This is a genomic window from Fervidobacterium sp. (assembly GCA_026419195.1).
Lineage (GTDB): Bacteria > Thermotogota > Thermotogae > Thermotogales > Fervidobacteriaceae > Fervidobacterium.
This window is the reverse complement of the sequence record JANZZV010000004.1, coordinates 115,344-173,014: the sequence shown is the minus strand read 5'-3', so window position 1 is coordinate 173,014 and position 57,671 is coordinate 115,344. Positions and strand designations below refer to the sequence as shown.

Sequence of the window (57,671 nt, the reverse complement as noted above, 5' to 3'; positions counted from 1 at the left end):
TGATGAAAGATAAAAAGGATAGAATCTTTCGTGTTGTGTTCATTCCTATGTTTACTGCATTAACAGCGATAGGAGCACAAATTTCTATACCTATAGGAAATGTACCTATAACTTTGCAGATGTTGTTTATTTTCTTAGCAGGGTTTATGCTCAAACCTTATGATGCCCTTATTTCGATGTTACTTTATTTAACTCTTGGTGGTGCAGGTCTGCCTGTCTTTGCAAATTTTTCAGGTGGTGCACAACATCTCGTAGGACCTACTGCAGGATATCTTTGGGCGTTTCCAATATCTGCTTTCGCTATCAGTTTTTTGAAAAAAAGTAATCAATTTTTGGCAGGTATGGTTGGTTTATTGATTGTTTACCTATTAGGTTGGATATGGCTTGGTGTGTCTATAAATAGTTTTATAAAAGCTTTTATGCTTGGAGTTTTACCATTTGTTCCAATTGATCTTGTTAAAATGTTCATTGCACTGTATGTATGGAAAAAGAGCGAGAAAATAATAGGAGGAATTGTAAATGAAGAAACTTGAGGGTAAAGTAGCTATAGTTACAGGTGCGTCTGGAGGAATTGGGAGAGCTATAGTTAAGGAATTGTCAGAAGAAGGCTGCATGGTAGTTGGTTTCAACTACTCACCTTCTGGCGAAGGAAATGAGTATATTGTTGATATAACAAACAGAGAAGCTGTTGAGAATGCTATTGAAAACGTCATCGCAAAATATGGGCGGATTGACATACTCATTAACAACGCAGGTATTACAAAGGACAACATTTTGTACAGGATGAGTTATAAGGATTGGGACGAAGTCTTGAATACAAATCTTACTGGTGCATTTAATATGATAAAAAGTTGCATTCGAGAAATTGTTAAGAATGAAGGAAATATCATCAACGTATCTTCTGTTGTAGGTATTGAAGGAAACGTAGGTCAGGCAAATTACGCAGCTTCGAAAGCGGGATTAATAGGTCTTACCAAATCTTTGGCAAAGGAATTTGGTCGGAAAAATGTACGTGTGAATGCTGTTGCACCAGGTTTTATAGAGACTCCTATGACTGAAAAATTACCGGATGAAGTAAAAAAAGTGGCTTTAGAAAAGATATCGATGCGCAGATTTGGTAAACCAGAAGAAGTTGCAAAACTTGTAAGGTTTCTTGTAACAGACGGTACTTATATTAATGGTCAAGTGATTGTAATTGATGGTGGCATGGAATTGTAAGCTCCTCTCTGAAATCTGATTTAAAACATTGGTTTTATATGGTTGTCGGGGAACTCCCGACAATTTTTATTTTTTTCCAAAAATTGCATTATTTTCTCCACAATAGTTTCGTTGAATAACGGCATATGTCCTTCGTTAGGTAACAAAACGAACTGCGAGTTTGGTAATACACTGTGGAAGAATTCACCTATTTTAGGGGGAGTAACGTTATCGTTTTCACCGTAAATGATTAACGTAGGAAATAAGAATTTAGAGAAGTCAACTGTTTCAATTTTTTGATTCAACTTATCGATAGAGAATTTAACAAGGATTTCACCGGGTAAGAAGAAATTTTGTGAAAATAGAAGGTCAAAATGTTTAGTTTGTAGGACGTTTGCTTCACCAACTACCGAAGTGTATACATACTTCAAGAGTGGGTATATTTTCAGTCCAATATCAAGTAAAATTGAAAACTCAATAGGAGAATCTAAGAAAATTGTACGATTAGTTGGCTGTGATATTTGCAAGTTAATTGCATCAGTCTGACTTTCTATGGGATAGTTAAATGCACTGTCTACTAGGATAAGACTATTTATTTTTTCCGGGATCCTATTTGAGATAAGGATAGATAGATATCCTCCCATCGAATGTCCAACGAGTGTGAATTTTTCTATTTTTAGCTTATTTAAGGTCTCAATTAGCGCATCTACAATATTTCTATCTGAGTAGTCGAACTCTTTTGACTTTCCTGAGAGTCCGAACGGAGGAATATCTATAGCTATACAATGGTAATTTTTAGAAACGCTACCTATTATGTAGCCCCAATCAGCAGAGGAGCCAGTAAAGCCATGGAGAAAAACAACTGTACCAGAATGTGTATTTTCCTTCCCAAATTCTCTGTAAGCTATGTCTATACCACTTACTTTAACAAATTTCGCATCTTTTCTGAGTTTGTCTACAATTTTGAAAGAGTTATAGTAACTCAGCAAGAAGAATGATATAATACTAAACAGAATAGTTTTAAATACAGTGTTATTTAGTATCAACATCACACACCTCACTTTTTTCAGATTAGTTAAAACACGTTTCATTTTAAATTATACAATTATAATACAATTATAAGCGCGCTTCAGGCGAGTTTTTTCTGGAATTAACAAAAAAGAAAAAAACAATTTATCACATAGTGTATACGAGAGCAATAAGAAGTATGATAAAATTAAACAGGACCTTTTTCAGAATTTTTTATGTGGAGGTGTGAAAATGAGTAAAAAGTGGGTTTATTTCTTTGCTAATGGAAAGGCAGAAGGTACCGCCCAGATGAAGGATATTCTTGGTGGTAAAGGTGCAAATCTTGCAGAAATGACAAATGCAGGTGTACCGGTGCCTCCCGGCTTTACTATATCAGCAGAAGTTTGTAAGTATTATTATGACAACAACAGAACTTATCCAACTGAGTTGAAAGAACAAGTTGATAAGGCAATGAAAGAACTTGAGGCAGTAACAGGAAAAGGCTTTGGAGATCCAAAGAAACCGCTACTTGTTTCCGTTAGATCTGGTGCAGCTATCTCTATGCCTGGTATGATGGATACGATTCTTAACCTTGGACTTAACGATGAAACTGTTAAGGGTCTTGTTGAAATGACAAACAACGAAAGATTTGCTTACGACTCTTACAGAAGGTTCCTTCAAATGTTCGGTGACACAGCCCTTGGAATCCCCCATGCGGATTTTGAAAATGCGCTTTCTGAAATGAAAGCCAAAAAAGGTGTGAAACTTGATACCGAACTTGATGCTGATGATCTCAAAAAACTTGTTGAAATTTACAAAGAAATTTACAAAAAATACGACAAGGAATTTCCACAAGATGTGTACAAGCAACTTTGGGCTGCTATAGAGGCAGTCATTTGGTCGTGGATGAGTGATAGGGCAATCAAGTACAGGGAAATCCATGGCATAAAGGAAGGACAATTGCTCGGTACTGCAGTAAACATTGTAGCTATGGTTTTTGGTAACATGGGCGATGACAGTGGTACAGGTGTCTGTTTCACAAGAGATCCAAACACAGGAGAAAAAGTTCACTATGGAGAATTTTTACCAAATGCGCAAGGTGAGGATGTTGTTGCTGGTATACGAACCCCTTATCCACTTGAAAAGATGAAGGAAATGATGCCACAAGCTTACGAAGAACTAATCAGCATAATGGATAGATTAGAAGCTTACTTCAAAGATATGCAGGATATCGAATTCACGGTGGAAAAGAACAAGCTTTACATTTTACAAACAAGGAACGCAAAAAGAACAAGCCAAGCAGCAATTAGAATTGCTGTTGATATGGTTCACGAAGGACTTATCGATAAGAAAACAGCAGTGCTTAGGGTGCAACCAAGCGATATTGAAAGGGTTTTACATCCAAAATTCGATGAAAATGAAAGGAAGAATGCGAAGATTATCGCTAGAGGATTACCTGCTTCACCAGGTGCAGCAACTGGTAAAGTATATTTTGATGCTCACAAGGCAGAAAAAGCAGCGGAAGCTGGTGAAAAAGTCTTGCTTGCCAGACCTGAAACAAGTCCGGAAGATGTTGGCGGTATGAATGCTGCAGAAGGTATACTTACAGCACGTGGTGGGATGACATCGCACGCAGCAGTTGTTGCAAGAGGACTTGGTAAACCAGCAGTAGTCGGTGCAGAAAGCATATTTGTGAATGAAGAAGAAGGATATCTCAAAGTTGGAGATATTATTGTAAAAGAAGGCGAATGGCTGTCTATAGACGGTACAACTGGTGAGGTTTTCCTTGGTAAAATAACTACAGTTAAACCAAGAGGACTTGAAGGACCAGTTGCCGAACTTTTAGCTTGGGCTGACGAGTTTAGAAAACTTGGTGTCAGAGCAAACGCTGATGTTCCAAGAGATGCAAAAGTGGCAAGAGAGTTTGGAGCAGAAGGTATAGGACTCTGCAGAACAGAGCACATGTTCTTTGAAAAAGATAGAATTCCAAAAGTCAGAAGAATGATTGTTGCCAGGACAGTTGAAGAAAGAGAAGCAGCTCTTGCGGAATTGTTGCCACTCCAAAAAGAAGATTTCAAAGGATTGTTCAGGGAAATGAAAGGTTATCCAGTTACAATAAGACTTATAGATCCACCACTTCATGAATTCTTACCTCAAGAGGAAGATCAGATGTTAGAAGTTGCTCAACAGATAGGGACAACTGTTGATGAACTTAAAAAAGTCGTCGAACAACTCCATGAACTTAATCCAATGCTTGGGCACAGAGGCGTGAGACTTGTTATTACATATCCAGAAATTGCTGTGATGCAAACAAAAGCTATAATACTTGCAGCTATAGAACTTAAGAAAGAAGAAGGAATAGAAGTTGTACCAGAAATAATGATTCCACTCGTAGGACATGTTAACGAATTGAATTATATAAAGAAAGTGGTAATTGAGACAGCAGATGCACTCCTTAAAGAACACGGTGTGGACCTTAAATACCTTGTTGGTACAATGATTGAGGTACCAAGGGCTGCTGTTACAGCTGATCAAATTGCGCAAGAGGCAGATTTCTTCAGCTTTGGTACTAACGATCTTACACAAATGACGTTTGGATTTAGCCGTGACGATGTTGGTAAATTCCTGCCGGAGTACCTTGAGAAAGGTATACTTGAAGACGATCCGTTCAAACACATAGATACAGAAGGTGTTGGACAACTTGTTAAGTTGGCAACAGAAAAGGGTAAATCTGTCAAACCAAATCTTAAATGTGGAGTTTGTGGAGAACATGGTGGAGATCCAAAATCAATAATGTTCTTTGCCCAGACAAAGCTCGATTATGTGAGTGCTTCACCATACAGAATTCCAGTTGCAAGACTTGCTGCTGCACAAGCAAGTATTAAATACAGAAGCTAATTTTTCATCTCTACACAGGGGCGCTTTTGCGCCCCTTATATTATAGTAAGTTGAGATTTTAAATCTCAAAAGTCAAAGGTGATAAGGAGCTAAAATTGCTGATACTTCTCGATTTCTAATAGTATTGTCTATGTTTAAGTATTTGGTAATCTACGTGCAATCAGTTTTCATGTGTGAGGTGATTTGTATGTTCACATTTGTACTTAGCGTTGTAGCAGCAATCCTTGCTTTTTTTCTAACTGATAATTATATGTATTTTTTTATAATCACCATAGGACTGTATTACCTTTTTAGAAAAGAAAGCAAAGCAGAAACTTTTACCGCACTTAACTTAATATTGATCAGTGCGATAGCTCTCTTCGGAAAGTTCAGATCTTACAGTCAAGACGGACTAAATTTTGTTATTTACGGTGCGTTTTTATCTGTAGTTTATGATATTTTTAAAAAGTGGTACTACGTTATTCCCATGTTTTTCTTAACTGGAATAGGAATAAGTTTGATAAGCTCAATTAAATTCGGAAAAGTGGGATATTTCTTCGGACTTATTCTTATTCCAGTTGTTTTAAGGGAATACAGCTTACAAAAAAAGTTATCGAGTGAAAATAAAACCTTCAGCGGGGGCGAAGAGAAATGAAAGTGTTAATTTTGGCAGCCGGCCTTGGGAAAAGAATGAAGTCAAAATATCCAAAGGTAATCCACAAAATTCTTGGGAAACCAATGATAAACTGGGTTATAGACCTTGCCAAAAATTTCGGAGAAGTAGGTGTCGTAATTGGTCACAAAGCAGAAATTGTTAAGAATTTTCTGCCTCATGATGTTAAAATTTATCTTCAAGAACCTCAACTTGGCACTGGACATGCGGTTATGTGTGCAAGAGAGTTCATCAGTATTGATGATGAGTTACTGGTGCTTTATGGTGATGTACCACTTTTAAGAAAAGAGACCGTTGAGAAGCTCAGAAAAGAACATAGCGAAAAAGGTAATCAGGTGACTGTATTAACATTTGTTACAGAAAATCCAACGGGGTATGGTAGAATCGTGAGGAATGATGGAAAAATAAGAATTGTAGAAGACAAAGATGCATCGCATGAAGAAAAACAAATAAAGGAAGTTAACAGCGGTATATATATTTTCTCTGGAAAATTTTTGCATGAAAATATTGATAGTTTAAAAAACAACAATGCACAAGGTGAATATTATCTAACAGACCTTGTTGGAATAGCTGATAAAGTTTCTACGGTACTTTTAGAAGATGTTCTTGAGGTAAGCGGTGTAAATGATCGTGTTCAGCTTGCCGAACTTGAATCTATAGCCCGTCAAAGAATCTTGAGAGCACTTATGCTCTCCGGGGTAACTATAGTTGATCCATCTTCCACATTCATCGGTCCAGATGTTGAAATTGAGATGGATACAGTCGTTCATCCATTTACCATAATAGAAGGAAAAACAAAGATCGGACAAGATTGTGAAATCGGTCCTTATACTCACGTTGTGGATTCAGTAATAGGTAACAATGTGAAGATCATAAGATCTGAAATTGAAAAAAGTATAATTGAAAGTGAGGTTTCTATCGGTCCATTTGCAAGGTTAAGGGAGGGAACCTGGTTAAAGGAAAAAGTTAAGATAGGGAACTTTGTCGAGACAAAAAAGGCAACTATCGGCAAGAATTCGAAAGCGCAACATCTTACATACCTTGGGGACGCAACAGTTGGTGAGAATGTAAATGTTGGTGCGGGTACAATTACATGTAACTACGATGGTTACAGAAAACATAAAACATATATAGGTGATGGAGCATTTATTGGAAGTAACTCTTCTCTTGTAGCACCTGTAAAAATTGGCAAAGGTGCAATTACAGGTGCTGGTTCTGTAATCACCGAAGACGTGCCTGACGATGCACTTGCGCTTGGTAGGGCAAGGCAGGTAATTAAAGAAGGGTGGGCAAAGAAAAAAAGGGAGGAAATGGAGAATGCAGATAACAAGGAATGAGATGAAGATTTTCACAGGAAATGCTAATAGAGTTTTAGCGGAAAAGGTTGCAAGTTATATAGGAATGCGACTTGGAGACATAACTGTTGGAAGATTCGCAGATGGTGAGATTAACGTCCGCATTGAAGAAACAGTTAGAGGACATGATGTATTTGTTATACAACCAACATGTCCTCCTGTAAATGAGAATTTAATGGAACTTCTTATAATGATAGATGCATTTAAAAGAGCTTCTGCAAATAGTGTTGCTGTCGTTATTCCATATTATGGATACGCAAGGCAAGATAGGAAAGCAAAAGGTAGAGATCCTATTACAGCAAAATTGATCGCGAACTTGCTCACAGTGGCTGGTGCAACAAGGGTAATGACTGTGGATTTGCATGCTGAACAGGTGCAAGGATTTTTCGATATACCAGTTGATAACCTGTGGAGTTTTCCTGTCTTCCTTGAAGAGCTGAAGAAAGATGGACTAATCCAAGATGATACTGTGATAGTTTCACCGGATGTAGGTGGGGTGAAGCGCGCAAGACAGATTGCGGAAAAGGTGGGTCTACCACTTGCTATACTTGATAAACGAAGACCAAAAGATAATGTTGCTGAAATACTGAATATAATTGGTGATGTGAAAGATAAAACTGCTATAATAGTTGATGATATAGTTGATACTGCTCGATCCTTAGTTGAGGGTGCAAATGCTATTAAAAGCGCCGGAGCCAAGAAAGTAGTTGCATGTATAACACATCCTGTGCTCTCATCAGGTGCACCTGAAAGAATAGAGAATTCGAGTATTGAAAAGATTTATATTAGTGATACAATATATCATCAGAGTCTACCACAAAAATTTAAGGTGGTGTCTGTTGCTCCGTTACTAGGAGAAGCGATAATTAGAGTAAGAAAAAATCTTTCTGTGAGTATACTATTTAAGTAATATACGCTCAGAATATATTCTTTAGATTTCAAAAACCGGGTTCCGTGATTTTGAGTCTGGAATCTCATTTTTGTATTTTGAAGTGATAATAATAATAAACCTTTAAAATAAAAAGAGAAGGAGGAAGAAGTATGGAACATGTTGTCAGTGCGCAGATAAGGTCCATTGTAGGAAACAAGCGCGCCGTTCGAAGGCTGAGGACGCAAGGCGCTATTCCTGCGGTTGCTTATGGGCCCGGTATTGAAAAGCCACTCAGTTTGGTACTAAGCAAGGCGGATTTTTTAAAGATATTCAAACACATAACAGAATCCACACCACTCACACTCGTTGTGGTAGATGAAAATGGTAAGAAAGCCTTCGAACATTTAGCATTCATAAAGATGGTACAGTACGATAAGATTACAGACGAACTTAAACACGTTGATTTCTACATACCAGAAGCACACCATAAGATGAAGATAAATGTTCCAGTTGAAGTTGTTGGTAAAGCAATCGGTGTTGAAAAAGGTGGTATATTGGAAGTTATTCACCACGAAGTACCTGTTAAAGCTTTGCCGGATAAGGTACCTGAAGTGATCAAAATAGATGTAACAAGCCTTGATTTGGGAAGTACGCTGAGAGTTAAGGATGTTGTGTTGCCAGAAGGTGTCGAGATTGATATGGATGACGAAGATGTTTTAATAACTATAGTTGTTCCAAGAGGACTTGAAGTGGAGACAACAACTGCTACGACGACAACTACTGAGCCAGAAGTTGTGAAGAAAGGTAAGAAAGAAGAAGAGGAAGAAAAATAATTGTAAAAACGTAAAGTCTATAAGATCCCCCGAAAGGGGGATTTTTTTGAGAGGTGTAAAAGCATGATTGTAATTGGATTAGGTAATCCTGGAGAAAAATATGAGAATACAAGACATAATGTTGGATTTATGGTACTTGATAAAATAAGTAAGAATTGGAAAAAAGGACCAAACTACTTATACTCCGATGTTCAAATATCTGGTGAAAAAGTCAAACTTATCAAACCAATGACTTATATGAATTTAAGTGGAGAGGTATTCAAATATCTGCCACATGATGGTATAATTGTAGTGTACGATGATTTGGATATACCATTGGGAAAGATTAGAATAAGAAAGGAAGGAAGTGCTGGAGGACATAACGGTATAAAGTCTATAATATCTTACATAGGAAAAGATTTCCCAAGAATAAGAGTAGGTATTGGGCCCAAGCCAGATAATATTGATGCGGCTGATTTTGTTTTATCTGCGTTCTCAAAAGAAGAGTTCATAGTATTAAGCGATGTTGTTAAACTCTGTATAGAAGCAATTGAGTTCATTCTTAAGGAAGGAATAGACAAAGCTATGAGTAAGTACAACTCATTACAGGTAGCTAAGTGATAAGGTTAATTATTGAAAACGAAAGGGTGATATCTTGGAAAAAGATACTTTTTGTATTAAATGTGGAAAACAAGCAAGGATTATTCAAAACGTTTACATAGATGGCGCAACAAAAACTATTAGTTACTGTGTAAGATGTTTTGTGGAGATGTTAAAATATGAGAGTAAGAATTATGTTAAAGTAGGTGTTAGAGCTGTCGCAAGTCATATGAATTTTGTAGAAGAAGCACCTGTGAAAGACGGTGTTTTTGAGCAATCTCTTGAAGAAATATACTCAGTTATGCCAACCACTATACAACTTAGTATTTTTAGGCAAGAGTCGAATTCTTACAAGAAGATCATTACAGACATAAAAAAAAGAAAACTTGTACTGTTGAATCATAGGTTAAGAAAGGCAGTAAAAAAGGAAAATTACCATAAAGCTTCGAAAATCAAGAAGAAGATGGATGATATAAAAGGTACATCAGAATAGTCTTTGGTAATATCTTTTGTACTATATTAAATAACTCAGTGCAGAGATAACCATCATTGCAGCAAGGATAATGCGTATTATCTTGATATTAACTTTCATATTCAAATGCGAACCGAAATATCCTCCCACAAAAGAACCTAAACCCATTACAATACCTGGAACGAATTCAATTTTCTTTCCTACTGAAAATATTGCAAGTGCGAAAACTGTAAATAGGAGCGTCAACAAAATCTTCATCGCGTTTGCGTTTTTTAAGTTATATCCTTCTAAAATCGTTAGTGCATATATCAAGAAAAAGCCTACACCGGCTTGAATGTATCCTCCGTATAAACCGATAAGAAAGAAAACCAAAAAACTAACTGTCTTTTTTCTTTTAACTTCCCTTTTTCCTTCTTCCCACACTTTTGGCGAGAAAATTACAAAGTATGCCATTACTAAAAATATAACACCTAAGCTAAGCTTTATGAAATTCTCAGGAAGTTTAAGAACAATTAAGCTGCCGACGATCCCTCCGATTATCGTTGGAATACCAAGAAACAAAGCATTCTTTGGTTGCAACATTCTATTTTTCAAGAAATTTCCTGTAGCAGAAATGTTTTGAAGCAAAATGGCTATTCTATTAGTTGCGTTTGCAACACTTGGTGATAGTCCATATAGACTTAACAATGGTAATGTCAAAAATGAGCCACCACCAGCCAAAACATTTATTATTCCCGATAAGAAACCGCCGATAAACAGTAGTATCATCATCCACATCGTAACCCACCTCAAAATTTTGAGAGGAATAAAATAATCAACTTTATGAGATTGAGGACATCTTTTATATTTAACATTTCTACTTGGGAGTGTAAATATCTTATAGGTACACTTAAGGCTACCATAGGAACACCGTAATCTGTAAAAACACTTGCATCATTTCCACCACCAGTTGTTCCAATTTGTATCGGAATACCATTTTCATCGGCAATTTTTATAAGTAATTTTACAATCCCAATATCAGATATTGAACTATTATCATATGCTCTTATTACAGGTCCTTTGCCAAGCTCTATATGTTTATTTTGCTTACTGCAACAAGCGAACGAATCCACAGCAATAGCTAAATCATATATTGAATTTTCAAAAGTGGAGAGTCTGTTTATCAGAGCTTTCGCTCCTTTTAAGCCTACTTCTTCTTGCACTGTCCAGGCAAATGTGCAGTTTGCTCTTAATTTATCGCTTTTCATAACTTCAATGAGTGTATAACATCCAAATCTATCGTCGAGACTTCTTGCAGAAAGAAAATCGTTATTTAAAATTGCATACTCTTTTCTAAAAACAGCATAATCCATAATAGAAATTCCCATACTTAAAAGCTCGTCTTTAGATTTTGCACCCACGTCTATACACTTGTCAAATGTCACACCATCAGCCTTAAGGTGTGGTGGGACAGTTCCAATAACACCGTCTATAACTCCACTTTGTGTTATAACCTGAACAAATGAACCTTGTATACTGTCTTCGATAATTCCTCCAACATTTCTTATCTCAAGTTTTCCATCATCCCTTAATCCAGTTATGTAAAAGCCTATTTCATCCATGTGGGCTAACAGTATAACATTTTTACTTTTTATTCCTGATTGCTTACGTGCAATCAAGTTTCCTATATTATCTATTTCATAATTTTTGTCTCCAATCAAAGAAATAATTTTCTCTCTTACTAATTCCTCTCTGCCCGAAACTCCTGGTACTTTACACAAACTTATCAATTCTTGAATAATCGCATCCTTGCTTTTTGTGTATTCCACGTTCATTCCTCCCTTCAGTTTCATCTATTTTATTATACCACAAATTCATTCGTGATACGAAATATTTTCTCGTAAAAAATATTTGCCTTGTTGACAAAAATATTTGCCATATGATACAATATTGTTGTCAAAACATAAAAAGGGGGTATTTTAATGGATATATACAAGCATGAGAAGAGGAATCTTGCTTTAGTGTTAAGTGGTCGTTTTGAATCGATTGTTGGAGCCGCGGCACTTATGGTGGCTATGCCGCTTTACATACTGGATCTAACAAAATCAGGAGCTATTATGGGATTTGTAACTGTTTTTCAGATACTCCCGAGGTTGTTAGTGTTACCCTTTGGAGGAGTTATTGGAGATAGAGTGAATCGAAAGTGGTGGATGGTGGGGCTTGATGAGTTACGAGGTATTTTGCTGCTTCTTATGTGGTTAATATTGCAACGTGGGTTTTTAAGTTTACCGGTTTTATTGATTTTTATAGGAATATTGTCGATCCTTGATGGGTTATTCAGTGCACCTACGGCAGCTATGTTCGGAGATGTGGTAAGAAAGGAGCATATGAAATTAGCTACTTCATTAAATTCTGCATCACACGGACTGGGAAACATAGTAGGACCTATGCTTGGCGGATTGATTTATGGAATGTATGGGTTTAAAAATGTTATTCTTTTCACTGGAGTGTTGTACATTTTCTCAGGGGTTACCGAGATGTTTATTGTATATAGGTTTTCACCAAATAGTGAGAAGCTTAAATTTTTCTCCGAAATAGGGGAGGGTATAGCTTTTGTTTGGAACAATAGGGGTTTAAGATTTTTGTTTTTCTTTGCAATTATTTTAAATTTTTTGGCAAGTCCACTTTTTATGGTTGTTTTTCCATATTTATCAAGGATTGTTTTTAAATTTTCGGCTGCTCAATTTGGTTCTTTACAAACGTTTGCTACTGTTGGAGCGCTTCTTGGAAATATTTCTATAATCGTATTTCTGAGAAAGGTGAGTTCTAAGGGTCTTATAACAACTGGACTTGTGTTACAATCGCTTTTTAGCATTGTTTTTTCCTTTGTGATCATGCCGTGGGTTGGTCTAAGTACTTTAAATATTTATCTGATGTTTGCCGGGGCTTTGGTAATAATTAGTTTTTTTAATGTGCTTGTTAATATACCCATTAATGCAAATTTGCAAATTTTAATACCTTCCGAATTACGTTCGAGGGTGTTTTCTGTACTTGAGTTTCTTGCAACGTGTATGATACCACTTTCATCCCTGATTTATGGATACTTATTAGATAAGATCCAACCTCTTTGGTTTTTCTTATCAGTTAACATTTTGACTTTGTTTGTTGTGCTTATTTTTATAGTGAACGCCCCACAAGAAGCCTATGACCCAAATTTGGTAACAACTAAATAAGTTTAATTTCAACTGATTGTTTATGGTATAATAATAAAGCAAGTTAAGGTTCACGTTAGTAGAGTTTATGGAGTGAGGAGAGAATGTCTTTGAATGATTTTTTCAAAGGGGTAATATTTAGTACTTTAGCTGGTTTATCAACCGTACTTGGTGCTGTGCCTTTGTTGGCTATTCATAAGCATTTGGGAGAAAAGGTAATAGATGCACTTCTTGGTATGGCAGCTGGTATTATGTTAGCTGCTAGTTCGTTTAGTCTTACTTTACCGGCTCTTGAAATTGGGGGCGTTTTGAGATTTTTGATAGGATTTATATTGGGAGCAATTTTGGTAGATTTGATTGACAAGTTTTCACCACATGAGCATTTTCTAAAAGGTCACGAAGGATTTGATACGAAACGCGTGGCAAAGATTTGGCTGTTTGTTATTGCCATTACTATTCATAATTTTCCGGAAGGTATGGCTGTGGGTATAAGTGGTTATACTCCAGAGGCCTTGAGTGTGGCAATTGCTATTGGGGCTCAAAATATACCTGAAGGTGCAGCTACAATGATTGCCTTGATTAATGCCGGATATTCGGTAAGGTTTTCTTTGTTTGTAACTTTCTTAACTGGTGTTGTTGAGATGATAGGTGGAATGTTTGGTGCAGGTTTGATACTAATCAGTAAAGGACTATTACCTTATATGCTTGCTTTTGCAGCAGGTGCAATGATTTTCGTTGTGAGTGATGAAGTTATCCCAGAAACTCATTTGAGAGGCAACGAAAGATTATCAACATATTTTGTTATATTTGGATTTTTTATCATGTCTGCCCTCGATGTTCTGCTTGGATAATTGATTCAAATTCTTCTTGGCTTGGTAGGAGCATATACACAGCTTTGTCTTTTCCTGATTTCTTAGCAATGTATAAAAGCTCATCAGCTGCTTTTAAAACTTCCGTAGGTGATTGGAAATCGTTAGAACTGACAACTCCCGCTGAAACCGTGCATCGACCATAGGGGAATTCTGTAGTTCTTATCTTTTGAAGGATATTTTCAATTATATCTACTACCTCATCCTTAGTGGTCTTGGTTAATACCACCGTGAACTCCTCGCCGCCATATCTTCCAGCTATTCCCTTTTCGCTAACCATTTCCCTTAGGATTTTTCCTACTAATCTTAAAGTTTCATCACCAACTAAATGTCCGTAAGTATCATTTATTTTTTTAAAGTCATCTATGTCTATCATTGCAACAAAATACGTTTTATCACTCTTTTTGAATAGAGAATGCGTCTCCTCCAGGAATCTTAAAAGTTCTTTTTTGTTGAACAAACCTGTTAAACCATCAACAGTTGAAGCTACTTTGAGCTCTCTGAATGTATTTAATGTGTTGAATAACAAGCTAATACTTTCTTTTGCATCGTTGAAAACTTTAACTAAATTACGCGGTTCCAAGATCTTATAAAGGGCTATAGCACCTATTTCATTACCATCGTATTTTATAGTATGATAAAAAACGTCATTCAGGCTTGTCTCAAGACCATAGGTGCCAAAAAACGACCAATTTGAAGGTTCTAAAGGCTTTTCTAAAATTTTCAATAATTTATCTTTAAGGACATTTCTCTGCAGCTGGATTCCAAAATTGTATATACGTCCTTCAACGGGTGAAAGTATAAGAAAAGCACATGATTCGAATGAAGTAAAATTTGAAAAGAAGTTTTTTAGCTCTTTCACAACATAGTATTCATCTCTTGCAAACTGAACCAGGGATAAAACTTCTCTGTTTAGTATTTCCATTCTCATTTTTTGTTCCAAAACATCGTAAATACTATTAAACATAACATTTTTTGAAGCTTTATCGCTACGAAAGTCTTGATTTAAGAATTCCAAAATCGTTTTTTCTAATTCTTCTTTTGGGAGAAGTTTAGATATGAATCTATTTGCTCCGCTATTTCGTGCCCAGAATTCGTTTATAACATCGTCAGAGCCAGTCAAAATTGCTATTCCAGCATTTTGAAATGCAGATACAGAACGAATGTAAAGGCACAATTGCAGACCTGATACTCCAGGCATATTGTAATCACTAATGATTGCATCTGGGTACTCTTTTAACGCCAGGTCCACAGCTTGCATTGCATTATCCGCCGTAATGACGTTATAACCATTTTTAGTTAGCAGATTTTCAAGTATAAGTCTCCAAAACCTGCTGTCATCAACTATCAAAACCTTTTTCAACTTTCCATCTCCCTGTACAAATACTGCGTCGTTCTATCTAAAATTATACAACATTCTTTTCCCTTTCTATACTGAGTTGTTCAAATCTTTTTACGTTGAGATAAGATATATCTGTGTGAAGTGTTTTGCCAAACAGTATTGTCTCAGCAAGTGCTTCACCAACAGCAGGCGCTACCATAAAACCATGTCCAGAGTAACCAACCGCATAGTAATAGCCTTTTATCTTGTCACTTTGACCTATTATTGGTTGGGCGTCCGGTGACATTTCGTACATACCGCTCCAATGTCTCATCAATCTAACATGCTTTAAAAATGGAAACAATTTTACCATTTTTGTAATAAGCTCTTGTTCAAATTTGAAGGTCACGTTGTAATTAATTCCAGGTTTTTCGTCTTTGTCTCCCTGACCCATTATGAATTGCCCATGTTGCGTTTGACGCATATAGAAATTTCCAGAGAAACTTATAGCCATCATTGGGAAGAAATTTTCAAGTGGTTCTGTGACTAAAATCTGGTGTCTGTAACTTTCCACAGGAAGGTCTACTCCAATCATATTTGAAACTTCTTTTGACCAAGGTCCTGAAGCATTTACAACCGCTTCGCATTTAAAGTACCCATTTGAAGTCTCAATACCTACAACTCTATTGTTTTGAACATCAATACCTTTAACCTCTGTATGAGTATAGATCTGTCCCCCCATCCTTTTTACTGCTTGCGCATAACCAATTACCGCTTTGTGTGGATTGGCGTGTCCGTCGGTTTGGCAAAAAGTTGCAAGTAGCAAGTTATCTGTATTTATATAAGGATAACGTTCTTTTACTTGTTTTGCAGATAATATTTCAACATTTAATCCTTCTTCTTTTTGCATTTTAACGTTTCTTTCAAATTGCGATGCCTCTTCTTCGTTATAGGATAGTACAAGATAACCACCTTGGTAATATTCTATATCCACTCCAACATCTTCTTTAAAACGTTCAAATAGTTTAACACTCCTCATTGCAAGTCTAACATTTGCCCTCGTAGACCATTGTTGTCTAATCCCACCGGCACACCGACCTGTTGAACCAGATGAAAGGTAGGATTTTTCAAACACGGCCACTGATGTTTCGCCTAATTTACAAAGAAAATATGCCAATGCAGTACCTGTTATTCCACCACCAATTATACATATTTTGTATTTTCTGTCTTCATTTTTCATATTGCTCATTTTTTCACTCCTTCTTATTTTTGAAGTTGTGGTAATTTAATATTGCTTCAAAAGGTAGCGGCGTTGTCGGTGGACGAAATGCACCAAGTTCGATCTCAGAAATTGGTGTACCAGTTTTTTCAGAGATGATTTGTAGTGTTAAGTTTCTGCAAGTCTTTCCACCACAAGGTCCCATACCTATTCTTAACATACGTCGCATTTCTTCGTAATCTGTAATGCCAAGTTCGATAAGTCTTTCAATATCATCTTTTGTTATCTCTTCGCATCTGCATATGAACTCTTTAAAATGCTCGATGAATGAGAAGCTCCTTACAATATTTTCCAGCCCAGCCGGAACGCGTAAGTAGACAATGTGTGTTTTATCTTTCTTGTTTAAGATAATATTCTCAACCATGCCTTTTCCAACAATTTTTCCTTCTTTGTCAAGTAGGTTAACGTGTTGACCCTTTTCTGGAATTGGAAGCAATTCATAAGGTATACCTACTAAAGAATAATCTTCTTTTTCTTGAACAAGAAAAATAGCAAGTCCAGGACATTTTATAACACAGATGCCACAACCTGTACATTTGTTGTAATCTATATGAGGAATACCGTTTATGTTATCACCAACATCTATTGCGCCACTTGGACAAGAAGTTTCGCACGGATTACACGGAATAGCTTGCGGACACTCTATAATTGCTCTTAACTTTCCTTTAGGTCCGGTATCAATTTGCAATTGTTCTCTGTATCCGCCAGATGGAAAATGTATACCAAATCTTTCTAATCCACTTCTAACTTTCTGAGAAAAAGGTCCCTTTCTGAATTCTATAAGCTCTCTTTTCATCTTCTCTATTTTATCACTTACATCCTTTCCCGATAGTTTTTGGGCTATATTATAACCGGCTATATATCCTTCTATCATAGCTGTCGTAGCTTCTTCTATGCTTGATAAATCACCAGCTATGTAAATGTTATCTATATTTGTTTTCATATTCTCGTCTCTAAATGGCACATAACCACCGAGTTCTGGAACATATGTTATTTTTACTCCGGCTTGAGCAGCAAGGTCGATGTTAGGTTGTAAGCCTACCGCAAGACATATAGCATCCACTACAAATTGCTTTTCTGTATCATATATCGGTTTGAAGTTTTTGTCTACTTGGGCAACAACCGCACCTTCAACTCTTTCTTCTCCGATAGCTTCTATTATAGTGTGGTTTAAAAGAATTGGAACACCGAGTCTTTTGACTTTGTTTGCATGTACCATATACCCGCCGATTTTTGAAGATCCCTCTACAATAGCTTTTACTTTAGCACCAGCTTGTATAAGCTGGTAAGCCACAATAAGTCCAATATTTCCAGCACCAACTATAAGAAAAGAACGACCAGGAAGTACTTTGTACTGGTTCATTAACGTCTGTACAGCTCCCGCACCATACACACCTGGAAGTGTATTATTTTTAAATGCTATAAATCTTTCGGTAGCTCCCGTTGCAAGTACTATATAATCGGCTTGCAAATGTTCAACAATATTCTTAGATCTGTCGTACAATACGATTCCGTCTTCATAAATTCCTGTAACTGTGGTCTGTAACCTCATATCCACACCTAATTCCATTACTTTCTTTACTAACTTCTTACCTATTTCAAATCCTCTTACAGAGGCAAAAAAACCTTCATGTCCGAAAAACTTGTGAGTTTGTTTTGGTAATTGACCACCTGGCTCTATTCCTTCATCCACGATTAGAACATCGCTACCTTTACCAAGTGTCTCAGCAATTGCAAGTGCTCCTGTCAAACCTGCTGGACCTGCGCCAACAACTAATACTTTAACATGGTCTATTACCTTTCCTACCATACAGGTTTCCCCCTTCCGGTTTGCATGCGAACATTCATACCTTCCCGAACAGGGGTAATGCAAGCTCTTATATTCGGAATACCATCCACTTCTACCAAACAAGCTGAGCATTTTCCAATAGCACAAAAAAAGCCACGTGGATGGTTATGTTCTGTTAAACCAAATATATCAAAACCATTTGCTATGAGTGCACTGGCGATAGTATCGTCAACTGTTGCTTGAATGACTTTACCTTCGAAAAGAAACTTTACATATTCCTTTTCTGCAGGTATACTTACTTCAATTATAGGATGTTGATATATTCTAAGAGCTTTACCCATCTATCCCCCTCCAATTTACGAATATGTTTATCTACACTAAATATTATATTTGTCGCAAGTTGGCTCACAAAATACTGAAATTATTCGTTTTGCGAAATGAACAATTGTTTTAAGTTGAAAACCAATTCTTTTCTTTATATTAATTGTTTTTTGTAAAGAAACGTTATTACACAAGACTAGAATTTTCATAAAATCGAATACCACGGATGACTTAGATATGAGCAATGATTCTAAGGAAACCCAAGATTTGTATTTGTAATTTCCTTACTGTATGATAAAATTTTATTTGAGGTGGTGCAATGAAAAGGGCAAAAGTGATTCTAAAAAAGGATATAAAAAGAAGAATATTAACTGGGCATCCTTGGATTTACGACAACGAAATTGAAAGAGTGGAAGGTGCTTTTGAAGATGGTGACACAGTCGATGTTTTTACTTACGCCCATCAGTTTCTCGGTGTTGGTTATATCAATACAAGATCAAAGATAACTGTTAGATTACTTAGCAGAAAGCCTGTGGATATCAATTATGATTTTTTCGAGCAAAAAATAGCAAGTGCTATTAGAAACAGGTATGCTATTTCTCATCAGGGAGCTTTTAGGGTTATTTTTAGTGAAGCTGATGGTATACCTGGATTAATTGTGGATAAATTCGGAGATTATTTATCAGTACAGTTTAACACTCTCGGGATAAATAGGTATCGTCAGGAAATATTGAGTGTATTAATAAAATTTTTCGAACCTAAGGGCATATTTGAAAGAACAGAAGGAAGTGCAATTAAAAAAGAAGGACTTGATGAGAACATAGGGTGGATTTACAAAGAAGGTCCCGAATTGATACCTTTTGAAATGAACGATATAAAATTTTTGGCAGATACAAAAGGGCAAAAGACCGGTGCTTTTCTTGATCAAAGAGACAATGCAAAAAGATTGATGGAATTTTCTACAGGTAAGGTATGCTTGGATTGCTTTTGTTATACGGGAAACTTTGGCATGCACATGTTAAAGGGGGGGGCAAAACACGTAACTTTTGTAGATTACTCAGAACGTGCAATAGAAATAGCAAAACAAACAGCAAGTATTAATGGTTTCAATAATTGCAGTTTTATAGTTGCAAACGCCTTTGACTTTCTTAAACAGGAGTTTGAGGATTCAAAGTTATACGATATAGTGGTCTTAGATCCACCTTCATTTGCAAAAAGTTCATCAAATAAAGAAGCGGCATTCAAGGGATATAAGGAGATAAATTACAGGAGTATGAAAATTCTCAGGAATGAAGGCATACTTGCAACAGCATCGTGCACACAAGTGATCTCTTATGAAGAGTTCGAACACGTAATTATTGATGCAGGAATAGACGCGAAAGTGATGTTGAAGTTACTTTACAAAGGCGGTCAATCTTTAGATCATCCCCAGGTTTATAATATCTTGGAAACTATATACTTAAAATTCTTGATTTTGCAGATAGTTTATCTTAACAAAATTTAGTTCTCAAGGAGGATTTAAAAAGTATGAATAGGCAGATGTTGATTTTATTGCAACTTTTGTCTTTGTTTAATATATTGTTTTCTGGTGCATTAATACTTACTAATAATTCGATAGTTGATGAGGCAGGCAATCAGTTTAAAAATGGTGCGTTCCTTGATTTGCTTTTTGATGGGAAGAATGTGTATTATATCTTACAAGATGGTATTTACACGTTAGATGGTAAAACAAAAATTGATATTAAAAACGCTCAAAAGGTTGGTACGAATTATGTTTTGGCTTCTTCGAAGGTTTATAAAATCTCGAATGGTACAGCAACTGTAGTTGCTACAATTAGTTCAGCAATACAAAATATTCACGTAAAGGATGGTTTTGTCTTAGGAATTGAAAAAGGACAAGTAACTTGCTATTACGAAGGAAAAATAGTATGGTCAATGAGCACGATTGTGAATAGCTTTAAAGTAAGTGGTAATTACCTTGCTGCATTTGGTGCCCAAACACTATTAATTAACATATCGAATCCACAGTACTTAAAACTTGAGAGAATATACCCACCATTCAAAGATTATGCATATTTTTCTGAGTATCATGCATTTAGTGACGGAACAAAGATATACATATACAAAGGTCCGTCAAGATTGAGTACAACCTTCCCATATAAAGGTCCACTTTTTTCTGATGGTGAAAATCTTTATTCAGGTAACATTATAGTAAATGATGAATTGCTTCAGAAGGACTTGAAATTCTACGTTAAGTCTCTTGTTCCTTACCCTTCAAATGGTGGTAGTGAAACAAAAGTAGAAACCAATATTCCACAAGAACCAATCAAACAATCTCAAACTGACACATCTATGAATATCACTCAACAAAGTCAGCAACCGACTCAATCGGTCCAACAAGAAGCTCCCGAAGAGCAAACAATTGTGAAACCAGTTGAAAGCAAACCTATACAGAGAACTCCAAAGCTTTTTGAAATGGTTTGGAAAGTGATATTGAATGACCAAATTTCTGGTAAACCAGCAATTAAGGGAGAACAGCTTTATATCCCATTGTTAAAAGGTTCAGTTATAAACATATCTGGTGGAAAAATCGATTGGACCTTTAGAGCAGGATTTGTAGTTGTTGGTCACGTGACTGTTGGTAATAACATCTACGTGGTTTCATGGGATGACACAGTTTATGCAATCAATGAAAATGGAGCATTAAACTGGAAAATTAAGCTCGATAGTGACATATCTCAGGGTCCTTCATGGGATGGTTACAATTTGTATGTTCTTACCGATAATGGAACAGTATACGTAATTCGTGATGAAATAAAGAGTGGAAGAATTGTCAGCTCGTACAAAACAGCAGCGTATCCAGTTCTACCACCATCCGTTTCTCTTGCTGGAAAAATTTACGTGATAGATGGTCTTGGGAATTTATGGCGAGACAAAACATCAGTTGGTTTTGTTGGAAAAGTCAAGAATCTCCCTATATTATACGAAAATCATTACATCACAAAAGAACTTGGCTTTACACTAATAGATGAGCTGGGTGTATCTTATCAATTCATACCACTTGAACGAGAAACTCAAGTTGTGAAAGAAAATAAAAATGTTTTTGTAACGATAAACGATCAAGTGATCGATGCTGTACTTGGAAGAAACTATGTATATGCCATTGGGAACAGTGGAAGGTTCTATGTAATCGACAAAGATACACGAAAAACATTGTTTACAGATGTTGTACCTGGAGGCAAATATATAGGACTTAGTAATGGGTATCTTTACGTATTCGGCAGAGAGATCAGATGTTATTACACAAACGATAATCCTACAGGTTTTTGGAATAGTTTATACGCCAATCAGTTTAACTGGAACTCTGCGGTTAAATAGGCTTTGACCATACAAAGCGGAGGTAACAATGTGAAATTTTTGGGTGAGTATAATTACTATGCTGTCTGTGCACCAGTTTATCAAGACAAGCTTATTTTTGAAGTCCGCTCTCCTTACGTCCCTCAACCGCTAGAGGTATCGTTCCCGGGTGGTCGGATAGAAAATGGTGAAACTCCGTATGTTGCAGCAGTGAGAGAGCTTAAAGAGGAAATAAATGTAGATGTTTTGAGAAAAATATCTGACATTGAACCTATAGTTACTCCATTTAACACGGTAGTATTTTCCTATATAGTGGAAATAGGCACTTTGGACTTTAGAATTAACAAATTTGAGGTATCAGAAGTTTTCACTGTACCAATAAATTTTTTTGCTGAGCCTTATAAAAAATCAACAGTTGATATTATTTTACAACCTCCAGACGATTTTCCATACGATTTGATACCAAATGGTAAAAATTATCCGTGGAAAAAAGGTCGTTATGAAGTTATATTTTACAAATGGAAAGATTACATAATATGGGGAATTACTGCTCGGATTGCTAAGCGAACGTATGAGATATTGAAAAATGGGTTATAGAATTTTTTTCAAATCAAGGGGGATAGGTTTGTTATGTTTTTCAGTACACAATCAACTGTACTGGTTGGAATCACTCCAGTCCTTGTGACTGTGGAAGTCGACATTAATACAAGATCTGTTAAGAGAGATATAAATATCGTTGGACTTCCTGACACGGCTGTAAAAGAGAGTAAACAAAGAATTCTCAGTGCTTTCAAAAACTCAGGAAATGTATTACCCAGTGGATTGATAACAGTAAATTTGGCTCCGAGTGATATCAAAAAGGAAGGCACATTCTTAGATCTTGCAATAGCCCTCGGTATTCTTGGTGCTGCAAAGATTATTAAATCTTTCGATAGCATAGTAATTGGTGAACTTGGACTTGATGGTACAATAAGAAAGGTACGCGGTGTCTTGCCAATTTTACTGGAATTTCAAAACAGCGACAGAACTTTTATAATTCCGCAAGAGAACTTTCTTGAAGCTGCCGCTACAAAATGCAAGTTTTTGTGTTTTTCAAATCTTCAGCAAGCAATCGCTACTCTTAAAGACGGACAAAGTTCGTATTATCAAACTCAAGGGAAAATTGAACTAAGAAACACTTGCGCATACGATGAGGACTTTTCTGATATAAAAGGGCATGTTCTTCCAAAGCGAGCACTCGAAATAGCAGCTGCAGGTGGACACAATCTTTTAATGGTTGGGCCACCAGGTACTGGCAAAACCATGTTTGCCCGTCGATTTCCTACAATTCTTCCACCAATGGACGAAACAGAGATAATTGAGACATCAAGGATATACAGTGCTGTTGGTATGCTTAATTCGTCACTTGTAACTCAAAGACCATTCAGAAGTCCGCATCATACTTCAAGTACAGTAGCAATAATTGGTGGTGGAACAAATGTTAAACCAGGTGAAGTAACCCTTTCACACAACGGCGTACTTTTCCTCGATGAGCTTCCAGAGTTTAGGAGGGATGTTTTAGAAGCACTCAGAGAGCCTCTCGAAGATGGTGTAGTTACTGTATCGCGATCGAAAGGTACACATACATTCCCTGCAAACTTCCAATTAATAGCTGCCATGAATCCATGTCCTTGCGGATATTACGGTGACAAAGAAATAGCATGCAAATGTTCTTCATATGAGATTAAAAGGTATTGGAAAAACATCTCAGGGCCTATACTTGACAGGATAGATATTCAAATACAGATACCGAGAGTAACTTACGAAGAATTGCGTAGTAAACATGGGGGAGAAAGTAGCGAGAAAATAAGAGAAAGAGTTATAAGCGCAAGACATAAACAGGCTCAAAGATATAAGGATGAAAAAATTAAACTAAATGCTAAATTAAATCATAAAATGATTGAGAAATATATAAGACTAACAGAAGAGGCAGAAAATATGCTCAAAATATACGCAAAAAAGTTTAAACTCTCAGCGCGGGCGATTGATAAAATACTAAAAGTTAGTAAGACAGTTGCCGATCTAAATGACTTAGAAATTGTTGATTCAAAATGCGTTAGTGAGGCTATCCAATACAGGTTTACAACTATCGATCCTGACTTTTTGTCTTTCCATTCATAATTTAGTAAACCATTCAAAAACTTTTACATTTTGCACACTTGTTAGGGATGGAGGATTCAAATGAGAATAGGCATCATATTTGGTACAAGACCTGAAATTATAAAGGTTGCCCCAGTTTATCTAAAAGCGAGAGAAATGGGAATTGATGCGGATTTTATATGTACTGGTCAACACAGAGAAATGGTTGATATGATGAAGGATATCTTTGGTATTGATTCAGATTATGACATGAGCATAATGACTCAAAACCAAACACTCAACGAAATTGCATACAAGGTAATAGCCGAATTTGAGAAGCTATTGAAAGAAAAAAATTACGATTGGATATTTGTTCAAGGTGATACGACGACAGCTATGGCAGCATCGATTGCTGCTTTCAACAGAAGAATAAAAGTTGGTCATATAGAGGCTGGTTTGAGAAGTGGCAATCTGTATGATCCTTTTCCAGAAGAAATGAACAGGAGAGTAATTGACCAAGTTTCCGAAAAACTTTTTGCACCAACCCAACATGCGATGAACACACTTCTCAAAGAAAACTTTTCCATCAAACGTATAATAGTGACAGGTAACACTGTTGTAGATGCCCAGATGTATGTTATTGAGAAATTCGACTTAGATAGTGTAAGAAGAAAATTTATTGAGCATACAAATTATTTTGTTGTAACATTGCACAGAAGAGAAAACATAGGTGAACGCATGAGAAACATATTAAGGGCAATAAGAAAATTTTCAGAAGAAAGAAAAATAGAGTTTATCTTTCCTGTTCACAAAAATCCAAAGGTTCGTGAAATTGTTTATAATGAGCTTGATGGATGTAGATATGCTCATCTTATTGAGCCGATAAATTATTTAGAAATGACAGCATTACTTAAAGACTGCCTGTTTGTAGCAAGTGATAGTGGTGGATTACAGGAAGAGGCTCCTACTTTCAAAAAGTTCATAGTTGTATGCAGAGAAACAACAGAAAGACCCGAGGTTATAGAAAGTGGTTTCGGAGTGTTAGCAGGAACAAATGTAGAGCATGTCTACATTAGCCTTAACAGAGCTCTTGAATTTGTACCAGGTGATAAAATGAATCCATTTGGAGATGGAAAGGCATCTGAGAGGATTTTGAACGCAATTTATTGATTTTGAATTAAGAAGTTTTGGTTAAAGTAGAAAAGGTTCGTTGTTGTAAGCAACACCGTGTTTGATTGATTCACTTAAGTGAATCAAAATTTGGTTTATTAAAAGCTTAGACTGGATAGTCTTGTATGAAAATTCAACAACTTTTTTTGAGATTTTCCTTACATTTAAGCAAGAAGCAAGAAAGTTTTTTCCCACCTCTACCTGACTTTCTTGCCAATTTATGAACTTTTGATCACTACAGATCTTAAAAAGCCTAAGAACGAACCTGTTCCATAGGAAATATGGAGGGTCAAGAAAGCCAGTACAGCGTAGGTAAAAACCAACAAATTATGGTGCTTCAAAGAAATTTTAAACGAAGAATAAATTATAAGGGCAAAATACAAAACAAGTGGAACAAGTATCAAAATAGAAAAAACGCTTGGTAGGGATATGAATGACAAGCTCATCATAGATAAGAACAAATAAATAACGAAAAACAAAGGTATTAAATGTCTTATTTTGTAAGCTTTTTTAACAAACCTTGAACTGTAAGTTACCCAGAATCCATTTGAAAAATTATTTTTCCAAAGCTTGCCATAGGTATCTCTTGCAAAATAATATGAGCGTGCTTGAGGAATAAGCATTATTTTGTATCCTGCTCTTTTCAATCTCAAGTTAAATTCGATATCCTGATTTCTTATAAGCTTTTCATTGAAAAGACCGACATTTTCAAAAATTTCGCGTTTATATATTCCGTATGCTACTGTATCAACATAAATCTTGGTCGGTGCACCTATTCTGTACTTGGCCCCGCCTATTCCAAAAGGATTCTTTAAAACCTCGCTTATGGCAACTGCTTTAGGAGAATTGTATCTTGGAGTTACTTCCATAACACCTCCCGCAACGTCACATTCACCTTTTTGTATTGCATCAACACACTCTGAAATATAATTTTCCGAATATCGAGCATGTCCACTTGCAATCATTACATAATCTCCTGTGGATTTTTGAATGCCAATGTTCAAACCAGAAGGCGTGTGCATCCGTGGATTTTCAACTATCCTGATTTTATCACCGTATTTTCCTACATAACCTTGCACAACGTCAACCGTTTTATCAACACTCATCCCGTCAACTATGACAATTTCAAAATTCTCGTACGTATTACTCAGTAGACTTTCTATACATTTACCGATCGTATGTTCTTCATTCCTTACTGGTATAACAACAGATACCTTCTTAGATCTTGTTTCCAAAAGTTACCACTCCTTCTAAGTAAGCTTAGTCCGAATTTTGCAACAAATTGCCACTTACACTAAAACAATTTTATCTCACATTCTCAACGTGTAAACCTACTTCTCTTTGAAAAACTCATCTTAAAAACCAACAAATATAATTCATTGTGCCTAAGTAAATTTTGTGAAAAAATTCTAAAAATACTCTTGACTGAAAGCAAAAACAGGTTTATCATATTCGTGAAAAATATAACGTTATTATTTTCACGAAAAGATAGAAGGTACTAGTACAATGTTTGTAGATGGGTTGGAGGTGTGGTTGACGTGACGAGAACGTTTGATAAAGTAGAAAAGATTTTGGAAAAATATGGCTACAAAAAGGAGATGCTTATCAAAATTCTTCTTGAAGTTCAAAAAGAGTACAGACACATACCAAGAGAAGTCGTTAATTACATAGGTGTTGCTCTTGGTATACCTCCTGCGAAAATATACGGTGTTGCAACATTTTATGCACAGTTCTCGCTAAAACCTAAGGGAGAGTATACAATCTTGGTTTGCGATGGAACGGCATGCCACATGGAAGGTTCAATGAATTTAATAAAAGCTATTGAAGAGGAAGTTGGTGTTAAACCTGGAGAGGTTACTCAAGACCTGAAGTTCAGCCTCGATAAAGTTGGTTGTCTTGGCGCATGTGCTCTTGCACCTGCGATGGTTATCAATGGTGAAGTTTATGGTCATCTCGATGCGCAAAAAGTTAAGGAAATCTTGAGAAATCTCAAAGAAAGGAAGGCTGAGTAATATGGCTGTAGCTGTTGAGAAAAAGTTCAATAGTGCAAGTGAGTTGCTTAAACATATAGAAAAGTTAAGAGAACAGAGGGAGAAAAAACTTCAGAAGTTATCGGTTTATGTTTGTGTTGGTACAGGTTGTACTGCAAGTGGTTCAAGAAAGGTTTATGCAAAGTTTGTCGAAGTTGTGAAGGCAAAAGGGCTTGATGTACAGATCGAAAGGATTGACGAGAATGAGGAACCAGTAAAAAGAACAGGTTGTTGTGGACTTTGCTCACTTGGTCCTCTTGTAAAGATTATGCCATCTGGGATTACATACAGTCATGTGACTGTCAATGATGTTGAAGAGATAGTTGAAAAAACTTTGATCAAAGGTGAAGTGATTGAAAGGTTGCTCCTTATCGATCCTATTTCTGATAAAAAAGTTGTACGTCTTGAAGATGCAACGTTTTTCAAAAATCAAACGTTCTACATTATGGAAGCTATTGGCACAAGTGAATGCGAGAGTATAGAAGACTACATGGCACGTGGTGGATATGCAGCACTTGCGAAGGCACTTTCTATGGATAGAAGAGGGATAATAGAACAAATTAAGGCATCAGGATTGAGAGGACGTGGTGGTGGAGGATTCCCCACAGGTCTTAAGTGGGAAGCTGCTTACAATAGCAATGGTGATATAAAGTATGTTGTATGCAACGCTGATGAAGGTGACCCAGGAGCATTTATGAACAGAACCTTACTTGAAAGAGATCCACATTCCGTGCTTGAGGGTATGATAATAGCTGCTTATGCTATAGGTGCTCAGAAAGGATATGCATATATAAGGGCAGAGTATCCAATTGCCGTTGAGATGTTTAATAAAGCAATTGAAGATGCAAAAGAATACGGGCTACTTGGTGAAAATATACTGGGTACAGGATTTTCTTTTGAGTTGTATGTAAAAGAAGGTGCCGGAGCGTTTGTTTGTGGAGAAGAAACTGCTTTGCTCGCCTCTATTGAAGGAAAAAGAGGAGTTCCAAGACCAAGACCACCGTTCCCTGCCCAGGCAGGATTATGGGGCAAACCAACACTTATTAACAATGTCGAATCATATGCCAATGTACCAAAAATATTAAGAGACGGTGTTGATAAGTACAGAAAATATGGTGTTCAAGGTTCACCAGGTACTAAGATGTTCTCTGTAACAGGTCCTCTTAAACTTACGGGTATTATTGAAATCCAGTTTGGTACAACGCTTAGATATATTCTTGATAATATATGTGGAGGAACATCAAATGGACAAAAGATAAAAGCAATACAAATTGGAGGTCCATCTGGTGCGTGTTTGCCTGAAGAACTTTTCGATTTACCACTCGATTATGACACGCTAAAATCCGTTGGAGCAATGGTCGGATCTGGTGGAATCGTTGCAATAACCGAAGACAGATGTATGGTTGAAGTCGCAAGATTTTTCTTAGATTTCACAAAGCGTGAATCGTGCGGTAAATGTGTGCCATGTAGAGAGGGAACAACTCAGGCTTACAATATCCTTGAAAAATTCACTCAAGGTAAGGCGACATACGAAGATCTTGATACACTTGAATATGTGTCAGAAATTGTTAAAACAGCTTCTTTATGTGGACTTGGAAAAACAGCTCCGAACCCGATAATCAGTACACTGAAATACTTTAGACAGGAGTACATTGATCATATTGAAGGTAGATGTCCAAGCGGTATGTGTACAGCCTTCCAAAAGTACGTAATTATTCCAGAAAAATGTAAGAGCTGCAGTTTGTGTGCAAGAAGCTGTCCAAACGGCGCTATAAGTGGAGAAAGAGGTAAACCTTATGTAATTGACCAGGAAAAGTGTATAAAATGCGGTTTATGTGTGACAAAGTGTAAATTTGGCGCTATCGAACTTATTAGCTAATCCATTTGTAACTTTTTTGGGAGGGTGATAGATAATGAAAGTAGTGGTTAATGGAAGAGAAATTGAAATAAGGAACGATGCAAAAAATATGCTTGAAGCCTTAAGAGAAGTTGGAATTGAGATACCAAATCTGTGTTATTTGTCTGAAACATCTGTTTACGGTGCTTGCCGGATGTGTCTTGTTGAAGTAGATGGAAAAGATATTGTGACTTCGTGTACACTTGCTCCAAGAGAGGGTATGCAGATAAGAACTCATACACCAAAGATATATGAAATGAGAAAGGGTATACTTCAATTATTACTTGCATCACATGATGGTGATTGTACTACATGTGAGATGAATGGCAAGTGCAAGTTACAAAAGTACGCTCAAGATTTTGGACTAAATTCAAACAAGTTTGAAAAGATTTCAAAAAAGACCATAACAGATGAAAAATCAATAATTGTAAGAGATAATTCAAAATGTATACTTTGTGGGGATTGTGTCAGGGCATGTGATGAATTACAAACAATAGCAGCAATAGATTTTGCTTACAGAGGTTTTGAAGCACAAGTTGTTCCATCATTTGAGGAAAAGCTTGAAAATACTGAATGTGTCTTTTGTGGTCAATGTGTAGCATATTGTCCAACGGGAGCGCTTTCAATCAGAAATGATATAGATAAGGTTTACAAGGCAATTGAGGAAGGAAAATATGTTATAGGTATGATAGCGCCGGCTGTAAGAGCATCGCTGCAAGAAGAGTTTGGACTCGAAGATGATATAGCGATGGCAGGTAGAATGGTCTCGGTAATGAAAATGATAGGATTCAAAAAGGTATTCGATGTTGCTTTCGCTGCAGATCTTGTAGCTTACGAAGAAGCTCATGAGTTTATGGAAAGGCTTGAGAAAGGGGAGAAACTACCGCAATTTACATCTTGTTGTCCAGGTTGGGTTAAATTTGCCGAGCAATATTATCCTGAATACTTGTCAAACCTTTCAAGTGTGAAATCACCTCAGATGGCACTTGGTGCGATAATTAAAAGATATTATTCGAAAGAAATAGGAATAGATCCGACGGATATTGTACTTGTATCGATAATGCCGTGTACAGCAAAAAAATTTGAGGCTGAAAGGGAAGAATTTGTAGGTGATGTTGATATAGTTCTTACTACAAGGGAACTCGTTAAATTGTTTAAATCTACAGGTATGAACATAAAAATGGTTGAACCAATGCCATTTGATAGACCGTTCGGACTTTCTTCACAATCAGGTTTGAGCTTTGGAAAATCTGGAGGAGTACTTGGTAGTGTTGTTAAAGTAATTGAAGACAAAGTAAACGTCAAGAATATAAAATTTGAAGAAATTCATCAGGGAGTCACTTCAACAGAAATCGAACTTGAGAATGGTAAGCGTGTTAGAGGCTTAGCAGTATTTGGACTTGGTAATGTTAGAAAGGTTATTTCTGAAATAAAAGAAGGAAAGTTACAAGCTGATATTGTCGAAGTTATGGCATGTAACTTCGGATGTATTGGTGGAGGTGGGCAACCATATCCAAACGATGTAAGAACACGTACAAGGAGAGCAAAAATACTAAAAGAAACACAAAGTGTTGATGTACTTATCTCACCAACTGAAAACTTCCACATGAGAGAACTTTACACAAAGTATTTTGATGCACCACTAAGCCACAAAACACACGAAATAATACACACTGAATACAAACACAGAAGAAGGATAGGAGAAAAGGAAATAGATATTCTTCCTCTTCCTGAGGATGTTGAAGATAAGATAAAAGTTAGTGTTTGTCTGGGAACTTCATGTTATTCAAAGGGGTCGTATGAAATACTTGAGGAACTTATCTTTTTATCTAACAAAGAAGATTGGGCAAAGAATTTGGAAATAAAAGGAACATTTTGTGTAGAGAATTGTGGTAAAGCACCAAATGTCGTTGTTAATGATATAATAGTTGACGAAGCAACAGTTGAAAAAATAAAAGAGGTGGCTTTGAATGAAATTGGAAGAAAGAAAGGGGATACTGAAGTTTCCAAAAGCAACATTTGAAAGGTTGAAACTTTACCATGCATTACTAACCCAAATAATGTTGGAAAGAAAACGTGAATACATACTCTCGGAGGAAATCGCAGAGGCTTTGAGAATTACACCCGAGCAAGTTAGAAAAGATTTTTCGTTCCTTGAAACAAATGGTAAACCAAAAGTAGGATACTATATACCAGAACTACTTGGTGAATTAGACGAACTTTTCGGAACAAAAGAAAGGGAAAACATAATCATAGTTGGAGTAGGTCATTTGGGTAAAGCATTAGCAAACTACAAAGGTTTTAAAGACATAGGTGCTCAGGTAGTTGCCTTATTCGATAACGATCCAGAAAAAATTGGACAAATGGTTGGAGAATTTATGATACTCCCACTCAAAGATTTGCCAAGAGTTATACGTAGATTTAAAGTAAAAATCGCTGCTATATGTGTTCCAGAGAAAGCAGCTCAAGAAGTTGCAGACTTGCTTGTTGGATACGGAATAAAAGCGATATGGAATTTTTCAACAAAAATACTTAACTTACCAGACGAGATCATTATTCAAAATGAAGATATAACAAGAGGCTTGCTTGGTATAAAGCATATGTTAGCTGAGAGAGCAAATATTGAAAGATAATCTTAACAGGGAATTGTTATCAACTGATTAACAAATTACAAAATATAGTGAGGATGCGACCTCACAACGGCCACCACACCTTCCCACCCCGGTTTTACCGGGGGATTTTTTTATTATATATAATCTTAAATTCGCGTAATTTTGAAGCAAAGAGGCTTAATTAAGAACCGCTGGAAAGTAAAAGCCTGCGAGGATGAAAACATAAACCATTTACATGAATCACGCTGTTTGATTTCCTAATTTTTAGTTTTCTTAGATAGAAATTTAAAACATTATCAATCGATTCAAATCTTTCCTAACTTTCTGTAATACTCCTCGGTCAATACATCAAACAACATGTCCAGTTCTTTCAGTCGAGCTTCTTTAATTTGTTCTGGTAAAGGTGAATTTTGTACGTTTCTTCGAATTTGGTAATACCTGTATGAGGCTGTTGAATAATCACTGTCTAGGGTTAACCCAAAAACTTTAAAAGCCTTTCGAAGTGTTTCGTCTTCAATGTTTGGTACCTTTTGTTTGTGAATTTGCCTGGGTCTTCCTACCTCAGTAGGAGATTCTGGTGATGTGAAAAATCTGAATATCAAAGCAAATGTGTATATTAGTAGTATTATTGCAACGATTCTTAAAACCATAAATAGTACAAGAATCATGCTTTTCCCCCTTTGTATGAGTTTACGACATTTTAGAATAGTAGTCAGTTAGTACTTCATAAGCTTTATTGATTTCTTCAAGTCTCTTTTGCCTTTGTGCTTCATCCATTTTCTTTGAATTTATTTTTTTAGTTAGTTCGTAGTATCTTTCACTTACTTTTGTATAGCTAACGTTTGGTGATAATCCAAGTAGTAGAAAAGCTTTTTGGACGTCTATTGACAATGGTTCGGATTGTTCTAAGTTTGTTTGCTCAGAATCGATCTCGTGATTTTCCTGTTGGTTCTGTTCGTTCACATTCGGAAGACTAGTTTTATGTTGTTTGTCAGATAGATTTTTGGTTTCTTTTGTTTGTCTTATTATTTTAAATATTGTTCTTAGAATTCCGTAAAAAAATAATATTTGAATTAATACAAAAAGCACCGGGACGATGCTAAAGGTCCCAAGTGCTGGACTTAAGAAACCCAGAAAAAACAAGAAAACAATCACAAGAAGTATAATACAACCAATAGCATTTAATTTTCGATTATCTGTAGGCATGTTATTTTATCGTTCCTTTCTGTATTATTGATTCACCCTCAACATAAATTACAAATATTGCTGAAGATTTGACTTTCTTCCCGAGCATATTGTTTATTAATGGCTCTAAGTTTATCAAAACTCCAGCAAAGTATTTTGGATCATAGTTTGCAGTGAAAAATGTTTTGTCTCCAGGTTTGTATTTGTTTGGTGATGTTGAGTATGTAATCATTCTGTCATTCTTTATAAGTATGTATGTTTCTAAGTTATCCTCGGCTGTCAAAACTCCGTATCTATCTGAGCCGATATTTACGTATTTTTTCACTTCGTCTGGCATTTTAAAGCCTGATCCAAAAACTACCGAATAAGCAGAAATACTTGGAGTCTGCTGTTGACTGTTCTGGTTTCCTGTATTCATCATCTGCGAAAATACACTTGCAACATCGGCACAAGCATACATTACTCCAGACACCTGAACGTTTGCTATATTTAAAAAAGACATTATTGAATCAATTGTGGATTTTCTTAAGGCTTGTGGTATTTCTCTGTTTACGAAAATTAAGAAATCTCCTCCAACGTTTTTGTCAGCAAGTATGTCTATTGGTTTCTTGTTTTGCAAATCTTTGAGGGCGTTCTTTGCTTCTGTCGTTTTTGCGTCGATTTTTTGATAAAATGACAGCCCATTACCTTCCACTTTCACGTAACCGTAACCCTCAAAAGCAATTTTTCCATCCACAATGTTTGTGTAAGTAACTCCAAGATTTCCTTTTAGTATGTTTTGTAAATTGGTAGGTGCTTTTCCACCGCCAGTCTGCACCTCAGAGAATATGAAGTAATTTTCGACAAACTTAACTTTTTTTAGAGTCTCTGCTTCTAAGAATGTTTCAAGAATTTTTCTCATTTTATTTGTGTTTTTGACAGGACCAAGCACTACAGTTATGTTTCCGTTGTTATCTGTTGTGACTAGCAATTCTTTGCTAAATAGATCGAAATCGTCTTTTGTATACTTCAATGAAAGAAGTTGTTGTTCCAAGATACCGGTAAACAAAGATTCCAATCCTATACCTGTGTCGGCAAGTAATGTCTGTCCGATAGGTGTGGCTTTGAACGCATCATACGCTTTTGGCAAATCCGGTACGTAAATAAGTGTAGAATAATCTTTCGGTAAAAACTTTAGTGCATTTGCAAAAGAATAGATAACCGTCAATAATATAACCACACTTGTTAGTAACTTTTTCATCTTTGCACCTCCAGTGTACGTGTAATTAGGTATTATTTGAAAAAGCTGATTATATAATAGGTTATCCCATATCTTTCAGTATGCTGTCGAATTCAGTGCGATTTATTTTTCTCGGTGATTGGTAAGTTCCAAGCTCTTCTTTTCCACCACCTTTTCCACCAAATCTTTCTGTGAGAACTTTTATGAACTCTTTTACATTATACCTCTTTGAAGCTATGGTGTATTTAGCTCCATCGTAGAAAACAAGTATTGATTTTTCTAAATCTAATATTTTCCATAAGCTGTTACCAATTTCGGAATAGCCTTCTAAGTATATTAGACCTTCTTTGGGTAAATTTGTTGATAGTAACTTAGCATATTCTTCGGAAAGCTTCGAAAGCGTCAGAGCTTGTTCGCGTGCTTGATTTTGAAGTTTTTCTATTCTTAACGGTAGTTCTTCAACGGAAGATGTTAAATTTTTTGAAATTTCTTTCAATACATCATTGTATTTTTGAAAGTACTTAAGTGCTCTCATACCAGACACTGCATAAATTCTTGTTAGGTTACCTTTGACTTTTTCGTAGCCAATGATCTTTATCATTCCCACTTCGCCAGTAAAATCTGTGTGAAAACCACTGCAAGCTGCTGTGTCAAAATCTCCTATTTTTATAAGTCTAACTGTGTCCTTTATTTTTTCACTGAGTTTCTTTCTGAGTGGTTGCTTATTAGCTTCTTCAACACTGGTGTTAATCTCCTGAATTGAAAGATTGGTTTGTGTTATCTTGTTTGAAAGATACTCAACTTCTTTAATTACCTGGGGTTCAATGTATGGAACATCCAGATCTATGGTTGAATATTCATCTCCCATACGAAAGCTAACAGTTTGTATTTCAGCAACATGGACAAAAGCTGCTGAAAGGATATGTTGTCCCGTATGTTGCTGTGCAATGTCTAGTCTTCTTTCCTGATTAATTAAAGTATCATATTCTCCAACTTCTATAGGCTTATCAAGCTCGTGTACTATCCAACCATTATCTTCTTTAACACTCAAGACATTTGCACCGTCTATTAATCCTCTATCACCTAATTGACCACCTTTTCCATCTGGGTAGAATGGTGATATTTTTGAAAAAGCAAAATACTTTCCATCTTTTGAAGTAAAGTTTTCTACGAAGATTTTGGTTTCTAAATATTGGTTTGCAATTTTCATTTCTTCTCATCTCCTTGTTTCTGATAGAGTCTTATAGTGTGTTTTGATATTCAAGAGTTCTAATAAGTCTTTTAATTGTTTTGTGTTTACCAAGTACTACAATACTTTCAAAAAGTCCAGGTGTAACCAATCTTCCAAGCAATGCACCTCTGATAGTTTGAAATACTTTGTTTGTACCCAGTTCAAGTTCTGCAGCCGTATTTCGAAGTACATTTTCAACACTTTGAATTGTGTAAGTTGTCAATTCTGAGAATTTAGACAACGCTTTCTCTAGAATGATTCGTGCTTCTGGCTTTTTCAGAAATTTCTCAATGTATTCCTCAGTGTATTCGTAATTTTCGTCAACGAAAGGAAGTGAAAATTCGTACAACTGCTTCAGTGTGTTTACTTTTTCTTTACTGATTTCAATTACTTCCTTAGGTATTTCAAACGGACTGTCTGTGAACTTTCTCCAATTATTAAACTGTTCGATTAATTCTTCAGTTGTTAGCATCCGCATGTGTTTTCCGTTTACCCATTCAAGTTTTTGATAGTCGAAGACCACATTTTTATTTGAAATTTTTTCTGGCGAAAACGATTCTATTTTTTTTGTAAAATCAAAGATTTCTTCATCAACACTCCAACCAAGTACAGCAAGATAATTGACGAGTGCTTTTGGCAGATATCCTTCTTTTCTGAAATGTCCCACGGCTGTTGCGCCGTGCCTTTTGCTAAGAGGGGTTTTGTCTGAACCAAGTATTAATGGTATATGCATAAATTTTGGTGGTTCCCATCCAAATGCTTCGTACAGTAGTAATTGTTTTGGTGTATTTGATATATGATCTTCCCCGCGTAGTACATGAGTTATACCCATAAAATGATCGTCTACTACGACAGCGTAGTTATAGACTGGATAACCATTGGATTTGAGGATTATAAAATCTTCCATATGTTCAGTTGAAAATTCTATTGTGCCTTTTAACATATCATTAAATGATATAGTCTTCGATTCTGGAACTTTGAAGATAATTGTGAAAGAATCGCTTGATTTGGGTTCTACGGTAGATACTTCAATAAGCTTTTTTGGATCAGTTTTGTCGTATATTGCAAAATATGCGTAACCTTTATCAACTAATTCATATGCGTATCTTTTGTAGATTTCGAGTCTCTCACTTTGTCTGTAAGGTCCATATTCCCCTCCTATGTCCGGGCCTTCGTCCCAATGTAATCCAAGCCATTTCATATCTTCTATTATCATTTGTTCAGATTCTCTTGTTGAACGTTCCGTATCGGTATCTTCTATTCTTAGAATGAATTTGCCACAGTTTTTTCTTGCAAAAAGCCAGTTAAATAAAGCTGTTCTGGCTCCACCTACATGAAGATGTCCTGTTGGACTCGGTGCAAATCTTACTCTAACTCCCGACATCAAGTAGTCCTCCCTTTAAGTCTACATTTAGTTTTTGATGAATACAGCAGGTACGTACAATTCATCATCAGTTAAACTACCATGCATTCCAACGAGTCTTTCCTCACCGCCGCTGTAAAGGTATGTAAATGCATAATTTTCTCTTGCTAACATTATAACATCCCCAATACGATTATACAATTCTGGATGTGAACGTCCAGAGCCGAATAGTCCTTGTTCAACCGCATCTTTGGAATTCATGAAATAAACTGTAGACGGAAAATTTTCTTCAAAGTACGATTTAAGTGGTTCGATATTGGCCTTTTTTGAAAGGTAAAAGTACATCATTCTCATTTCACCACCAGGTGGTGAGGATAGTAATCTATTAAAATTATCAGTTGGTTTTAGAAAGTAATTATTCGATCCTGGAATTTGGATCATTCCGTGATCTGATGTTATAACAAATAGTGCATCTTTTGGAAGGTTGAATTGTGTAAATCTTTTAAGTTCTATAAGCAGTCTTTCTAATTCTATTTCGTAAGCATCTGAATCTGGTCCCTTTTTGTGTCCAAGTCCATCAAGGTAACCCCAATAAACGTAAAGTATTCCCCTCCAATTCTCTGATAGTCTCTTTTTTAGCGTTGATAATAAATCACCCATGTAAAGATAGCTCATTAAATGGCAATTTCTGTGAATTAGATAAGACAATCCAGAATTTGCTATAGTTGAATGTGTTAGAACACCACCGTAAAGCTCTTTCTCCTTGAGCAGATCAAAAGTATTTTCTAATCTATGTAACCTCTTTTTGATTATTCCCGAAAAAATACCGCCTTCTAAACCTGGGTAAGTGTGTTCTATCATGTTTGTAATTGAACCAATTTCACGAAGGTACAATATATAACCAAGTAATCCATGTTCTTTCGGTGTTTTTGCAGTGAACCAGCTTGTAATAGCCGCTACTGTTGTTGTCGGAAAAACACTTGAGACTTTAATTACACTATTAAATCCCACTTTGTTATTAATTTGCATGAATTTCTTGTACCCCATGCCATCTATTAAGAAGATAACTATTTTATTTATATTTTGGAAAAAACCCTCGAAGTGTTCTTCGAGGGGAAATTCGGAATGATAAACTTGACAACCGAACCTTTTTAGAAATGTCGAGATAAGATTTACAATACTTCTTTCATAGTCAGGCAAAAGTTCCATAACTAATCACCTTTCAGTTTTAGGTTGTTTATCCTTTCACGGCACCCTTTACTAAGCCGCCAACTATGTACTTTTGCATCAGTAAAAAGAGAGTAACCATTGGTATCATACCGATCAAAGCAGCTGCAGTAAATAGTCCCCATTGTGTTTCAAATGGACCTGTTGAAAATGTGTATAATCCTATAGCGTAGGTGTATTGTTTTACATCTTGCAGTATGATTCTTGCAAGTACAAACTCATTGAATGTTCCCATGAATGTGAGTATAACTATAACTGCAAGGATTGGTGAAGCAAGCGGAAGAACGATTTTTACAAATGTCTGCCATCTTGTTGCTCCATCTATCAATGCGGCTTCTTCAAGAGAGTCTGGTATCGTGTCGTAGTAACCTTTTATAAGGTACATGTTGTAAGCTATTCCACCAAGGTATGCAAATATCAATCCAGAAACCTTGTTTAATCCAAATCCAGGTATATACTTTCCTGCAAATGATAAGAACGTGTAGACTGCTATCATATACATTATAGCCGGGAACATTTGGATAAGCAGTAAAGACATTATACCATACTTTCTTCCCTTGAATTTCATTCTACTGAATGGATATGCTGCAAGTGCTGTAACTGCAGTTATTATAATCGAAACAGTAAGTGCTACGATGACGCTGTTAAGTATCCATCTTAACATATAATGATCTGGTTTCCTCTGCCATATTTGGTCTATTCTGTAAGAAGCACCGTCTATAGCTTTTAAATATCCTGCTATATCTCTTAAGTTAAGTTTGTCGGAAAGTTCAGATGCTTTTCTTGACATTACATTCATATTCGGTACCACGCTGGTTCTGTAAACGGACAGTACGGTATCAATCAGTTTTTCAAGAGATTGTGGCCTTACTTTTATACCCGTTTTTGCTACAGGCATAAATTTAAGACCTTGAATTTCTACATCCGATAAGTAAAGTTGCAGATCTTTTACAAACGGTTCGTAGTTTTGAACAAATAGTTCGTAATTTGTGAACATGTCCTTAGCTGTGCCAGGCCAATCAATTTTTGATATGATGCTTCTCAAGGTTTTCTGCTTTTTTGAACCCTCGGGTAACGTATTTGCAAGATCTCCAACAATACCAAATACCTTTCTTGCTTGTAAGTTCATTAGCTGGAGTTGTGCTGGTAATTTCATCCTTGAAACTTTTTGTTGTACATCTTTAAGTTGTACGGTGACTAAACGTGATTTTACATATACGGTAGCATCGTAAATTTCAGAGTAAGCTTTCTGTATTTCTTCTTCTAAGTTTTTTATTTGTTCATTTATGCTCGTTAAGGATTTTCTTTTAGAATTAATTTGGCTTTGTAGTTGTATTAAATTATTGGTTATATTGTTAAGCTTTTCAACAAGTGCAACAGTTTCGTTTACTGTTCCTGCAATCCTTGTGGTAAATACATCTATAGTATTTAGAAAATCAACAAATGGTGCTTTATTTTTGTAGTTAAAATTATCCCATTTCGAAAGTATTTTTCTGTAAATTGTTTGGAATGCTACAAGTGAATTGTTTATATCTTCCAGATCTTTAAACTTATTCATGCTAATTTGCAAATTGTCGATACCACTTATCGTTTCTTTAAATTTTAATTTTAAGCTTGATTCATCAGGAGTTATCTCAACGGAAACTCTTGAATCCTTGGCAGCATCAAGAAGTTTGTCAGCTGATTCTAATGCGAGTACATATTCTTTAAGCTGAGGCAATAAGAAAGAATTTATAGTCTTCACAGTCGATAAATATTGTGATTGATATATTCTGTAGGATCTTTCAAGTGGTTGCAAGGATATTTCTAACTCCTGCTTTTGCATCTTAAGTGCTTCTGTTTTTTCCTTTCTTTCTCCTATCATGGAATACCATTCATCTTGTCCTTTGTTTGGATCAATATCTTTAATAGGCGTTAGATCGTTACCTTGATTTACTAAGTCGTATGCTGCTATTTCAACGTACCTGCTCGGTTTTTCAAATTTAATTTCTTTGATTATCTTGTCTATTTCACTATTAAAAGAATTTATGAGTTGTTCCGAGTTTTCTTGAAAGTATTTCTCAATAGAATTTATGCTATCATCAATCTTTTTTTTGAGTTGCTGAGTTTCCGCAATATATTTTTTGAAAAGTTCAATATCCTTTTTAAAGTATTCCTTAGCCTTTTCTACAGTATTTCTATCATGAGGTGGTGCCATAAGTACAAGTGCGTCAATATCTGAAACAAGTCTTGGGCCATTCTTCTCAGGTGCTAGTAGGTCTATGTAGTTTTGAAAAGTCATTCTGCTACTAAATAATTTTGTTGAAAACGCTGCGTTATCCCTTCTGAGCGATGTTGAAACAACCCAAACTATTGGAAAAAGTACAACTATACATACGATTATGAGTACTATATGGGTAAGCAATTTTCTTTCTTTCTTTACCATTATCTATTCACCTCTTCAAACGAACCAGATAGTTTGAAGTTTATGAAACTCAAGCTTCCGACAATAAGGAATATAAGAATGGAAATTGCAGAAGCAAATCCAAAGTCTTGTCCTCGACCACCTTCAAATGCAAGCTTGTATGTGTAAGAGATGAGTATGTCGGTAGAACCAGCTGGTGTTGTAGTGTTGGGCATTGCAGGTCCACCACCGGTAAGAAGATATATGTTAACAAAATTGTTGAAATTAAACGCAAAACTTCCTACAAGCAGTGGGGCAACTGTCGTCATTAAAAGTGGAAATGTGATTTTCCAGAATCTTTGCCACTTGGTAGCACCATCTATCGCCGCCGCTTCGTAGTAATCTTCAGGTATACTTTGAAGCGCACCAAGCGTAACAACCATCATGTATGGAAATCCAAGCCAAGTGTTTACAGTAAGTACTGCTACTTTTGCCCAAAGCGGGTCGTTAAACCATCTTATTGGTTCAGCATTGAATAATTTCGTGACAATAAATTTGTTTATGATTCCGTATGTTTCATTGAAGAATCCATTTTTCCACACCAGCACCGAAATGAAAGCAGGTATTGCCCATGGAATGATCAAAAGTGAGCGATAGATTGCTCTTCCTCTAAGGTTTGGGTTGTTCAAAACGAGTGCCAAAATTAGCCCTATGACAAAGGTAAATAAAACGCTGAGAGCTGCCCATGTAAAATTCCAAACAAAAATTCTTGCGAATGGTCCAGAAACTGTTGGGTCTGTAAAGATACGAGTGAAGTTCTTAAATCCGTATCCTGAAATGTAGCCAGCTACTACAACTTTTTCACCCTTTTCATTTATGTCATAAATAGTACCATTTTCCTCAATCAAAGGTCTACCTGTAGAGGTATTTATTAACACAGTTTTAACGACACTCTTACCTTTCTCGATGACTTCAGCCAAACCAAGTTTATACATGTGTTTTATTTCGTAAAGTAGGAGCTTTCCCATTTCGTTTTGTCTTATTGAATATCTATTCGCAGCATTGTCAACAAATTCAATTTTGCTTAAGATTGGAAATAAAATTGAATATTTAAAATATTCTTCATTTATAAAAGTCGTCGGGTCTTCAGGAGAGTAAAAGTATTTAAATATTCTTCCGCTATCGTTAATCAATTCTATCTTTCCTTGCTGTCTTTCGTACTTTAGACCACTATCTGTCAATTTAACCAACTCTGCCTCGCCAAGTATCAATTCACCTGCTTCTGTTTTTAGTGGTTTATAATCTCTTGCAACATAGATGTTTTGTCCGTCTGTAACAATTATTTTGAAATCTTTTGTTGGCTGCGTGCCTTCAAATTTTACGTATACACTGTATTTAAACTTTGTTCCATCATCAACGGTGTAAGTGTAGATTGGGTCAACGAGTAGTTTCTCAACAACTTCTTGTCTTGTCATTATGTGCCCGGTTCCGTAATTCGTAAATGCCGTTCTTATTGTAAAAGTTATTGGATAAAGAACAAGTATGAACAGCAATATGAGAGCAGGTATCATGTATCTATAAGGATACCCATTTGGATTTATTATGAAAAAATCGATAAGGAATATTAATACGAAAAGAGTTACTGATAACTCATAAAAACCTCTTCCGAATAAAAATATTCCAGCAAGTATTCCAAAAATTGTAAACAAAATTAAGGTAATCCAACCTACTATTTTAAAAAATTTCATCAATTCCTCCTCCTTATGAATCTTGTACCCCAAGTATTGGTTTTATAATAATTGTACACTTAATAAAAAGCACGGGGGCGTTCCCCCGTGCCCCAATTGATCTCTAAATTACTTGATTTGCGCCTTAATTTGTGCAACAGCATCAGAAAGAGCTTTTTCTGCTGGGACACCTTGGTCAAGTGCTTTTGCAAGTGCGTCTCCCATAGCTCCCCAAACTGCTGCCATTTCTGGAACGTTTGGCATTGGTAAACCATATGTACCAAGAAAATCTGCAAATTTCTTTGTCAATGGATCCTTTTGCATAACAAGTTCATTAACGTCAGATCTTGATGGACATCTTGGGTCCGCTTGCCAAATTTGGAACATGACGTCTTTTGTTGCGATGAATTTTGTCAAGAAGTCAAGTGCAAAAAGTTTATTTTTGCTCTTAGCATTAACCATAAAACCTTGTGCTCCAAAGAATGGTTTTGGATTCTTTCCGCCAGGAAGCGTTGGAATTGGAGCAACATCAAAGTTTATACCAGCTTGTTTGTAGCCAGGTACTGCCCAAGGACCATTAAGAATCATAGCTGCAAGACCGTCTTTGAAAAGTCCGTCCATTGTGTTGTAGTTGTCGCCAGATGTAAGTACTTTTTCGTCAACAAGTCTCTTTATAAGCTTCAAACCTTCAATAGCACCTGCGTTTGCAAGTCCGACGTCTTTGACGTTTAATTTTCCAGATTTGTCTGTTCCGAAAACATATCCACCCATACCAAAGAATGCAAATGAACTAAAGTAGAAATTCTTGTAATCGTAAATAAAGCCTCTTACTTCTCCGCCATAGTCTTTTTCAATTTTCTTTGCCATGGCAATGAGTTCGTCCCAAGTTTTTGGTGGTGTTTTTACATAATCCTTGTTGTAAATTATAGCTGGACCATCAAATGCGTATGGAACACCGTAGAGTTTTCCACCGTATGTGAAACCTTGAAGTGGTGTTGGGAAGTATTTTTCTCTTTCTGGAAGGTTAATTGGCTCAAGTAATCCGTTTACTACGAGTTCTCCAACCCAGTCATGAGCACCAACGATTATATCTGGACCTTCACCTGCTGGAGCTGCCGTCAAAAACTTGGATTTGATGTCTCCGAAATTTACTTGAACAACATCAACTTGAACACCATACTTTGCTTTGTACTGATCTGCAAGTTTCTTAAGGATAGGAACTTGTGCTTCAGAGGTCCAAATAGTAATCTTCTTAGCTTGTGCAAATGCCAAGAAGACAAACAATACAGCAAGAACTACTGTCAAAACTTTTCTCATACACTCTACCTCCCCTTTTAAGAAGTGTGAAATAGGCCGTTTTCATTCATAATTTTTCGATAATCCATCCATATTATACTACAAATTTTTCCGAATGTAAATAAAATTTGGAATAGTTTCCAAGAAACCGGAATAGTTTCCAAGAAAAATGATAGGAGAAACATACTTAAACATACTTGAGCATACTTAAGCATATGAGCGGTATTTGGAAATGTTGTAGTTTATGTTTTTGATTTTAGGTTGATGTTGATATTGAAATGAATAATGGCATAATATATAATTTTTCGGGAATAGAAGTCAAAGTTTAGAGTTGAAAGTAAAAGTATAATTCAGGTGTTATTGTTTGAGATTAAGAAGTTTAAATTACAAGAACTTGGAGGTGAAAGAATGGAGAAAAGAAGGAGAGTTATCATTCTTGGTGCTGCAGGTAGAGACTTTCACAATTTCAACACGTTTTTCAGAAACAACCCAGATTACGAAGTTGTAGCGTTTACAGCTACGCAAATACCGGATATAGCGGGACGAGTTTATCCTCCAGAACTTGCTGGTTCACTCTATCCAAATGGTATTCCTATAGAAGATGAAGCAAACTTACCAGAACTTATTAAAAAGTACGATGTTGATGAAGTTATCCTTGCCTACAGTGATTTGCCACATCAGTATGTTATGGAAAGAGCCGCTATTGCTTTAGCATGTGGGGCTGATTTCAAACTTATGGGGCCGAAAGCCACAACTGTTCAATCGACAAAACCAGTTGTTTCCGTTTGCGCTGTAAGGACAGGTTGTGGAAAAAGTCAAACAACCAGAAGAGTTCTCGACATCCTTAGAAGTAAAGGGATGAAAGTAATTTCGGTAAGACACCCAATGCCATATGGTGATTTAGTAGCACAGAAAGTTCAAAGATTTGCTGATTACTCAGATCTTGACAAGCATAACTGCACAATCGAAGAACGTGAAGAATATGAACCACACATCGATAGAAAAAGTGTGATTTACGCTGGAGTAGATTATGAAGCGATTTTAAGATCTGCTGAGGCTGAAAATCCGGATGTTATCTTGTGGGATGGAGGAAATAACGATTTTCCATTTTACAAGTCGGATCTTAAGATAGTAGTTGTAGATCCACATAGACCAGGTCACGAAATTACATATTACCCTGGTATGGCAAACTTACTTATGGCCGATGTGATTGTTATTAACAAAGAAGAGACAGCAAATAGAGAAGACATTGAAACTGTAAGAAAGAATATTGCAAGATGGAATCCAAAAGCTATTGTTATTGATGCCGCATCTCCGATATTTGTTGACGATCCTGCGATAATTAGAGGTAAGAAAGTTCTCGTTGTTGAAGATGGTCCAACCCTAACGCACGGTGATATGAGGTACGGTGCAGGTTACGTTGCGGCAAAAAGATTCGGTGCTAAACAAATCATTGATCCAAGACCTTATGCTGTTGGTTCAATTATTGATACTTACAATAAGTACAACCATCTTGATGTGATACTTCCAGCAATGGGATATGGTGAGAAACAAATTAAGGAATTAGAAGAAACGATAAATAAATCAGATGCAGATGTTGTTATTATCGGCACTCCTATTGACTTGAGAAGGGTTATGCACATCAACAAACCTGCTGTAAGAGTTAGATATGAACTTCAAGAAATAGGTGAACCAACGCTTGAACAGGTACTTACAGAATTTTTAAAACAGAAAGGACTTTTAAAATAACTTGACTTAAAAACAAAGTGCGGATTTTAATCCGCACTTTGTTTTTCTGTATATTCTTCAGGCTAATACATCGAGTTTCTTTCCTTGATACAACTCACCTACTATACGCACAAGTTTTAAGTTCATATCTTGTTGTTTGTAAAATGCAAATTCCAGAATTTGCATCATCGTATTCATAGCCTGTTGGACTTGCAGCTGTGATTCTGAACTTTCAGTAACCTTCCTTGCAACAATGTTTTGGAAAGTGTAAGGGTTTAACAAAACAGCTCCGATCCTCATACCAATCACCTAACCTTAAGAACTGTGCGTTTCCCTTGTTTCTTTGACTATCCTGAAAACTGTTTTTTCTACTGTGCTTTCAACAACAATTTTTAATCCAAGCTTATTTGCAATTTCTTTTGCTATATAAAGACCTAAACCTGTTCCATTTGACTTTTTGCCTTTGTAAAATCTGTTAAATATCTTTTCCAAATCTTCATCTGGTATTTTTTCTCCGTGATTTTCTATTTCAATTAAATTATCAAAGAGTCTTACTATAAAAGGTGGTGCACCATGAATAAGAGCGTTGTCTAAAATTATAGTAATTATTATACCAAGCCCCTCTTTATTTGAACTTATTAATCCGCTGCCCTCGATTGATATACTTTTGTCTTTGAATTTATGGTATACCAGGTCCTCAACAAAATGTTTTAGATGTATTTTCTCTTCTGTCAAAGTTTCTACTTTTGCTATTAGCAACATGTTTTCTATTATTTCTTTGATTTCCTTACTACTTTCTTCTATTGCATTGATTGCCTCTACTAATACATTTTCGTCCTTAAGTCCCCATCTTTTTAGTAGATTTACGTATCCAGTCAAGTTGGTAACAGGGGTTCTTAGTTCATGCGATACAGCTGATACAAACGATTCTTGCGCTTTGTATGAACGTTCTATCCTATTCATCAAATCATTGAATTTTGAAACCAGTTCCGAGACTTCTGAGCTTTTCGGTTTGACTTTTACGCGATACGATAAGTCACTTCCACCTAACGATTCTATATTTGCTATAAACTCTTTCAAATCGCTAACACTTTTTTTTGAGAGGATATAAGTGGATGCAAAAACACCAGTCGCTATGAAGATTACAGCAAAAATGAAAAGTGTTCTAATAGTTGCTAAGAACTTCATAGTGGGTGTGACATCTCTTCCCAACACCAGTGTTTTGAACTTTACAAAATAAAAATTTCTGTCAGATATTTTTTGAAAGCCTTCTGTTTCAACGTATCCTATCCCATAAGGGTCATTGATGATACTTTTATTTTCTCTTTCTGCAACGTACAGATCCCATCGTGTCACTATATATTGTGCTCCAAATGGAGTCTGGAGAATCATTACCGATCTCTCAATATTTCCCATGTCACTTACTATGTTTCTGCGGGCAATCAGAGAAAAGTATCTGTATATTATTAAGAGCACTGTACCAACAATTAGTATAGTTGCTATTGTATTGAAAAGCGAAAGTTTAGTTGTTAGTTTCAAACGCTTCACCAACCAGTTTGTAGCCCACACCTCTTACGGTTTTGATTAATTCCGGTGATAGTTTTTTTCTGATGTAATTTACATAGACCTCTACAGTATTGTCTGAGCCGTAGTAATCGATTCCCCAGATTGCATCAAGTATCTCTTCTTTACTCACAACTCTATCTTTGTTCTTAACCAAGTATAGCAATAATTCAAATTCTGTTTTACTAAGTTCCACAACTTTTGAGTTAAAAACAACCTTTCTTTGAGTTTCGTATATTTCAAGATTTCCTACTTTTATTGGTTTTGTGATCGATATATTTTTTCTCCTCAGAAGAGCTTTTATTCGTGCCAATAATTCCTCATTGTCAAATGGTTTTGTGATGTAGTCATCTGCACCAGCTTCGAAACCTGCAAGTTTGTCTTTTTTCATACCAAGTGCTGTTAGCATCAATATAATTACATCAGGATTAAGTTTTCTCATCTTATCCGCAATTTCGTAGCCATCTATATCAGGCAACATGATGTCCAATATTACAAGTTCTGGATCTTCGTTTTTGAATTCTTCTAAGGCATCGAGTCCGCTTTCAAAGGATATAACTTCATAGCCAGCATGCTCCAGTTCCATTTCAAGTAACCTTCTCAGTTTTTTGTCATCTTCTATAATCATTAATTTGATTCTCTTGTTTTCTTCCATAAACCTTGGCACCTCGGGCAGCTAATTTGACATTCTTGGTTATTCAATTGTTAATATAAGTAAGTAATGTCAATTTGCATATTGAAAAAGCAAGAGCGTGATGTTATAATTTAAACTCGGACGGAGGCGTGTCCGAACTGGCTAAGGAGCCGGTCTCGAAAATCGGTGGACCTTACGGTCCTTGTGGGTTCGAGTCCCACCGCCTCCGCCATTTTTTATTTTTTCTGCGATTTGTTGAAAACATTCTGCCATATTTGTTCAAAGTTTACAGATTTTTTAGAAAACTCGACAAATATTTCCGGAAGTGTTGATTTTACTAACGCTAGAGCATAATCATCTTGAAATACGCTCAATATGTAATAAGTTACGATCGGACCTTTTTCTTTTTTCCAGATCCGGTACGTGATGGTGAGGGAGTTGTCTGTCGAAAGGTTTTGATATATTACTAAAAATATTTTATCTACGTAATTTATATAGTCATCATAATCTTGTGATGAGCTTACACTATCTGTTAGGAGTGATTTCTTAATTTCATCCTTTTTTTTGTTTAATTCTTTAATAATGGCTTGAAAAGCAATTTGAAAAGCCCCATCCTTGATCGTAACTTCGTTGAACGAAGGACCTGTGTACTCACCAAGTCCGTAAATAGGCCTTTTATCAGTCATTTCTTTAAGTTTTTCAGTATAAACAGTGTTTTCGTATATTAACAAGGCTTCTTTGTCTGTTTTTGATACATCTGGAAAATATTCCATAACCTGGGGTGGAAGAGGAGTAATTTTTTGCGTATTCGTTGTTAAAAGCTGACCTATTATTAAAACGGAAGCAATAAGTAAAAAGATACCCCAGAAGACAAATTCTTGTATGTTCACTTTATCACCTCGTCTAAATGTTCAACTGTTATCTGCTTTGTATCAACGTATTTCACCACATAAATCTTCAGTGCTTCTTCATAGGATAGATTATCTAAAAATAATTTACCTTCTTTTAAATTTACCTTCTCTCTTTCTATCAATAACTTGTTGTTGCCATAAGCATTAAACCACGGTTCGAATTTTTCCGGATAGATGATTTTCTTTATGCCAAGTCCTTTTATTATTTTCCTTACTAAATATGCCCTGAGCATGTCACCAAATGCAGGATGATACGGACCAGCAACGACAAATCTCAACTGACTTTGGGGAATATGGTAGCCTATTCTCAAAACATTTCCACCGTTGCTTTCGATGAGAATGACCATATCACTTACTGTGTCAAGGGCCTGCTCCATACTCAAAGGTGAATATAGATTACTTTGTAACATCTTCTCCAATTCTGTATCCTTAAACACAATAGTAGGGTGAATTCTGTACTGTTTAACGTTTAGATTAAGTAAAGTTCTAACTGTTTCGATGGATTTTTCTTTAGTGTCTTTCGGCAGTCCAACCATTAGATGTACAATTACTTGAAAATCTGATTCGATTAGCTTTAGTGTTTCAATAACTGTTTCTGCATTGTATCCTCTGTTGGACGCTGTGAGGACCTCGTTATCAAGGCTTTCAACACCTATCTCAATAGTTTTCACATTATGTGCTTTTAAAAAGCTTAGTGTTTCTTTATTAACGGCATCAGGTCGTGTCGATATTCTTTTTGGAATTTCAGGGAATAAGGAAAGAAATTCGACCATTACTTCCAGCGGTAACGATGTAAAAGTGCCACCATAGAACGCTATTTCATCTACAAATTTGATATCTTTTTCTTTGAGAACATAAATATCTGGATATACTTCTCCTGTCATAATACGTTGATTACAAAACACACAACGTGTTTTGCAACCAGCATTTGGCAAAAATATCGGATAGATCTTCAAGTTTTTCCTCACTTCAAGAGAGCAACTCCTTGACTACTTCGTTTACAATTTTTCCGTCGGCTGAACCCTTTACTCTGCTCATTACTTCTTTCATAACCTTTCCAAAATCGTTTTTGGTTGCGTTCAGTTCAATTATTACTTGATTAGCTATGGCTTGTATTTCTTCACGAGAAAGCATCTTAGGTGCATATTGTTGGAGTATTTTTAGTTCCTCTTCTTCTAAATGAGCTAAATCTTCTCTGCCTGCTTGTCTGTAAGCTTCTACAGACTCTTGTCTTTTCTTAATTTCTTTGAGTATTATCTTGGCTATGTCATCATCCGTGGCCTCTTTTTTCTCACCTTCAACCTCAAAATATCCGATAGCTGTTTTTATGGATCTTAAAACTCTTAATTTCAGTTCATCCTTATTCCTCATGGCTTCTTTCATATCTGACATTATTTTTTCTTTCATGGTCATACCTGATCCTCCTTGCTTGGAATTAACTCAAAAAACCTGTTATAAAGTTTCTCACTGCGTTCAAATTTGCTTTTGAATTGTATCCACCTTCGTGAACTATTATTGAACCGCTAACTCTTTCTGCAAGTTTAGAAATTAACTTTCCGATTTCTATATAGTCCTTATCAACAAGTGAAAATCTTCCGACAGGATCGTTTATATGTGTGTCAGTGCCAAATGAAAGTATGAAAAAATCTGGGCCAAAATCTTTTATTTTATCGTACGCTTTTTTCAAGGCAATTTTGTATTCTGAAAAGTTGGTACCCTCTGGTAATGGTATATTGAGATTCGTACTTTCTGCTTTTCCAATACCCGTTTCGTTTGGATAACCACTGTACCATGGATAAAAGACTTTTGGATCACCATGTATAGATACATACAATACTTCAGGATCGTCGTAAAATATATCTTGCGTACCATTTCCATGGTGGAAATCTATATCCAGTATAGCTACTCTTAAACCTTTGCCTTCAAGATAGCGGGCGGCAACTGCTGCGTTATTGAAATAACAATAACCACCACCGTATCTTTTCATTGCATGATGTCCAGGAGGTCTAGTGAGTACGTAAGTAACCTTAGAATTTTTCAATGAATACTCTACGGCCGTTAAGGTAGCTTCAACCGAAAGAAATGCAGCTTGATAGGTTTCTTTCTTTATCGGTGTACCCGTATCAAATATTGGATCGACAAAGAAGACTTCTGGTAGGTATTCACCCTCTAATATCTTGCTTGATTTGTTCTTTATGTATGATACATAGCCTTCGTCGTGTGCAAGCAAAAGCACACTTTCAGGAAAAGCGGATAAGCTTACTTCCTGAAAATGCGCTCTTAAGAACTTATCTACTAACGAAAGTCTTGAAGGACATTCAGGATTCCTAACAAATTTTCCGTTGTCTATCTCCTTTTTTGGTAAGAAAAACCTGTTTAACTGAGAGCAAAAAGCAATATCATCCCTCAAGTTCTTCAATCTTCTTTACCCTTCTTTCGTGCCTTCCACCTTCAAAAGAAGAATTCAAAAAGGCATCAACTGTCCATTTTGCCAGCTCTATACCCATGAGCCTGCCTGGAAGTACAAGTACATTTGCGTTGTTGTGTCTTCTAGCATATGCCGCCATGTCTGGAAAAAGACATAATGCAGCCCTTATTCCTTTGATCTTATTTGCGGCTATTGACATGCCTATACCTGTTCCACACATTAATATACCGAAAACACATTCTTTGTTAACCACTTTTTCCGAAACTTTCTTAGCGTAGTCAGGATAGTCTACACTTTCTATGGAATATGTACCACAATCCACAATCTCAAAACCTTTATTGATAAGGTATTCTTTAACCTTTTCTTTTAGTTCGAACGCTGCGTGGTCACTTCCAATAGCTATTTTCATTTATCTCACATCCAAGTACTCATTTTATACTATTAACAGCTTCCATAGTCGAACTATAGTTTTTAATGACTTTATCGAGTGCAGTCATTACAAGTAACTTTTTTATACTTTCATTCGCATTTGCAAATACAATCATGCCATTTGAAGAAAGTGCCGTTTTATACAAACTTACGAAAGTACCGAGTCCAAAACTATCCACAGCACTTACGTTACTCAAATCGAACACAATTTTTGCTTTCCCTTTTTTAATAAGATTCTCAACAACCCAGTTTCTTAAATTCATAGCATTTTGCATGCTTATCTCACCGTTCAAAGAAACTATAGCGACTCCAAACTGTTCTGTAAACGTATACATAGCTTCTTCCTCCTTTCACTCGGAATAGCAGTTTATAATTTCAAAAAACTAACCGCACTTTTTTCATCATCAAAGATATTGAAAATTCTATCAAGGGCTGTCATTTTAAACAGGTTTCTCAGGTTACTATCAATATTTATAATTGCTGTGGTTCCTGCATTCATCAATGATTGTTTATGTATCATGATAACCACTCCCAAGCCTGTACTGTCAATGTATTTTGTTTTAGAAAAGTCAAGTAGAATCTTTTTGTATCCTTTTTCGAATGTATTTTCATATACTTTTCTTTTGATCTCCTGTGAGTTTGTCAATTCAATCTCTTCTGGCAAGACGAACTTAACTATATCTGGTTCAATAATAATTATTTCCATAATAACGAATTCACCCCTTTTTACATTACTTTATTATCCTTATCAAACCTACCATCTTACCAATTATTCGCACTTTCTTTGGTTCGCAAATTATCGTTTGATATGCATCGTTTTCCGGTATCAACTCAACATGATCGTTGCGGAGTACAAACCTTTTAAGTGTGATTTTGTCCTCCACTACAGCTGCAACTATGGCGTTGTTTTCTGCCGCATATTGCTTTTTCATAACAACGTAATCCCCGTCCATTATGTGAGCATTTATCATACTGTCACCGTGCACCCTTAGGGCGAAGTATTCACCGTAGCCTTTTAACATTAAAAGTGGTACTTCTATCTCCTCGTCAACCTGCTCAAACATCTCTATTGCTTGTCCGGCAGCTATTCTTCCTTTTACCGGTACGATAACGCTTTCCTTTCGTTCTGTAAGTGATATAGTTCGTGGACCTTTCCCCCTTTTTATGTATCCTTTTTTCTCAAGTGCTATCAAATGTTGCTGTGCTCCTCTTGGGGTCATCTTGAAATGACGAGCTACATCTCTAATAGATGGAGCATAACCTTTCATTATTATGTAGTCTTTAATAAATTCAAAAATATGTAGCTGTTTTTCTGTTAAACTCTTCATATATCAAACACCATCCTAGCGTATATCTTTTCCCCAGATCTTTGTACGAAGAACATATGATACGTAAGTGCCTTTATTCTGAGTGTTACTTTTGTCTTGCAAAAATAAATGCAAGAATTTTCAACTTTGAAAGGATAAAGTCCTCTGTCCATAGTAGATATTATATCATTAATCACATCAAATACCACATCGGAGTATATTTCTGTACATCCATTGGCAAGCATATTATAACATTTTTTTGTAAAATTTTCCAAACAGTTACTTAATACATTTTCATCAGTTCTTGTCTCGCTGTTTTTTATCAAAATGTCAACAACATCCCTTAAAAATTCCTCCACACTTTCTGCGCTCAATTCGTAATAAAGGTCTGCCTTATGTTCTAGCTCTTTATACAAATCATTCATCACCACCGATAACGGCAAAGTCTGCGACTATATCACCATCAGCAAGGTGCATGACTTTGACACCTTGAGCAATTCTACTTCTGACTGGTATATCAGAAACCTTAAATTTAATACTTGCACCATCTTTTGTGAATAAAACAATTTCTTCGTTACCTAAGATATACGAAACTCCTACTATTGGTCCTGTTTTTTCAATTTCCCCAATGTTCTTTATACCGATACCATCTCTTGATTGTTTTCTGTATTCACTGACTTCTGTTAATTTTCCATAACCATTTTCAGTAACAGTAAGTATATAACCTATGTCATTTTCAAGTATGGTTGAAGATATAACCTCATCGCCTTCGCGTAGTCTGATTCCCCTAACTCCTGCAGCATTCCTTCCCATTGTTCTTACATCTCCGACGCCAAATCTAATACTCATGCCGTATTTTGTAGATATTAAAATAGTGTTTTCTTCAGAATTAACTCTCAAAACTGATACAAGTTCATCTCCTTCTTTAAATGTTATTGCTCTAATTCCCTTCGAAGTTATATTCTTAAAGTCTTCGAGACTAGTGCGCTTAACTATACCATTTTTTGTGACAAAAAATAGATCTCCACTGTAATCAGTAATATCAACCATCGTCAAAATTCTTTCTCCATTCTCCAATTTAACGTATTTATTAACAGGTTTACCTTTGTTACTTCTGTTGCTCTCTTCTATTTCTATATTTTCGATTTCATAGACTTTTCCAAATGAGGTAAAGAATAATGTCTTACTGTGGAGTTGAGTGTAAAGTACTTGAGATATAATATCATCTTCCATTAGATTAGCACCAATGACACCTTTGCCATTACGCTTTTGGGTTCTGAAAGCGTTGACATCCATCAACTTTAAAAAACCTTTTCTCGTAAGTGTGATTACAACATCTTTGTTTGGTATAAGATCCTTCTTTTCAAATCTTGTTACTATTTCTTCTTGCTCAGTTATCTCTGTTCTTCTTTTATCTGCATATCGTTTTTTCATATCAAGTAGCTCTTCTATAATCGTTTCGTAAACCTTTTCATCGTTCATGAGCAATTCTTTTTCTTTTTCAAGCTTTATCAATAACCCTCTATATTCCTGTTGCAGATTTTGTGTTTCTAAATTTGTTAATCTGCCAAGTCTCATTTCAAGCACAGCTTTCGCTTGTTCTTCGCTCATTTGTAGTATCTCAATAAGCTGAGCTGCGGCGTCAGAAGGATCTTTGGAATTCCTTATTATGTTAACAACCGTATCTATTGCCTTTGATGCTTTTATTAATCCCTCAACAATATGTGCCCTTTTTGAATCTTGTTGATACTCATACTGTGTTCTTTTTCTTACAACTTCAAATCTATGCTTTACGTACGCTTCAATTAGCTGCTTGAGGTTCATCAATCTTGGTTGTTTATCAGCATCAATGACGAGAAAGTTTGCATTAAATCTGATTTGTAAGTTAGTTTTTTGATAAAGATTGTTCAGTACAACATCTTCATTTACATCTTCTGTTAATTCTATAACTATTCTTAAACCTTCTTTATCGCTTTCATCCCTAAGATCTTTGACAGGTATTTCTTCCTCTTGTAAGTAATCTGCTATCTGTTGAATTAGCTCTGCCTTACTAACTCCATAGGGAATTTCTGTAATTACTATACTTTTTTTCTTTTTTTCGTGCTTAATTTCAACTTTCCCACGAACAATAAAGCTACCTTTTCCTGTAGCGTACATTTCTCTTAAACCAGCTTTTCCGATAATGATTCCACCAGTTGGAAAATCCGGACCTTTTATCAATTCAATAAGTGCTTCAACTGATATATTTTTATCTTTAATAAATTCTATTGTAGCATCAACAACATCGGAAAGGTTATGAGTTGGAATGTTTGTAGCCATTCCAACAGCAATTCCATTTGCACCGTTTAAAAGCAAATTTGGAACTTTTGCGGGAAGTACTTCAGGTTCTTCCAAGCTACCGTCGAAATTATAAAGCATCCTAACGGTTTGCTTATCGATGTCTTCTATCATTTCTTCGGCTATTTTGTGTAACCTTGCTTCTGTGTATCGCATCGCTGCTGGTGGATCTCTGTCTATTGAACCAAAGTTCCCTTGTCCCTCAACAAGAGGGTACCTCATAGACCAAGGCTGTGCCATACGCACCAAAGATTCATATATTGAGGCATCACCATGTGGATGATACTTACCCATAACTTCTCCGACGATACGTGCAGACTTTTTGAATGGTTTGTTATGCGAAAGTCCTAATTCGTACATTGAGTATATTATTCTTCTTTGAACAGGTTTTAAACCATCTCTCACATCAGGGATTGCGCGCCCAATAATAACACTCATTGAGTAACTCAAATACGATTTTACAAGCTCTTCTTCAAGGATTCTTTCAAGAATGTTGTTTTCATTACCTTGCTGCTTTATTTCTTCCACGTTTGTAAACCTCCCGCTAGTGATAATAAATTTCAAACAGAAAGTTTCGTTTTGTATACGACATTAAACTCAGCAACTACGTATGAGAAAATTTCTTAAATTTAAGAATCAATTTGAAAATTTAGGAAATTCTTGCACCTGGTTCTATATTAGATGAAACTGTTAAAAGTGTGAGTTTATTATCCTTTTTTGCCGCAAGTAACATGCCTTTTGATTCAAGTCCCATTAGTTTTGCAGGCTTCAAATTTGCTACAACCACTATTAACCTATTTATAAGTTCTTCTGGTGTATAATATTGAGCAATTCCAGCAACAATTTGTCTCTGCCCAAGTTCACCAAGATCTATTTGCAGTTTCAATAATTTTTCAGATTTTTCTACCTTTTCAGCCTGTATTATTCTTGCTACTCTTAAATCGATTTTCTTAAATGTATCTATGTCTATCAACTCTTCCATTGTTACGACATTTTCTATCTGCTTTTTTTCCATATTTTTGCCCTCCTGTTTTACGTTCTTTTCTTCTTTCGCTTCAAATTTCTTGAACAAAGGTTCCCCATGAAGGATTGTTTTGCCTTTTAGAAGATCCCATCCTTCGAGAAAATCTTTGCTAAAACCTTCGATCACTGACAACCTCCTGTATACTTCTTTAGACGATTCAGGCATTACGGGAGATAAGAGTGTAGCCACTTTTAATATGTTCTCTGTAACTATCGTTAACACCGTACCAAGCCTTTCCTTTTTTCCTTCCTTAGCAAGAATCCAAGGCTTTGTATCGTCAAAATATTTATTAAGCGATGAGATAAACTGCCACAAGACATCTAAGGCTTCCGTTATTTTATAGCTATCCATCAGTTCAACAAATTTATTTTTTACGTTTTCATACTCGTCAAGCAGTGATTTATCAATATCATCGAGCTGTCCAATTCCTGGAATTTTTGAATCGAAGTGCTTCTGAATCATTGCAAGAGTCCTATGCAGTAGATTTCCGTAATCGTTTGCAAGGTCAGAATTTAACCGTTTTATTAAGTTTTCCTCTGAAAAGTCACCATCTTTACCGAAAACTATGTCACGAACTAAATAATATCTAACAACATCATTTCCATATTTCTTCACATATTCTCTCGGGTCAATAGCATTACCAAGAGACTTACTAATTTTTTGACCATTAACTGTGAGCCACCCATGTGCAAAGATTTTTTTTGGAAGTGGCAATCCCACAGACATTAACATTGCTGGCCATATAAGACTGTGAAATCTGTTTATTTCCTTGCCAATTAAATGCACATCTGCGGGCCACCATTTGTTAAATTTCTCTTTGTCGTCAGGATAACCAATAGCTGAAACGTAGTTTATTAAAGCATCAACCCAGACGTATACCACATGCTCAGGATCTCCAGGCATAGGTATTCCCCACTTCAGTGTCGTTCTTGTAATGGAGAGGTCTTTCAGACCAGTCTCAAGGATTCTTAACATCTCATTTTTTCTAAATTCTGGCTCAACAAACTCGGGATTTTCTTTGAAATGTTTAAGCAATGGTTCATTGTATTTGGAAAGTCTGAAAAAGTAGTTTTCCTCTTTTATAAGTTGTACATCCCTTTTACATGAAGGACATAGGTTATGACCATGTTCGTCATGTTCAAGTTCTTCCTCGTTCCAGTAAGTTTCGCAAGGCACGCAATACCAACCTTCGTAAGTTCCTTTGTAAACGTCACCATTTTCCTTCATTTTATTTACAAAATATTGGACAGTTTTTATATGTGATTCATCTGTTGTTCGAATGAAATAATCGTTTGTTATTTCGAGATCTTTCCAAAGCTCTTTAAACTTTTCTGCTAAAGTATCGCAAAGCTCTTTTGGGCTAACTCCTTTCTCTCGAGCAGCTTGCGCAATTTTTTGACCGTGTTCATCTGTTCCAGTAAGATAAAATACTTCATATCCCATTAGTCTTTTGTACCTTGCCAGTATGTCACCTATTATAGTTGTATATGAACTTCCAATGTGTGGTTCAGCGTTAACATAATAAATTGGTGTCGTAATATAAAACTTTTTCACCATAACACCTCCAATTTAGTTGTTTTTACTTTTCAGAAAAATTATACCATAACTCTTCAATATTTGCACGAATCCATATTAGCAAAACAAAAGGTGGCTTAAAAAGCCACCTTGACTATCAGAATAAACCAAACTTATAAGTTATTCTACATCGAAAAATTCTTTTAGCGGAGGAATTAGATCAAGATACTTTTTGTAATAGATCAATTTCCAACCGGGTCTAAGAAGATTCTTATCTTTTATAAACTTATTTTCTGAAAGAAGTTTTTCTTCGCTGACTCCTAATCTATATGATAACCTTTTCAA

54 protein-coding genes and 1 tRNA gene (2 of these 55 cut by a window edge) are annotated in these 57,671 nt (G+C 35.9%); 23 read left to right on the top strand and 32 right to left on the bottom strand.

The window, feature by feature from the left end; all coding sequences use genetic code 11:
• The 3 genes in view from fabD to N2Z58_04390 are tightly spaced (each overlapping or abutting the next) and all read left to right on the top strand, a layout consistent with a single transcriptional unit that may run on beyond the window.
• Positions 1-13 carry the final stretch of an ACP S-malonyltransferase gene (gene fabD, locus N2Z58_04400; GenBank protein ID MCX7653901.1) on the top strand. Its footprint begins 887 nt before the window's first position, so the window shows 13 of its 900 coding nt (coding positions 888-900); its start codon lies off the left edge, out of view; the stop codon is at positions 11-13.
• Positions 3-533 (top strand): biotin transporter BioY, encoded by a 531-nt coding sequence (locus tag N2Z58_04395; protein ID MCX7653900.1) that lies wholly within the window; start codon positions 3-5, stop codon positions 531-533. The genes fabD and N2Z58_04395 overlap by 11 nt, the downstream gene beginning before the upstream one ends.
• Complete coding sequence (locus N2Z58_04390; GenBank protein ID MCX7653899.1) at positions 520-1,218, top strand: beta-ketoacyl-ACP reductase; 699 nt, start codon at positions 520-522, stop codon at positions 1,216-1,218. Before N2Z58_04395 ends, N2Z58_04390 begins: the two co-directional genes overlap by 14 nt.
• Positions 1,219-1,238: 20 nt before the next feature.
• Here the strand turns inward: N2Z58_04390 and N2Z58_04385 are convergent, their stop codons facing one another.
• On the bottom strand, positions 1,239-2,246 hold the full coding sequence (locus tag N2Z58_04385) for an alpha/beta hydrolase (protein ID MCX7653898.1): 1,008 nt from the start codon (positions 2,244-2,246) through the stop codon (positions 1,239-1,241).
• Between the two features lie 211 nt (positions 2,247-2,457).
• Here N2Z58_04385 and ppdK point away from each other — a divergent pair, with 211 nt between their 5' ends.
• The 7 genes from ppdK to N2Z58_04350 all read left to right on the top strand — a co-directional run bounded on the left by ppdK (position 2,458) and on the right by N2Z58_04350 (position 9,886).
• Positions 2,458-5,103 (top strand): pyruvate, phosphate dikinase, encoded by a 2,646-nt coding sequence (gene ppdK, locus N2Z58_04380; protein ID MCX7653897.1) that lies wholly within the window; start codon positions 2,458-2,460, stop codon positions 5,101-5,103.
• Positions 5,104-5,290: 187 nt separating this feature from the next.
• The gene (locus N2Z58_04375; GenBank protein ID MCX7653896.1) at positions 5,291-5,737 is read left to right on the top strand and encodes a hypothetical protein; all 447 of its coding nucleotides are present in this window, start codon (positions 5,291-5,293) and stop codon (positions 5,735-5,737) included.
• Complete coding sequence (glmU, locus tag N2Z58_04370; GenBank protein MCX7653895.1) at positions 5,734-7,092, top strand: bifunctional UDP-N-acetylglucosamine diphosphorylase/glucosamine-1-phosphate N-acetyltransferase GlmU; 1,359 nt, start codon at positions 5,734-5,736, stop codon at positions 7,090-7,092. Before N2Z58_04375 ends, glmU begins: the two co-directional genes overlap by 4 nt.
• Complete coding sequence (locus N2Z58_04365; protein MCX7653894.1) at positions 7,073-8,020, top strand: ribose-phosphate pyrophosphokinase; 948 nt, start codon at positions 7,073-7,075, stop codon at positions 8,018-8,020. The genes glmU and N2Z58_04365 overlap by 20 nt, the downstream gene beginning before the upstream one ends.
• 131 nt (positions 8,021-8,151) lie before the next feature.
• Positions 8,152-8,814, top strand: a complete 663-nt coding sequence (locus tag N2Z58_04360; GenBank protein ID MCX7653893.1) for a 50S ribosomal protein L25 — start codon at positions 8,152-8,154, stop codon at positions 8,812-8,814.
• Positions 8,815-8,877: 63 nt separating this feature from the next.
• On the top strand, positions 8,878-9,414 hold the full coding sequence (gene pth / locus N2Z58_04355; protein ID MCX7653892.1) for an aminoacyl-tRNA hydrolase: 537 nt from the start codon (positions 8,878-8,880) through the stop codon (positions 9,412-9,414).
• 34 nt (positions 9,415-9,448) lie between these two features.
• Positions 9,449-9,886, top strand: coding sequence for a hypothetical protein (locus N2Z58_04350; GenBank protein ID MCX7653891.1), 438 nt, complete (start codon positions 9,449-9,451; stop codon positions 9,884-9,886).
• Positions 9,887-9,907: 21 nt separating this feature from the next.
• Here the strand turns inward: N2Z58_04350 and N2Z58_04345 are convergent, their stop codons facing one another.
• Together N2Z58_04345 and N2Z58_04340 are read right to left on the bottom strand one after the other, a co-directional pair.
• Positions 9,908-10,642, bottom strand: a complete 735-nt coding sequence (locus tag N2Z58_04345; GenBank protein MCX7653890.1) for a sulfite exporter TauE/SafE family protein — start codon at positions 10,640-10,642, stop codon at positions 9,908-9,910.
• Between the two features lie 11 nt (positions 10,643-10,653).
• Positions 10,654-11,673 (bottom strand): M42 family metallopeptidase, encoded by a 1,020-nt coding sequence (locus tag N2Z58_04340; protein ID MCX7653889.1) that lies wholly within the window; start codon positions 11,671-11,673, stop codon positions 10,654-10,656.
• 153 nt (positions 11,674-11,826) lie between these two features.
• Here N2Z58_04340 and N2Z58_04335 point away from each other — a divergent pair, with 153 nt between their 5' ends.
• Positions 11,827-13,077: an MFS transporter gene (locus tag N2Z58_04335; protein ID MCX7653888.1), complete on the top strand. Its 1,251-nt coding sequence runs from the start codon at positions 11,827-11,829 to the stop codon at positions 13,075-13,077.
• Between the two features lie 83 nt (positions 13,078-13,160).
• On the top strand, positions 13,161-13,907 hold the full coding sequence (locus tag N2Z58_04330; protein ID MCX7653887.1) for a ZIP family metal transporter: 747 nt from the start codon (positions 13,161-13,163) through the stop codon (positions 13,905-13,907).
• On the opposite strand, the gene N2Z58_04325 is transcribed toward N2Z58_04330, so the two are convergent.
• From N2Z58_04325 to N2Z58_04310, 4 genes are read right to left on the bottom strand one after another with little or no spacing between them, the layout of a single operon-like run.
• Positions 13,876-15,288, bottom strand: coding sequence for a diguanylate cyclase (locus tag N2Z58_04325; GenBank protein ID MCX7653886.1), 1,413 nt, complete (start codon positions 15,286-15,288; stop codon positions 13,876-13,878). The two genes, N2Z58_04330 and N2Z58_04325, sit on opposite strands and share 32 nt — an antisense overlap.
• A gap of 43 nt (positions 15,289-15,331) precedes the next feature.
• Positions 15,332-16,495, bottom strand: a complete 1,164-nt coding sequence (locus tag N2Z58_04320; protein ID MCX7653885.1) for an FAD-binding oxidoreductase — start codon at positions 16,493-16,495, stop codon at positions 15,332-15,334.
• A gap of 4 nt (positions 16,496-16,499) precedes the next feature.
• The gene (locus tag N2Z58_04315; protein MCX7653884.1) at positions 16,500-18,335 is read right to left on the bottom strand and encodes an FAD-dependent oxidoreductase; all 1,836 of its coding nucleotides are present in this window, start codon (positions 18,333-18,335) and stop codon (positions 16,500-16,502) included.
• A complete protein-coding gene (locus tag N2Z58_04310) occupies positions 18,329-18,655 on the bottom strand; it encodes a (2Fe-2S)-binding protein (GenBank protein ID MCX7653883.1) in 327 nt (108 codons plus the stop codon). Before N2Z58_04310 ends, N2Z58_04315 begins: the two co-directional genes overlap by 7 nt.
• Positions 18,656-18,954: 299 nt before the next feature.
• Between N2Z58_04310 and N2Z58_04305 the strand changes: the two genes are divergently transcribed.
• The 5 genes from N2Z58_04305 to wecB are packed head-to-tail and all read left to right on the top strand — an operon-like array spanning position 18,955 to position 25,280.
• Positions 18,955-20,139 carry a class I SAM-dependent rRNA methyltransferase gene (locus tag N2Z58_04305; GenBank protein ID MCX7653882.1) on the top strand — a complete coding sequence of 395 codons (1,185 nt, stop codon included), beginning with the start codon at positions 18,955-18,957 and terminating at the stop codon, positions 20,137-20,139.
• 23 nt (positions 20,140-20,162) lie between these two features.
• Positions 20,163-22,013 (top strand): PQQ-like beta-propeller repeat protein, encoded by a 1,851-nt coding sequence (locus tag N2Z58_04300; GenBank protein ID MCX7653881.1) that lies wholly within the window; start codon positions 20,163-20,165, stop codon positions 22,011-22,013.
• 30 nt (positions 22,014-22,043) lie between these two features.
• Positions 22,044-22,589, top strand: a complete 546-nt coding sequence (locus N2Z58_04295) for a CoA pyrophosphatase (GenBank protein ID MCX7653880.1) — start codon at positions 22,044-22,046, stop codon at positions 22,587-22,589.
• A 33-nt stretch (positions 22,590-22,622) separates the two neighbouring features.
• Positions 22,623-24,152 (top strand): YifB family Mg chelatase-like AAA ATPase, encoded by a 1,530-nt coding sequence (locus N2Z58_04290; GenBank protein ID MCX7653879.1) that lies wholly within the window; start codon positions 22,623-22,625, stop codon positions 24,150-24,152.
• A gap of 60 nt (positions 24,153-24,212) precedes the next feature.
• Positions 24,213-25,280: a UDP-N-acetylglucosamine 2-epimerase (non-hydrolyzing) gene (wecB, locus tag N2Z58_04285; GenBank protein MCX7653878.1), complete on the top strand. Its 1,068-nt coding sequence runs from the start codon at positions 24,213-24,215 to the stop codon at positions 25,278-25,280.
• A gap of 218 nt (positions 25,281-25,498) precedes the next feature.
• Here the strand turns inward: wecB and N2Z58_04280 are convergent, their stop codons facing one another.
• On the bottom strand, positions 25,499-26,515 hold the full coding sequence (locus N2Z58_04280; GenBank protein MCX7653877.1) for a glycosyltransferase family 2 protein: 1,017 nt from the start codon (positions 26,513-26,515) through the stop codon (positions 25,499-25,501).
• 303 nt (positions 26,516-26,818) lie between these two features.
• On the opposite strand from N2Z58_04280, the gene nuoE reads away from it, so the two are divergent.
• Genes nuoE through N2Z58_04260 form a run of 4 tightly spaced genes read left to right on the top strand, consistent with a single transcriptional unit; the run spans position 26,819 to position 31,840 of the window.
• Complete coding sequence (gene nuoE / locus N2Z58_04275) at positions 26,819-27,292, top strand: NADH-quinone oxidoreductase subunit NuoE (protein ID MCX7653876.1); 474 nt, start codon at positions 26,819-26,821, stop codon at positions 27,290-27,292.
• Position 27,293: 1 nt separating this feature from the next.
• Positions 27,294-29,189 (top strand): NADH-quinone oxidoreductase subunit NuoF, encoded by a 1,896-nt coding sequence (locus tag N2Z58_04270; protein ID MCX7653875.1) that lies wholly within the window; start codon positions 27,294-27,296, stop codon positions 29,187-29,189.
• A 34-nt stretch (positions 29,190-29,223) separates the two neighbouring features.
• Positions 29,224-31,230: a [FeFe] hydrogenase, group A gene (locus N2Z58_04265; protein ID MCX7653874.1), complete on the top strand. Its 2,007-nt coding sequence runs from the start codon at positions 29,224-29,226 to the stop codon at positions 31,228-31,230.
• Positions 31,178-31,840, top strand: coding sequence for a redox-sensing transcriptional repressor Rex (locus N2Z58_04260; GenBank protein ID MCX7653873.1), 663 nt, complete (start codon positions 31,178-31,180; stop codon positions 31,838-31,840). Before N2Z58_04265 ends, N2Z58_04260 begins: the two co-directional genes overlap by 53 nt.
• 284 nt (positions 31,841-32,124) lie before the next feature.
• Here N2Z58_04260 and N2Z58_04255 read toward each other — a convergent pair whose 3' ends face one another.
• The 9 genes from N2Z58_04255 to N2Z58_04215 all read right to left on the bottom strand — a co-directional run bounded on the left by N2Z58_04255 (position 32,125) and on the right by N2Z58_04215 (position 43,471).
• A complete protein-coding gene (locus N2Z58_04255; GenBank protein ID MCX7653872.1) occupies positions 32,125-32,487 on the bottom strand; it encodes a hypothetical protein in 363 nt (120 codons plus the stop codon).
• Positions 32,488-32,509: 22 nt separating this feature from the next.
• Positions 32,510-33,025: a hypothetical protein gene (locus N2Z58_04250; GenBank protein MCX7653871.1), complete on the bottom strand. Its 516-nt coding sequence runs from the start codon at positions 33,023-33,025 to the stop codon at positions 32,510-32,512.
• Position 33,026: 1 nt separating this feature from the next.
• Complete coding sequence (locus N2Z58_04245) at positions 33,027-34,244, bottom strand: hypothetical protein (protein MCX7653870.1); 1,218 nt, start codon at positions 34,242-34,244, stop codon at positions 33,027-33,029.
• Between the two features lie 61 nt (positions 34,245-34,305).
• Positions 34,306-35,433, bottom strand: coding sequence for an alanyl-tRNA editing protein (locus N2Z58_04240; protein ID MCX7653869.1), 1,128 nt, complete (start codon positions 35,431-35,433; stop codon positions 34,306-34,308).
• Between the two features lie 31 nt (positions 35,434-35,464).
• A complete protein-coding gene (gene gltX, locus N2Z58_04235; protein ID MCX7653868.1) occupies positions 35,465-36,838 on the bottom strand; it encodes a glutamate--tRNA ligase in 1,374 nt (457 codons plus the stop codon).
• Between the two features lie 27 nt (positions 36,839-36,865).
• A complete protein-coding gene (locus tag N2Z58_04230; GenBank protein MCX7653867.1) occupies positions 36,866-38,026 on the bottom strand; it encodes an alkaline phosphatase family protein in 1,161 nt (386 codons plus the stop codon).
• A 28-nt stretch (positions 38,027-38,054) separates the two neighbouring features.
• Positions 38,055-40,469, bottom strand: a complete 2,415-nt coding sequence (locus N2Z58_04225; protein ID MCX7653866.1) for an ABC transporter permease subunit — start codon at positions 40,467-40,469, stop codon at positions 38,055-38,057.
• Positions 40,469-42,175 (bottom strand): ABC transporter permease subunit, encoded by a 1,707-nt coding sequence (locus N2Z58_04220; GenBank protein ID MCX7653865.1) that lies wholly within the window; start codon positions 42,173-42,175, stop codon positions 40,469-40,471. Before N2Z58_04220 ends, N2Z58_04225 begins: the two co-directional genes overlap by 1 nt.
• 108 nt (positions 42,176-42,283) lie before the next feature.
• Positions 42,284-43,471, bottom strand: a complete 1,188-nt coding sequence (locus tag N2Z58_04215) for a maltose ABC transporter substrate-binding protein (GenBank protein ID MCX7653864.1) — start codon at positions 43,469-43,471, stop codon at positions 42,284-42,286.
• A gap of 387 nt (positions 43,472-43,858) precedes the next feature.
• Between N2Z58_04215 and N2Z58_04210 the strand changes: the two genes are divergently transcribed.
• Positions 43,859-45,199 carry a cyclic 2,3-diphosphoglycerate synthase gene (locus N2Z58_04210; protein ID MCX7653863.1) on the top strand — a complete coding sequence of 447 codons (1,341 nt, stop codon included), beginning with the start codon at positions 43,859-43,861 and terminating at the stop codon, positions 45,197-45,199.
• A gap of 57 nt (positions 45,200-45,256) precedes the next feature.
• On the opposite strand, the gene N2Z58_04205 is transcribed toward N2Z58_04210, so the two are convergent.
• The 3 genes from N2Z58_04205 to N2Z58_04195 are packed head-to-tail and all read right to left on the bottom strand — an operon-like array spanning position 45,257 to position 47,396.
• Positions 45,257-45,478, bottom strand: a complete 222-nt coding sequence (locus tag N2Z58_04205) for a hypothetical protein (GenBank protein ID MCX7653862.1) — start codon at positions 45,476-45,478, stop codon at positions 45,257-45,259.
• Positions 45,479-45,493: 15 nt separating this feature from the next.
• Positions 45,494-46,726, bottom strand: a complete 1,233-nt coding sequence (locus N2Z58_04200; GenBank protein ID MCX7653861.1) for a HAMP domain-containing histidine kinase — start codon at positions 46,724-46,726, stop codon at positions 45,494-45,496.
• The gene (locus N2Z58_04195; protein ID MCX7653860.1) at positions 46,701-47,396 is read right to left on the bottom strand and encodes a response regulator transcription factor; all 696 of its coding nucleotides are present in this window, start codon (positions 47,394-47,396) and stop codon (positions 46,701-46,703) included. The genes N2Z58_04200 and N2Z58_04195 overlap by 26 nt, the downstream gene beginning before the upstream one ends.
• 122 nt (positions 47,397-47,518) lie before the next feature.
• On the opposite strand from N2Z58_04195, the gene N2Z58_04190 reads away from it, so the two are divergent.
• Positions 47,519-47,607: transfer RNA gene (locus tag N2Z58_04190), tRNA-Ser, on the top strand.
• A 4-nt stretch (positions 47,608-47,611) separates the two neighbouring features.
• Here the strand turns inward: N2Z58_04190 and N2Z58_04185 are convergent.
• The 12 genes from N2Z58_04185 to N2Z58_04130 form a co-directional block, all read right to left on the bottom strand.
• The gene (locus N2Z58_04185) at positions 47,612-48,265 is read right to left on the bottom strand and encodes a hypothetical protein (protein MCX7653859.1); all 654 of its coding nucleotides are present in this window, start codon (positions 48,263-48,265) and stop codon (positions 47,612-47,614) included.
• Positions 48,262-49,254 (bottom strand): radical SAM protein, encoded by a 993-nt coding sequence (locus N2Z58_04180; protein ID MCX7653858.1) that lies wholly within the window; start codon positions 49,252-49,254, stop codon positions 48,262-48,264. The genes N2Z58_04185 and N2Z58_04180 overlap by 4 nt, the downstream gene beginning before the upstream one ends.
• Position 49,255: 1 nt before the next feature.
• Positions 49,256-49,699, bottom strand: coding sequence for a GatB/YqeY domain-containing protein (locus N2Z58_04175; GenBank protein MCX7653857.1), 444 nt, complete (start codon positions 49,697-49,699; stop codon positions 49,256-49,258).
• Between the two features lie 22 nt (positions 49,700-49,721).
• Entirely contained in the window at positions 49,722-50,705 is a 984-nt protein-coding gene (locus N2Z58_04170; GenBank protein ID MCX7653856.1) for a histone deacetylase family protein, read from the bottom strand.
• Positions 50,686-51,123 carry a ribose 5-phosphate isomerase B gene (gene rpiB / locus N2Z58_04165; protein MCX7653855.1) on the bottom strand — a complete coding sequence of 146 codons (438 nt, stop codon included), beginning with the start codon at positions 51,121-51,123 and terminating at the stop codon, positions 50,686-50,688. The genes N2Z58_04170 and rpiB overlap by 20 nt, the downstream gene beginning before the upstream one ends.
• A 19-nt stretch (positions 51,124-51,142) precedes the next feature.
• A complete protein-coding gene (locus tag N2Z58_04160; protein MCX7653854.1) occupies positions 51,143-51,478 on the bottom strand; it encodes an STAS domain-containing protein in 336 nt (111 codons plus the stop codon).
• A 32-nt stretch (positions 51,479-51,510) separates the two neighbouring features.
• Positions 51,511-51,849, bottom strand: coding sequence for an STAS domain-containing protein (locus N2Z58_04155; protein MCX7653853.1), 339 nt, complete (start codon positions 51,847-51,849; stop codon positions 51,511-51,513).
• Positions 51,850-51,874: 25 nt separating this feature from the next.
• On the bottom strand, positions 51,875-52,471 hold the full coding sequence (lexA, locus tag N2Z58_04150) for a transcriptional repressor LexA (protein MCX7653852.1): 597 nt from the start codon (positions 52,469-52,471) through the stop codon (positions 51,875-51,877).
• Positions 52,468-52,875, bottom strand: coding sequence for an archease (locus N2Z58_04145; protein MCX7653851.1), 408 nt, complete (start codon positions 52,873-52,875; stop codon positions 52,468-52,470). Before N2Z58_04145 ends, lexA begins: the two co-directional genes overlap by 4 nt.
• Positions 52,868-55,315, bottom strand: coding sequence for a DNA gyrase subunit A (gene gyrA, locus N2Z58_04140; GenBank protein MCX7653850.1), 2,448 nt, complete (start codon positions 55,313-55,315; stop codon positions 52,868-52,870). The genes N2Z58_04145 and gyrA overlap by 8 nt, the downstream gene beginning before the upstream one ends.
• Positions 55,316-55,436: 121 nt before the next feature.
• Positions 55,437-57,368, bottom strand: coding sequence for a methionine--tRNA ligase (metG, locus tag N2Z58_04135; GenBank protein MCX7653849.1), 1,932 nt, complete (start codon positions 57,366-57,368; stop codon positions 55,437-55,439).
• Between the two features lie 138 nt (positions 57,369-57,506).
• Positions 57,507-57,671, bottom strand: partial view of a 5'-nucleotidase C-terminal domain-containing protein gene (locus N2Z58_04130; GenBank protein MCX7653848.1) — the final stretch only. Its footprint extends 1,578 nt past the window's final position; 165 of the gene's 1,743 nt are visible here — the last part of the coding sequence; the start codon falls outside the window, past its right edge — the gene reads right to left on this strand; the stop codon is at positions 57,507-57,509.

Excerpts from the sequence above, each read along its gene's own strand:
- N2Z58_04395 (MCX7653900.1), top strand. The coding sequence starts at position 3 with ATGAAAGATAAAAAGGATAGAATCTTTCGTGTTGTGTTCATTCCTATG.
- N2Z58_04390 (MCX7653899.1), top strand. The coding sequence starts at position 520 with ATGAAGAAACTTGAGGGTAAAGTAGCTATAGTTACAGGTGCGTCTGGA.
- N2Z58_04385 (MCX7653898.1), bottom strand. The coding sequence starts at position 2,246 with ATGTTGATACTAAATAACACTGTATTTAAAACTATTCTGTTTAGTATT.
- ppdK (MCX7653897.1), top strand. The coding sequence starts at position 2,458 with ATGAGTAAAAAGTGGGTTTATTTCTTTGCTAATGGAAAGGCAGAAGGT.
- N2Z58_04375 (MCX7653896.1), top strand. The coding sequence starts at position 5,291 with ATGTTCACATTTGTACTTAGCGTTGTAGCAGCAATCCTTGCTTTTTTT.
- glmU (MCX7653895.1), top strand. The coding sequence starts at position 5,734 with ATGAAAGTGTTAATTTTGGCAGCCGGCCTTGGGAAAAGAATGAAGTCA.
- N2Z58_04365 (MCX7653894.1), top strand. The coding sequence starts at position 7,073 with ATGCAGATAACAAGGAATGAGATGAAGATTTTCACAGGAAATGCTAAT.
- N2Z58_04360 (MCX7653893.1), top strand. The coding sequence starts at position 8,152 with ATGGAACATGTTGTCAGTGCGCAGATAAGGTCCATTGTAGGAAACAAG.
- pth (MCX7653892.1), top strand. The coding sequence starts at position 8,878 with ATGATTGTAATTGGATTAGGTAATCCTGGAGAAAAATATGAGAATACA.
- N2Z58_04345 (MCX7653890.1), bottom strand. The coding sequence starts at position 10,642 with ATGTGGATGATGATACTACTGTTTATCGGCGGTTTCTTATCGGGAATA.
- N2Z58_04335 (MCX7653888.1), top strand. The coding sequence starts at position 11,827 with ATGGATATATACAAGCATGAGAAGAGGAATCTTGCTTTAGTGTTAAGT.
- N2Z58_04330 (MCX7653887.1), top strand. The coding sequence starts at position 13,161 with ATGTCTTTGAATGATTTTTTCAAAGGGGTAATATTTAGTACTTTAGCT.
- N2Z58_04320 (MCX7653885.1), bottom strand. The coding sequence starts at position 16,495 with ATGAGCAATATGAAAAATGAAGACAGAAAATACAAAATATGTATAATT.
- N2Z58_04315 (MCX7653884.1), bottom strand. The coding sequence starts at position 18,335 with ATGGTAGGAAAGGTAATAGACCATGTTAAAGTATTAGTTGTTGGCGCA.
- N2Z58_04310 (MCX7653883.1), bottom strand. The coding sequence starts at position 18,655 with ATGGGTAAAGCTCTTAGAATATATCAACATCCTATAATTGAAGTAAGT.
- N2Z58_04305 (MCX7653882.1), top strand. The coding sequence starts at position 18,955 with ATGAAAAGGGCAAAAGTGATTCTAAAAAAGGATATAAAAAGAAGAATA.
- N2Z58_04300 (MCX7653881.1), top strand. The coding sequence starts at position 20,163 with ATGAATAGGCAGATGTTGATTTTATTGCAACTTTTGTCTTTGTTTAAT.
- N2Z58_04290 (MCX7653879.1), top strand. The coding sequence starts at position 22,623 with ATGTTTTTCAGTACACAATCAACTGTACTGGTTGGAATCACTCCAGTC.
- wecB (MCX7653878.1), top strand. The coding sequence starts at position 24,213 with ATGAGAATAGGCATCATATTTGGTACAAGACCTGAAATTATAAAGGTT.
- N2Z58_04270 (MCX7653875.1), top strand. The coding sequence starts at position 27,294 with ATGGCTGTAGCTGTTGAGAAAAAGTTCAATAGTGCAAGTGAGTTGCTT.
- N2Z58_04265 (MCX7653874.1), top strand. The coding sequence starts at position 29,224 with ATGAAAGTAGTGGTTAATGGAAGAGAAATTGAAATAAGGAACGATGCA.
- N2Z58_04260 (MCX7653873.1), top strand. The coding sequence starts at position 31,178 with ATGAAATTGGAAGAAAGAAAGGGGATACTGAAGTTTCCAAAAGCAACA.
- N2Z58_04255 (MCX7653872.1), bottom strand. The coding sequence starts at position 32,487 with ATGATTCTTGTACTATTTATGGTTTTAAGAATCGTTGCAATAATACTA.
- N2Z58_04250 (MCX7653871.1), bottom strand. The coding sequence starts at position 33,025 with ATGCCTACAGATAATCGAAAATTAAATGCTATTGGTTGTATTATACTT.
- N2Z58_04245 (MCX7653870.1), bottom strand. The coding sequence starts at position 34,244 with ATGAAAAAGTTACTAACAAGTGTGGTTATATTATTGACGGTTATCTAT.
- N2Z58_04240 (MCX7653869.1), bottom strand. The coding sequence starts at position 35,433 with ATGAAAATTGCAAACCAATATTTAGAAACCAAAATCTTCGTAGAAAAC.
- gltX (MCX7653868.1), bottom strand. The coding sequence starts at position 36,838 with ATGTCGGGAGTTAGAGTAAGATTTGCACCGAGTCCAACAGGACATCTT.
- N2Z58_04230 (MCX7653867.1), bottom strand. The coding sequence starts at position 38,026 with ATGGAACTTTTGCCTGACTATGAAAGAAGTATTGTAAATCTTATCTCG.
- N2Z58_04225 (MCX7653866.1), bottom strand. The coding sequence starts at position 40,469 with ATGGTAAAGAAAGAAAGAAAATTGCTTACCCATATAGTACTCATAATC.
- N2Z58_04220 (MCX7653865.1), bottom strand. The coding sequence starts at position 42,175 with ATGAAATTTTTTAAAATAGTAGGTTGGATTACCTTAATTTTGTTTACA.
- N2Z58_04215 (MCX7653864.1), bottom strand. The coding sequence starts at position 43,471 with ATGAGAAAAGTTTTGACAGTAGTTCTTGCTGTATTGTTTGTCTTCTTG.
- N2Z58_04210 (MCX7653863.1), top strand. The coding sequence starts at position 43,859 with ATGGAGAAAAGAAGGAGAGTTATCATTCTTGGTGCTGCAGGTAGAGAC.
- N2Z58_04205 (MCX7653862.1), bottom strand. The coding sequence starts at position 45,478 with ATGAGGATCGGAGCTGTTTTGTTAAACCCTTACACTTTCCAAAACATT.
- N2Z58_04195 (MCX7653860.1), bottom strand. The coding sequence starts at position 47,396 with ATGGAAGAAAACAAGAGAATCAAATTAATGATTATAGAAGATGACAAA.
- N2Z58_04175 (MCX7653857.1), bottom strand. The coding sequence starts at position 49,699 with ATGACCATGAAAGAAAAAATAATGTCAGATATGAAAGAAGCCATGAGG.
- rpiB (MCX7653855.1), bottom strand. The coding sequence starts at position 51,123 with ATGAAAATAGCTATTGGAAGTGACCACGCAGCGTTCGAACTAAAAGAA.
- N2Z58_04160 (MCX7653854.1), bottom strand. The coding sequence starts at position 51,478 with ATGTATACGTTTACAGAACAGTTTGGAGTCGCTATAGTTTCTTTGAAC.
- N2Z58_04155 (MCX7653853.1), bottom strand. The coding sequence starts at position 51,849 with ATGGAAATAATTATTATTGAACCAGATATAGTTAAGTTCGTCTTGCCA.
- lexA (MCX7653852.1), bottom strand. The coding sequence starts at position 52,471 with ATGAAGAGTTTAACAGAAAAACAGCTACATATTTTTGAATTTATTAAA.
- N2Z58_04145 (MCX7653851.1), bottom strand. The coding sequence starts at position 52,875 with ATGAATGATTTGTATAAAGAGCTAGAACATAAGGCAGACCTTTATTAC.
- metG (MCX7653849.1), bottom strand. The coding sequence starts at position 57,368 with ATGGTGAAAAAGTTTTATATTACGACACCAATTTATTATGTTAACGCT.